Source organism: Kribbella sp. NPDC050281 (assembly GCF_040655855.1).
GTDB lineage: Bacteria > Actinomycetota > Actinomycetes > Propionibacteriales > Kribbellaceae > Kribbella.
The window spans coordinates 1-45,977 of the sequence record NZ_JBFAKS010000060.1 but is presented as its reverse complement, the minus strand read 5'-3'; the positions used below and the strand labels follow the sequence as shown (position 1 = coordinate 45,977).

At 68.5% G+C, this 45,977-nt stretch carries 45 protein-coding genes; 9 read left to right on the top strand and 36 right to left on the bottom strand.

The features are described 5' to 3' along the window. Positions 1-91: 91 nt before the first annotated feature. From AB0I34_RS40920 to AB0I34_RS40910, 3 genes are read right to left on the bottom strand one after another with little or no spacing between them, the layout of a single operon-like run. On the bottom strand, positions 92-1,339 hold the full coding sequence (locus tag AB0I34_RS40920) for an MFS transporter (protein ID WP_360456971.1): 1,248 nt from the start codon (positions 1,337-1,339) through the stop codon (positions 92-94). Beyond that, complete coding sequence (locus tag AB0I34_RS40915; protein ID WP_360456968.1) at positions 1,339-1,836, bottom strand: MarR family transcriptional regulator; 498 nt, start codon at positions 1,834-1,836, stop codon at positions 1,339-1,341. Before AB0I34_RS40915 ends, AB0I34_RS40920 begins: the two co-directional genes overlap by 1 nt. 3 nt (positions 1,837-1,839) lie before the next feature. Beyond that, the gene (locus AB0I34_RS40910; RefSeq protein WP_360456965.1) at positions 1,840-3,042 is read right to left on the bottom strand and encodes an MFS transporter; all 1,203 of its coding nucleotides are present in this window, start codon (positions 3,040-3,042) and stop codon (positions 1,840-1,842) included. Between the two features lie 77 nt (positions 3,043-3,119). Here AB0I34_RS40910 and AB0I34_RS40905 point away from each other — a divergent pair, with 77 nt between their 5' ends. From AB0I34_RS40905 to AB0I34_RS40895, 3 genes are all read left to right on the top strand, one after another. Beyond that, a complete protein-coding gene (locus AB0I34_RS40905; protein WP_360456962.1) occupies positions 3,120-3,689 on the top strand; it encodes a TetR/AcrR family transcriptional regulator in 570 nt (189 codons plus the stop codon). After that, a complete protein-coding gene (locus tag AB0I34_RS40900) occupies positions 3,686-4,204 on the top strand; it encodes an SRPBCC domain-containing protein (protein WP_360456959.1) in 519 nt (172 codons plus the stop codon). Before AB0I34_RS40905 ends, AB0I34_RS40900 begins: the two co-directional genes overlap by 4 nt. Positions 4,205-4,280: 76 nt before the next feature. Beyond that, a complete protein-coding gene (locus AB0I34_RS40895; protein WP_360456956.1) occupies positions 4,281-5,258 on the top strand; it encodes an aldo/keto reductase in 978 nt (325 codons plus the stop codon). Between the two features lie 89 nt (positions 5,259-5,347). Here AB0I34_RS40895 and AB0I34_RS40890 read toward each other — a convergent pair whose 3' ends face one another. Beyond that, positions 5,348-6,373, bottom strand: coding sequence for a LacI family DNA-binding transcriptional regulator (locus tag AB0I34_RS40890; RefSeq protein ID WP_360456953.1), 1,026 nt, complete (start codon positions 6,371-6,373; stop codon positions 5,348-5,350). Between the two features lie 33 nt (positions 6,374-6,406). Between AB0I34_RS40890 and AB0I34_RS40885 the strand changes: the two genes are divergently transcribed. Then, positions 6,407-7,930: an alpha-L-arabinofuranosidase C-terminal domain-containing protein gene (locus AB0I34_RS40885; RefSeq protein ID WP_360456951.1), complete on the top strand. Its 1,524-nt coding sequence runs from the start codon at positions 6,407-6,409 to the stop codon at positions 7,928-7,930. Here AB0I34_RS40885 and AB0I34_RS40880 read toward each other — a convergent pair. Together AB0I34_RS40880 and AB0I34_RS40875 are read right to left on the bottom strand one after the other, a co-directional pair. After that, positions 7,914-8,735 (bottom strand): MerR family transcriptional regulator, encoded by an 822-nt coding sequence (locus AB0I34_RS40880; RefSeq protein ID WP_360456948.1) that lies wholly within the window; start codon positions 8,733-8,735, stop codon positions 7,914-7,916. The genes AB0I34_RS40885 and AB0I34_RS40880 overlap by 17 nt on opposite strands. Before the next feature lie 33 nt (positions 8,736-8,768). Continuing rightward, a complete protein-coding gene (locus AB0I34_RS40875; protein ID WP_360456945.1) occupies positions 8,769-9,674 on the bottom strand; it encodes an AraC family transcriptional regulator in 906 nt (301 codons plus the stop codon). A gap of 70 nt (positions 9,675-9,744) precedes the next feature. Here AB0I34_RS40875 and AB0I34_RS40870 point away from each other — a divergent pair, with 70 nt between their 5' ends. Continuing rightward, positions 9,745-11,130: an FAD-dependent oxidoreductase gene (locus tag AB0I34_RS40870; RefSeq protein WP_360456942.1), complete on the top strand. Its 1,386-nt coding sequence runs from the start codon at positions 9,745-9,747 to the stop codon at positions 11,128-11,130. A gap of 13 nt (positions 11,131-11,143) precedes the next feature. Here the strand turns inward: AB0I34_RS40870 and AB0I34_RS40865 are convergent, their stop codons facing one another. From AB0I34_RS40865 to AB0I34_RS40830, 8 genes are all read right to left on the bottom strand, one after another. After that, the gene (locus tag AB0I34_RS40865) at positions 11,144-11,407 is read right to left on the bottom strand and encodes a hypothetical protein (RefSeq protein WP_360456939.1); all 264 of its coding nucleotides are present in this window, start codon (positions 11,405-11,407) and stop codon (positions 11,144-11,146) included. A gap of 201 nt (positions 11,408-11,608) precedes the next feature. Continuing rightward, a complete protein-coding gene (locus tag AB0I34_RS40860; RefSeq protein WP_360456936.1) occupies positions 11,609-12,625 on the bottom strand; it encodes a zinc-dependent alcohol dehydrogenase family protein in 1,017 nt (338 codons plus the stop codon). A 23-nt stretch (positions 12,626-12,648) separates the two neighbouring features. Next, positions 12,649-13,692 (bottom strand): DUF6177 family protein, encoded by a 1,044-nt coding sequence (locus AB0I34_RS40855; RefSeq protein ID WP_360456934.1) that lies wholly within the window; start codon positions 13,690-13,692, stop codon positions 12,649-12,651. After that, on the bottom strand, positions 13,689-13,955 hold the full coding sequence (locus AB0I34_RS40850; protein WP_360456931.1) for a hypothetical protein: 267 nt from the start codon (positions 13,953-13,955) through the stop codon (positions 13,689-13,691). Before AB0I34_RS40850 ends, AB0I34_RS40855 begins: the two co-directional genes overlap by 4 nt. 28 nt (positions 13,956-13,983) lie before the next feature. Next, positions 13,984-19,599 carry an ADP-ribosyltransferase gene (locus AB0I34_RS40845; protein WP_360456928.1) on the bottom strand — a complete coding sequence of 1,872 codons (5,616 nt, stop codon included), beginning with the start codon at positions 19,597-19,599 and terminating at the stop codon, positions 13,984-13,986. Between the two features lie 7 nt (positions 19,600-19,606). After that, positions 19,607-19,984 (bottom strand): DUF6507 family protein, encoded by a 378-nt coding sequence (locus AB0I34_RS40840; RefSeq protein WP_360456925.1) that lies wholly within the window; start codon positions 19,982-19,984, stop codon positions 19,607-19,609. Positions 19,985-20,060: 76 nt separating this feature from the next. After that, positions 20,061-20,909, bottom strand: a complete 849-nt coding sequence (locus AB0I34_RS40835; RefSeq protein WP_360456922.1) for an ABC transporter permease — start codon at positions 20,907-20,909, stop codon at positions 20,061-20,063. Continuing rightward, positions 20,906-21,778 (bottom strand): ABC transporter ATP-binding protein, encoded by an 873-nt coding sequence (locus tag AB0I34_RS40830; protein ID WP_360456919.1) that lies wholly within the window; start codon positions 21,776-21,778, stop codon positions 20,906-20,908. Before AB0I34_RS40830 ends, AB0I34_RS40835 begins: the two co-directional genes overlap by 4 nt. A 187-nt stretch (positions 21,779-21,965) precedes the next feature. Here AB0I34_RS40830 and AB0I34_RS40825 point away from each other — a divergent pair, with 187 nt between their 5' ends. Continuing rightward, positions 21,966-22,907, top strand: coding sequence for a helix-turn-helix domain-containing protein (locus tag AB0I34_RS40825; RefSeq protein ID WP_360456916.1), 942 nt, complete (start codon positions 21,966-21,968; stop codon positions 22,905-22,907). Here AB0I34_RS40825 and AB0I34_RS40820 read toward each other — a convergent pair. From AB0I34_RS40820 to AB0I34_RS40805, 4 genes are all read right to left on the bottom strand, one after another. Further along, positions 22,852-23,985: an NAD(P)/FAD-dependent oxidoreductase gene (locus AB0I34_RS40820; RefSeq protein WP_360456914.1), complete on the bottom strand. Its 1,134-nt coding sequence runs from the start codon at positions 23,983-23,985 to the stop codon at positions 22,852-22,854. The two genes, AB0I34_RS40825 and AB0I34_RS40820, sit on opposite strands and share 56 nt — an antisense overlap. A 64-nt stretch (positions 23,986-24,049) precedes the next feature. Further along, positions 24,050-24,826, bottom strand: coding sequence for a hypothetical protein (locus AB0I34_RS40815; protein ID WP_360456911.1), 777 nt, complete (start codon positions 24,824-24,826; stop codon positions 24,050-24,052). 229 nt (positions 24,827-25,055) lie between these two features. Continuing rightward, a complete protein-coding gene (locus AB0I34_RS40810; protein WP_360456908.1) occupies positions 25,056-25,847 on the bottom strand; it encodes a SigB/SigF/SigG family RNA polymerase sigma factor in 792 nt (263 codons plus the stop codon). Positions 25,848-26,001: 154 nt separating this feature from the next. Further along, complete coding sequence (locus AB0I34_RS40805; protein WP_360456905.1) at positions 26,002-26,829, bottom strand: SAM-dependent methyltransferase; 828 nt, start codon at positions 26,827-26,829, stop codon at positions 26,002-26,004. A 492-nt stretch (positions 26,830-27,321) separates the two neighbouring features. Here AB0I34_RS40805 and AB0I34_RS40800 point away from each other — a divergent pair, with 492 nt between their 5' ends. Next, positions 27,322-27,555, top strand: coding sequence for a DUF397 domain-containing protein (locus AB0I34_RS40800; protein WP_360456902.1), 234 nt, complete (start codon positions 27,322-27,324; stop codon positions 27,553-27,555). A gap of 227 nt (positions 27,556-27,782) precedes the next feature. Here AB0I34_RS40800 and AB0I34_RS40795 read toward each other — a convergent pair whose 3' ends face one another. Together AB0I34_RS40795 and AB0I34_RS40790 are read right to left on the bottom strand one after the other, a co-directional pair. Then, positions 27,783-28,004, bottom strand: coding sequence for a hypothetical protein (locus AB0I34_RS40795; protein ID WP_360456899.1), 222 nt, complete (start codon positions 28,002-28,004; stop codon positions 27,783-27,785). Next, complete coding sequence (locus AB0I34_RS40790) at positions 28,001-28,195, bottom strand: hypothetical protein (protein ID WP_131517425.1); 195 nt, start codon at positions 28,193-28,195, stop codon at positions 28,001-28,003. Before AB0I34_RS40790 ends, AB0I34_RS40795 begins: the two co-directional genes overlap by 4 nt. A gap of 446 nt (positions 28,196-28,641) precedes the next feature. On the opposite strand from AB0I34_RS40790, the gene AB0I34_RS40785 reads away from it, so the two are divergent. Then, positions 28,642-29,514, top strand: a complete 873-nt coding sequence (locus tag AB0I34_RS40785) for a helix-turn-helix transcriptional regulator (protein ID WP_202873278.1) — start codon at positions 28,642-28,644, stop codon at positions 29,512-29,514. Positions 29,515-29,534: 20 nt separating this feature from the next. On the opposite strand, the gene AB0I34_RS40780 is transcribed toward AB0I34_RS40785, so the two are convergent. From AB0I34_RS40780 to AB0I34_RS40765, 4 genes are all read right to left on the bottom strand, one after another. After that, positions 29,535-30,161 carry a DUF2461 domain-containing protein gene (locus tag AB0I34_RS40780; protein ID WP_360456896.1) on the bottom strand — a complete coding sequence of 209 codons (627 nt, stop codon included), beginning with the start codon at positions 30,159-30,161 and terminating at the stop codon, positions 29,535-29,537. Positions 30,162-30,180: 19 nt separating this feature from the next. Then, positions 30,181-31,338 (bottom strand): epoxide hydrolase family protein, encoded by a 1,158-nt coding sequence (locus AB0I34_RS40775; protein WP_360456894.1) that lies wholly within the window; start codon positions 31,336-31,338, stop codon positions 30,181-30,183. 41 nt (positions 31,339-31,379) lie between these two features. After that, the gene (locus AB0I34_RS40770) at positions 31,380-31,685 is read right to left on the bottom strand and encodes a hypothetical protein (RefSeq protein ID WP_360456891.1); all 306 of its coding nucleotides are present in this window, start codon (positions 31,683-31,685) and stop codon (positions 31,380-31,382) included. A gap of 191 nt (positions 31,686-31,876) precedes the next feature. Continuing rightward, entirely contained in the window at positions 31,877-32,164 is a 288-nt protein-coding gene (locus AB0I34_RS40765) for a DUF1905 domain-containing protein (RefSeq protein WP_360456888.1), read from the bottom strand. Positions 32,165-32,242: 78 nt separating this feature from the next. On the opposite strand from AB0I34_RS40765, the gene AB0I34_RS40760 reads away from it, so the two are divergent. Further along, positions 32,243-32,755 (top strand): GNAT family N-acetyltransferase, encoded by a 513-nt coding sequence (locus AB0I34_RS40760; protein ID WP_360456885.1) that lies wholly within the window; start codon positions 32,243-32,245, stop codon positions 32,753-32,755. Here AB0I34_RS40760 and AB0I34_RS40755 read toward each other — a convergent pair. The 12 genes from AB0I34_RS40755 to AB0I34_RS40700 all read right to left on the bottom strand — a co-directional run bounded on the left by AB0I34_RS40755 (position 32,709) and on the right by AB0I34_RS40700 (position 45,583). Beyond that, positions 32,709-33,692, bottom strand: coding sequence for a cation diffusion facilitator family transporter (locus AB0I34_RS40755; protein ID WP_360456882.1), 984 nt, complete (start codon positions 33,690-33,692; stop codon positions 32,709-32,711). The two genes, AB0I34_RS40760 and AB0I34_RS40755, sit on opposite strands and share 47 nt — an antisense overlap. Beyond that, positions 33,689-34,102 carry a metalloregulator ArsR/SmtB family transcription factor gene (locus tag AB0I34_RS40750; RefSeq protein WP_360456879.1) on the bottom strand — a complete coding sequence of 138 codons (414 nt, stop codon included), beginning with the start codon at positions 34,100-34,102 and terminating at the stop codon, positions 33,689-33,691. The genes AB0I34_RS40755 and AB0I34_RS40750 overlap by 4 nt, the downstream gene beginning before the upstream one ends. 36 nt (positions 34,103-34,138) lie before the next feature. Further along, the gene (locus tag AB0I34_RS40745) at positions 34,139-35,089 is read right to left on the bottom strand and encodes an acetylxylan esterase (RefSeq protein WP_360456876.1); all 951 of its coding nucleotides are present in this window, start codon (positions 35,087-35,089) and stop codon (positions 34,139-34,141) included. Between the two features lie 13 nt (positions 35,090-35,102). Continuing rightward, a complete protein-coding gene (locus AB0I34_RS40740; protein ID WP_360456874.1) occupies positions 35,103-35,990 on the bottom strand; it encodes an NAD(P)-dependent oxidoreductase in 888 nt (295 codons plus the stop codon). 22 nt (positions 35,991-36,012) lie between these two features. After that, a complete protein-coding gene (locus AB0I34_RS40735; protein ID WP_360456870.1) occupies positions 36,013-36,903 on the bottom strand; it encodes a carbohydrate ABC transporter permease in 891 nt (296 codons plus the stop codon). Further along, positions 36,900-37,790, bottom strand: coding sequence for a sugar ABC transporter permease (locus AB0I34_RS40730; RefSeq protein WP_360456867.1), 891 nt, complete (start codon positions 37,788-37,790; stop codon positions 36,900-36,902). The genes AB0I34_RS40735 and AB0I34_RS40730 overlap by 4 nt, the downstream gene beginning before the upstream one ends. Beyond that, positions 37,787-39,172, bottom strand: a complete 1,386-nt coding sequence (locus AB0I34_RS40725; protein ID WP_360456864.1) for an extracellular solute-binding protein — start codon at positions 39,170-39,172, stop codon at positions 37,787-37,789. The genes AB0I34_RS40730 and AB0I34_RS40725 overlap by 4 nt, the downstream gene beginning before the upstream one ends. Positions 39,173-39,186: 14 nt before the next feature. Next, complete coding sequence (locus AB0I34_RS40720; RefSeq protein WP_360456861.1) at positions 39,187-42,327, bottom strand: sugar-binding protein; 3,141 nt, start codon at positions 42,325-42,327, stop codon at positions 39,187-39,189. 145 nt (positions 42,328-42,472) lie between these two features. Continuing rightward, positions 42,473-43,249: an IclR family transcriptional regulator gene (locus AB0I34_RS40715; RefSeq protein ID WP_360456858.1), complete on the bottom strand. Its 777-nt coding sequence runs from the start codon at positions 43,247-43,249 to the stop codon at positions 42,473-42,475. 48 nt (positions 43,250-43,297) lie between these two features. Next, a complete protein-coding gene (locus tag AB0I34_RS40710) occupies positions 43,298-43,936 on the bottom strand; it encodes a response regulator transcription factor (RefSeq protein ID WP_360456855.1) in 639 nt (212 codons plus the stop codon). After that, on the bottom strand, positions 43,933-45,087 hold the full coding sequence (locus tag AB0I34_RS40705) for a histidine kinase (RefSeq protein ID WP_360456852.1): 1,155 nt from the start codon (positions 45,085-45,087) through the stop codon (positions 43,933-43,935). Before AB0I34_RS40705 ends, AB0I34_RS40710 begins: the two co-directional genes overlap by 4 nt. Positions 45,088-45,094: 7 nt before the next feature. Continuing rightward, positions 45,095-45,583, bottom strand: a complete 489-nt coding sequence (locus tag AB0I34_RS40700; protein WP_360456849.1) for a hypothetical protein — start codon at positions 45,581-45,583, stop codon at positions 45,095-45,097. Between the last annotated feature and the right edge of the window lie 394 nt (positions 45,584-45,977).

Sequence of the window (45,977 nt, the reverse complement as noted above, 5' to 3'; positions counted from 1 at the left end):
GTGTGAAGCCTTCGACAAGCCACACCCCAACCGGAGGTTCTCCTCACGTCAACCCCAACTCACCTGCCACCAACGTCTTGTCCCGGTACACCTAGTCGGTCAGTTGCTCCTCGGGCGCCAGCTGCTCCTCGGGCGCCGGTTGCCGGAGGCCCGGAGTACTGGCGGCCACCGCGGCGACCGCGACGACACAGAGGATGGCGCCGGACGCGAGCGAGGCCGCCGGTGACGTCAACTGGGCGACCACACCGCCACGGAGGTTGCCCAGGTCCGGCCCCGCCTGACCGACGATCTGTTCCGCGGCGGTGACGCGACCGAGCAGTTCGTTCGGGGTGTGCAACTGGATGATCGTGCTGCGCGAGATCACAGACACCGTGTCGGCGGCACCGGCCAGGGCGAGGAAGACCAACGCGAGCCACGCCGTCGGCGCGAACGCGAACAGCAGCAGGGTGATCCCCCAGGTGGCGGAGGCGACCAGCATCACCACACCGTGCCGCGGCAGCCGGGTGAAGACACCGGACAGGACCGATGCCGCCACGCCGCCGACCGCGATCGCGGTCAGGAACAACCCGAGCGTCCGCGGATCGTTGCCGAACCGCTCCGCGTTGATCACCGGGAACAGGCTGACCGGCATCGCGAGAACCGTGGCCGCGAGATCAGTGATCAACGCTCCGCGGATCACCGGCGTCGACACCAGGAACGCCAACCCGTCCCGCACACCTCGCAACCCCGCCCGAGCCACCGCCTCGACCCGCAGTCTCGGCAGACCGAGTACGCCGTACAACGCGGCGATGAAGCTGAGACAGTCGATCAGGTAGCAGACCCCGGTCCCCCAGGCACTCACCACGAGACCGCCCACCGCGGGCCCGATCAACATCGGCCCCTGGAACGCGATCCGGTTCAGCGCGATGCCACTGGCGAGCAACTCGCGCGGCAGCAACTGTGGCAGCACGGTCCGCGCCACCGGCCCGCTCGCAGCCCCGAACGCCGCTTGCGCGGCCACCAGCCCGAGCAGTACGCCGACAGGCATCGAACCGATGATCAACTGACTCGCCATCAGGCCCGCCGTGACGAGCTGCCCAGTGGTGGTGATCAGGTAGAACCGCCGCCGCTCGAACCGGTCGACCGCCGCGCCGGCGAACAGCCCGAGCAGGATCAACGGCAGGGCCTTCGACAACCCCACCGCACCGGTCCACGCCGCACTCGAGGTCTCGTCCCACACCTGGAACATCACCGCGACGAAGGCCAGCTGTCCGCCGAACATGGACAGCATCTGCCCGGCCCAGAGCCGCCGGAACGCCGGCGAGACCCGCAGCGGGCGCAGGTCGATGAACGCCCGCATCATTGCTTCGGCGAGGGATCGCCCTCGAATCCCTGCAGCTTCTCCGCGATCCGGTCGTGGAAGCTCTTCCGCGCCAGCGCCTCCTCGACGTCACGGACCACCTGCGTCATCGGATACGGGATCTCCGCCTCCAGCTCGGTGATCGCCGCCTCCGTCGCCCGCCACTCGGCCGCGAGCAGCTCGACGATGGCCTTGGACTTGGCGGTCAGCGTGACCTTCTTGCTGCGAGCGTCGGTCCCAGGCACGGTTCGCACCAGACCCGCGGTGCGCATCGCGGACACCTTCTGGCTGAGCGCCGAATGCGTACGGCCGACCGACTCGGCCAGCTCGGTGATCGTCATCGGCCCCTTGGCCTGCAGCCGCAGCAGCTCCATCACGTACGTCGGCTTCAGGCCCTTGATCTGCCGCTCGGTGTAGATGCGCGCGATCTCGGCATCCATCCGGGCCTGCAGCTGGTACAGGCCGCGCCACTGACTCTGTTCGGTCGGATCGTCCATGCCCTACATCGTAACAGCACTTATATAAGCTCTGTCAGATTCGGCCCGGAGCCTCGCCCTGCGGATCCAGACGACGGCGAGCACCGCGGCGGCGAGGCTGATGCCCGCGAGCGCCGCGAAGCCGTAGTGCGTGCTGGTGCGGTCCGTGATCGCCGACGTGACCAGCATGACGACGACCGTCGTGGCCAGACCGTAGCCGTTGGCGACACCGAACGCGCGCCCGACCTGGGACTCGTCCACCGACGTCATCAGCAGCAAACGCGTCGCGATCCTGGCCTGGCCGAACACGAACGCGCCGACGAGCACGAGTCCCATCAGCGCTCCAACACCGAACAGCGGCTGCAGCACAAGCAACGCGTTGCACCCGACGAACCCGATCAGCGCGACCCGCAGATCACCCAGCCGTACGGCGGAACGCCGGTAGGCCACCGCGGCCAGCAGGAACCCGGCGCCCCCGAGTGCGTCCACGACACCGACCACAGCCGCACCGCGATGCCACTCACCGACAATCAGGACGGGCAGCAGCGCATTGAACACCGTCACCACCACCAGCCCCTGACCGTAGAGCAATGCCAGCGCTCCGACCGGCAACCTGACCACCACTCGCTTGGTCACCGACGGCGCCCCGACCACCGTCCCGGTCCGCCGGCGGCGGGCGCCGACGGCAACAACAAGCAGCGCCGAGGCAACGAACGTGATCCCGTTGAACACGAACAGCGGCGTAGAACCGAAGTACTGCAAGGCGAATCCGCCGACCGACGCCGACAGCAACATCCCGCTCTGCAACGCGATCTCGTAGTGCCCGTTGAAGCGGCGCAACTCCGGCGCCGGCACTCGCTCCCGCACCAACGCGGCGCTCACCGGCATGAACAGCGCCGCCACCACGGCCAGCGCGAAGTTGCTCGCGTAGACGACGGCCTGCTGCGGCGCGCCGACGGCCAGACCGATCGGCAGACCCAGCGCCGCGACCGCGCTGACGACGTCGCAACCGATCCACAGCAACCGCCGGTCGAGCCGATCCGCCAGCCGGCCGAAGTACGGCGACAGCACCGCCTGCGGCACGGCGACGGCGATGAACAGCCAGCCGACATCGAGCATCGACCCCTGCGCCTGGACCAGCAGCAGCGCGGCGCCGATCAGTTGGATGTTGTTCCCCAGGGACGTGATGAAGGCTGCGGGCAGCAGCAGTCTGTGCGATCTGATCACCCGCCCGACGCTGCCACCAATCACTGACAATCGATGTCAGTCTTGTTTTTCGATACCGCAGTAGCGAAAATAGAGACATGGTGAGAGGACGACCGAGGGATGCCGGCGTCGAGGCACGCGTGCTCGAGGCCGCCATGGCCGAGATGCGAGCCGGCGGGTACGACGGCCTGTCGGTCGACCGGGTCGCGGACCGGGCCGGCGTGGCGAAGACGACGCTCTACCGCCGCTGGCCGTCCAAGGCCGAACTGGTGATCGCGATGATCACCGGCCTACGCGCTGCCGTGCCGTTCGAGCCGAGCGGGGACCCGCGCCGCGACCTCACCGAGCTGGTGACGGGCATCGCCACGACGCTGAGCGCCGTACCGACGACCCTGATCGCCGATCTGGCCGCGGCCGCGGCTCGGGAGCCGCGGGTCGGTGAGAGTGTCCGTGCTCTGTGGGGTGAGCGGCACGCTGCTGTCACCGCGGTCATCGGGCAGGCCCAGGCGGACGGTCTCGTCCCCGGACACGCCTCTCCCGCCGTACTGGTCGACCAGTTGGTCGGGCCGCTGTACTACCGGCTCCTCGTCACCGGCGAGCCGATCGATTCCGCCTACGTGAGGGAGCTGGTGCACAGCACCCTCGGACCTGATCCGGAGAAGTCATGAAGAAGCGCCGTAAGATCCTGGTTGCCCTCGGCACCCTTGTTGTCCTGTTCGCCGGGTACACCGTGTACACGATCGTCCGGCCGTTCGTGCTGCACACCGAGCTCGACATCGCCGCGCCACCGGAGCAGGTCTGGAAGGTGCTCGCGGACCGGCAGGCGTACCCGCAGTGGAACCCGTTCATCGTGTCCTCGACCGGTGAGCTGACGGCCGGCGGGACCATCACCAACGTCCTGCGCGACACCGACGGCAAGGAGCTCACCTTCTCGCCCAAGCTGCTCGTGGTCGAGCCTGGCAAGGAACTGCGCTGGATCGGCAAGGTCGGCTTCGGCGGCATCTTCGATGGTGAGCACTCGTTCCGCCTCGAGGCGCTGCCCGACGGCCACACCCGGCTGATCCAGCAGGAGACGTTCCGCGGCGCGGCCGTCCCCTTCACCCGCTCCATGCTCTCCGGCACCATCGAGCCCCAGTTCGTCGCAATGAACCACGCACTGGCCGCCCGCGCGACCGGCTACTGATCCATGCACCATTCGCATCAACAGTGTGGAAAAGATTCATTGGACCGATGAAGCGATCCTTGGTTGGGTCGGTGTCATGGATATGCGCACGTTGGGACGAGTAGGGATCGAGGTCAGCCCCGTCGGGTTCGGGTGCTGGGCGATCGGCGGTCCGTTCAGCAATCCGGCCGGAGAACCGCTGGGCTGGGGTGAGGTGGACGACGAGGAGTCGGTGCGCGCGATCCGGCGGGCGATCGACCTCGGCGTGACGTTCTTCGACACCGCCGATGTGTACGGCGCGGGTCACAGCGAGCGGGTGCTCGGCAAGGCTCTCGAGGGGCGGCGGGGCGAAGTCGTGATCGCGACCAAGTGGGGCAACACGTTCGACGAGTCGACGCGAGTCATGCACCATCAGGACGGCTCGGTCGAGTACCTGCACAAGGCTGTCCGGGCATCGCTCGACCGGCTCGGTACCGACCACATCGATCTGTACCAGTTGCACTTCGACACCACCGACGAGATCGCGCTGCCGTTGCGGGAGGCGTGCGAGGACCTGGTCCGCGAAGGATTGATCCGCAGCTACGCCTGGAGCACTGACACACTGCACAGCGCGGAGCTCTTCGCCGAGGGCGAGCACTGCTCGGCGGTGCAGCACGAGGCGAGTGTCCTGCACGATGCGTCGGACTTCTTCGCGCTCTGCGAACGGGCCGATCTCGCCAGCATCAACCGGACGCCATTGGGCATGGGCATCCTCGGCCGCCGCGCCGCGGACCGGCCGGCCACCGGTGCGGACATCCGCACGCTGCCGCCGTCGTGGCTGCGCTTCTTCGACAAGGGCGGCGTACCGGCTCCGGAATGGTGGGACAAGGTGTCGGCGATCCGGGACGTACTGGAAAGCGACGGCCGGACGCTGGCGCAGGGTGCGCTCGCGTGGCTGTGGGCGCGGAGCCCGCGGACCGTCCCGATTCCTGGTTTCCGCACCGTCGCGCAGGCCGAGGAGAACGCGGCCGCGATGTCGTTCGGTCCGCTCCGCGACGAGCAACTGGCCGACATCGAGAAGTTGCTGACGGAATGAGCTGATCCGCTGGGCAGGACGTGCCCTCGTCTTGCCCAGCGGGCCGTTTATCGATATACCTCCTGCAGCGACAGGAGGTCCACGTGCTGCTAGGCGACGGGTTTGGTGGTGCCGCGCCGGATCAGGTGCGCCGGCACGATCAGTTCCTGCGGGTCGCGAGTCGGGCCGCCGTTGAGCTGGGCGAGCAGCAGCGCGGTGATCGCGTCGGCCATCTCCTCGTGCCCCGGGTTGACGGTGGACAGCGACGGGACCAGGTACGGCGCTTCGTCGATGTCGTCGAAGCCGACCACCTGGACCTCGTCCGGCACCCGCAGTCCGGCGTCGGCCAGCGCGCGCAAGGCGCCGATCGCGACGAGATCGGTGAGTGCGAACACGGCATCGAAGCCGATCCCCCGCTCGAGCAGTCGCCGGACCTCGTCGTACCCGTCCTGGAGGCGGAACTGGCATCGAACGGTCAGGTCCGGATCCATCGGTACGGCGGCCTGGGTGTGCGCGAGCGCGTAGCCCTCGGCACGCAGGGACGGCATGTTCGCCGAACCGGCCGGATCGCCGCCGAGCATCGCGACGCGGCGGGCACCGGTGGCGAGCAGATGCGCGGTCGCCTGCTGGGCACCGTCGACGTTGTCCATCATCACGTGGTCGAACCCCGACGGCAGCGCCCGCTCGCCGATCATCACCACTGGCGCGTCGGTGCGGATCTGGGCCAGTTCGGCCGGGTCGATGTCGACCACACTGAGGATCAGGCCGTCGTACATCCGGAGCCGGGAGAACGCGACCGCGTCCATCTCGCCCTCGCGGCTGGCGCCGGTCCGCTCCATCACGATCCGCAGGCCCTGCGCCTCGAAGCGATCCGCGAGCCGGCCCGCCAGTTGACCGAAGTACGGGCGCTCGAGTTCCGGAACCGCGAGGCCGACCACGCCGGTACGGCCGGCGCGCAGGTGCCGGGCGGCCAGATTGACCTGGTAGCCGAGCTCGTTGATCGAGGCCAGGACCCGCTCCCGGGTCGCGGCACCGACCCGCGGCCGACCGTTGATCACGTTCGAGACCGTCATCGTGGACACCCCCGCGGACCGCGCCACGTCGGCCATCGTCACCACGGTGGATGCCTTCTTCATGGCGACAACTGTAAGAGACCAAGGAGCTGAGTCATGTCGACTGCATCAGCAGCGCGCGTCGTGATCGATCTCGACGTCCCCGGTCCGGCCATCAGCCGGCATCTGTACGGGCACTTCGCGGAGCATCTCGGCCGCTGCATCTACGGTGGTTTCTACGTCGGCGAGGACTCGGACGTGCCGAACGAGGGCGGCATCCGGCTGGACGTGGTCGAGGCGCTGCGAGCGCTGGACATCCCCAACCTGCGCTGGCCGGGCGGCTGTTTCGCGGACGAGTACCACTGGAAGGACGGCATCGGGCCGAAGACCGATCGTCCGTCGATGATCAACACCCATTGGGGAAATGTAGAAGAGAGCAACCACTTCGGCACCCACGAGTTCATGGCGCTGTGCGAGCTGCTCGGTGCCGATGCGTACGTGAACGGCAACGTCGGAAGCGGGACCGTCCAGGAGATGAGTGAGTGGGTCGAGTACCTCACCCGCGACGGTGACAGCCCGATGGTCAGGCAGCGCAAGGCCAACGGCCGCGACGAGCCGTGGAAGGTTCCGTTCTGGGGTATCGGCAACGAGGCCTGGGGATGCGGCGGCAACCAGCGCGCTGAGGCGTACGCCGATCTCGCCCGCCGCTACGCCACGTTCTGCCGGGACCACGGCGACAACAAGCTCTACCGGATCGCGGCAGGTGCCTCCAACGACGACCTGGCCTGGACCGAGGCGTTGATGAAGGCCGTGAGCTGCCTCGGCTGTGGTCGCACGCCGCGAAACATCTTCCAGGCCGTCTCGATCCACTACTACACGGTGGCCGGGACCTGGGACAGCAAGGGCAGCGCGACCGACTTCGATGCCGAGGACTACTACCGCACGATCATCAAGGCGCAGGACATCGAGCGGGTCATCCGCGGCCACAAGGCGGTGATGGACGCCTACGACCCGGACCGGGCGATCGGCCTGGTGCTGGACGAGTGGGGCACCTGGTGGGACGTCGAGCCGGGCACGAATCCCGGATTCCTGTACCAGCAGAACGCGATGCGCGATGCGCTGGTCGCGAGCCTGCACTTCGACGTGTTCCACCGGCACGCCGATCGGTTGACGATGGCAAACATTGCGCAGACCGTGAACGTGCTGCAGGCGATGCTGCTCACCGACGACGACGGTGGTCTGGCCCGCACCCCGACGTACCACGTGTTCGAGATGAACAAGGGTCACCAGGATGCGGTGTCGGTCCCGGTCCATGTGGTCGAGCGGCCGGCGCCGTACGAGCTGGACGGGAAGACGATGGAGCTGCTGTCGGTGTCGGCGAGTGTCAAGGACGGGCAGGCACTGATCTCGGTCAGCAACCTGGATCCCGTTGCGCCGCTGGACGTCGTACTGGATCTGCGGGGTGGCGAGATCCGGAACCCGGCGGGACGGTTGCTCACGGCATCGAAGCCGCAGGACCACAACACGCCGAGTGACCCGCAGGCGGTGGCTCCGGCTCCGCTCAGAGTGGAACCGGAGCCCCGCGGCCTGCGGGTCACGTTGCCGCCACACTCGTTCGCGACGGTCAGCTCGGCTTGGTGACCGGGATCTGGAACTCGTGCACCCAGTTCGCCGGGTTCTCCGGGTCGAACTGGAGCGTGACCTCGCGGGCGTAGCCCTGGCTGCGGTACCCGTTGTCCTCGATCCAGCGGGCCAGCGTCTGGGTGCTGCGTTCAGCGTCCATCATGTCGCCCTGGTGCACGATGGTCGCGGCCTGCACGAGCTCGGGGAGTTCCACGATCTCGACGTCGGCGCCGGTGGCGCCGGCGTCGACGGGGACGGCCGCATGGACCAGGATCTTCTCGTTCTCGGCGTCCTCGTAGTACGCGACCGGCGAACCGCACGGGTCGACACCGGCCGCACAGAGGCGCTCGAACAGCTGGCCGAACAAGGGCTGGAGGACGGGACCGATGTCCCCACCGTCGTAGCTCGGCAACACGGCGGACAGTTCGGCGACCTGGGTAGCTGGGATGTGTTTCAGGACAACGTCGTCGGTAGGCATGTGACCTTCCTTCTCGATCAGGCGGAGCCTCGCCTCGACACTGACGAGTTGCGACGTACCGCGCGCCAGGTCGGCCTCCAGTTGCGCCTGGCGCAGCCGCAGCATGCCGCGGAGTTCCTCGGCGCTCAGCTTGGCGTCGACGATCTCCTGGACCTGCTGCAGACTGAACCCGAGGTCCTTCAGCGCGATGATCCGGTTCAGCCGGCTGAACTGGTCGGCGGAGTAGTAGCGATACCCGCTGACCGCATCAACCACGGCCGGCCGGAGCAGCCCGATCGCGTCGTAGTGCCGAAGCATCCGGGGCGATACCTGCCCGAATGCCGCGAAGTCTCCGATGGTGAACATGCCCCCACCTTCCGGCTTGACACAGTGTGAAGGTCAACCCTGCCGTGCGATCTGGGTACGCCGGTAGCGCCCGGGCGTGACACCGGTGGCCTCCCGGAAGGCCCGGCTGAAGGCCGACTCGGAGTGGTAACCGACCCGGCCGGCGACGGCGGCGACCGTCAGCTCGGGGTCGGTCAGCAGGTCGGCGGCCACCATCATCCGCAGGCTGGTGACGAACGCAGCGACCGTCGTCCGCGTGTGCTTGCCGAAGTGCCGGACGAAAGTTGCCCTGGACATCGAGGCGGTCGCGGCCAGGCGGTCGAGCGTCCAGTCGGCGCCGGGATCGTCGAGGACCGCATCGATGGCGGTGGCGATCCGCCGGTCGGCGACGGCGGTCCAGGGCGCGACGCCGGGCAGGTCACCGCGACGCAGCATCATGGCGAGCAGCGCGGCACACACTGCGTCGACGACGGCCGCCGTCCCCGCGCCGTCGGCGAGCGCTTCCGCCCGCAGCAGTGCGGCGAGGGTCCGGACGGACTCGTCGGCGGCGTCGAACGAGACGACCAACGGGTCCGGCAGGCTCCGCAGCAGCAGTACGCCGGAACCCGACCCGACCGAGTAGTGACCGCAGAAGATATCTGTCACCGCCTGCCCGGACGGACTGTGGATCGTGTCGAAGGCGGTCCCGGGAGTCTCGACCGAGGAGCGGACCGGCCCCGGCCCGGCCGTTCGGATCAGATGCGGCGGGCTGCCGGCCAGTAGCACGGCGTCACCAGCGCGCAGCGGAACCTGCCGGTCCGGCAACTCCAGGACGCACTCGCCGGCCAGGACGAAGTGGAAGGCCGCCTCGGCATCGCCGTACGCGGGGACCTTCATCTCGGTCGCACCGGCCAGCAGGCAGCGTTTGTCCACGCTCGCCCGGAGCCGGGCGAGCCCGATCACGTGACTGATGGCATCCATGAGACATCTTCGCAGAAAAGTGAGCTGGAAACGGCTGTTCCGTCTCAACACTACCCCTGAGACTCAAGTTATGACTGCTGCTGTGGAGAACACCCTGTGGGCCGATGTCGTCGTGATCGGATTCGGCAAGGGCGGCAAGGTCGCCGCCGCCACGCTCGGCCGGGCCGGCCGCCGGGTGATCCTGATCGAACGCTCGGACCAGATGTACGGCGGGACGTGCCCGAACGTCGGCTGCGTTCCGACCAAGGCGCTGGTGCACCACTCCGGCCGACGCCGGCCGGACGACTCGCCGCAGGAATGGTTCGAGCACGCGATCGGCGAGGTGCAGGCGCTCACCTCCACGTTCCGGGCCGGGAACTACGAGGCGCTCAACGGCGCCGAGTGGATCACCGTACTGACCGGCACGGCCCACTTCGTCGACGCGCATACCGTTGCTGTCAGCAACGGATCCGGCGAGGTCCGGGTGGTCGGCGAGACAATCCTGGTGAACACCGGTTCGGAGCCGGTCATCCCGGGTATCCTCGGTCTGCGCGAGAGCCCGCGGACCGTGACGAACGTGGACCTGATCCACACCACCCACCTGCCCGGCCGGCTGGCCGTGATCGGCGGTGGCTACCTGGGCATCGAGTTCGCGTCGATCTACCGGCGGTTCGGGACCGCGGTGACCGTGCTCGAGGCGTCGCCGCGCATCCTGGGCCGGGAGGACGACGACATCGCGGCCGCCGCCGCCGAGATCCTGGCCGGCGACGGCGTGGAGGTGGTCACCGGCGCCGAAGTACTGGAGATCCGCGGTGAGGACACGGTCGTCTACCGCAAGGACGGCCGTGAGCACAGCCTCACGGTGGACGCGATCCTGGCGGCGACCGGCCGGACGCCGGCGACGGCCGAACTGCGGCTCGAGAACGCCGGTGTGAAGACGACGGACGGCGGTGCGATCGAGGTCGACGAGCACCTTCGGACCAGCCAGTCGCACATCTTCGCGCTGGGTGACGTCAACGGTGGACCGCAGTTCACCTACATCTCACTCGACGACAGCCGGATCGTGCTCGACCAACTCCTCGGCTCCGGGCAACGGTCCACTGCCGATCGGATCGCCGTACCGCAAACGTTGTTCATGTCCCCGCCGCTGGCGACCGTCGGGCTGACCGAGAAGGCGGCTCGTGCGGCCGGCCATCGGGTCAGGATCGGGATGCAGCGGGTGGCCGACATCGTGGCGATGCCGCGCGCGTACATCGTCGAGGAGACGCGCGGGGTGATGAAGTTCGTCATCGACGCGGCGTCCGACGAGATTCTCGGTGCGGCCCTGCTCAGCGTCGACGCGCAGGAGTTGATCAACACCGTCGCGCTGGCGATGCGGCACCGGATCACCGCGACAGAACTGCGCGAGTCGATCTACACCCACCCGTCCTCGACCGAGGCCTTCAACGACGTCCTCGGCACGATCGTCCGCAGCTGACGCCGGCAGGAGGTCAGGAGATGACGCGGGCGCGGCGGTCGCGGACGGCGGCGACCGCGAAGCCTGCCAGCAGGACGGCGATGCCGCCGGAGCCGAAGCCGATGACCAGGTCGCTGCGGGACTTGAGCCGCGCGTCGCACTGCATCGGCGTGACCCCACTGCCCGGCTGGAAGACCGAACCGCAGTTGACGCCGTCCACGTGGACCGGACGGACGGCGAACACGACCCCGGCGATCAGCAGGACCACACCTACCGCGCCGAGTACCTTGCTCAGCACTGCCCGTCTCGCGGTGTGCAGGGAACAGCCGTACGGTCCGACCATGCCTGCCTGGTCAGATCCCGCATACGGCGCTCACACTCCCTGGGCGTTCGGTAAGATTTGATCAAACCTAACGCAGCTAGCCGTCCACCCTGAAGTCCGGACCCCGCCCCCGGATCAATCTTCACTTAGTTCTAACGCTCAAAAGGCCTGTCCGGTTCAACCGGGCAGGACGGTCACCGGCGACCCCACGGCACGGCCGTGCGCGACGTCGGACAGTGCTTGGTCGACCGCGTCGAACGGGACCTCGGTGGTGTGCGCACGGACCGGCAGCCGCGAGACCAGACGGAACATCTCCTCACCATCGCGACGGGTGTTGGACGTGACGCTGCGTAGATCGCGCTCGTGGAAGAGATACCGCTCGTAGTTGAGCACCGGTACGTCGCTGAGATAGATCCCGGCGACCGCGACAGTGCCTCCCGGTTTGAGTGCTTCGAGCGCGTACGGCACCACGTCACCGGCCGGGGCGAAGACTATGGCCGAGTCCAGCGGGACAGGCGGTCGGTCAGTGGTGTCGCCGGCGAACACGGCACCCAGCGAGCGGGCGAGCTCCTTGTTCTGCGACCCGCGAGTCATCACGTACAGCTCGGCGCCCTGCGCGATCGCGAGCTGCGCGGTGAGGTGGGCGCTGGACCCGAACCCGTAGATCCCGAGGCGGCCACCAGGTGGCAGGTTCGCCCGCAGCAACGAGCGGTACCCGATGATCCCCGCGCAGAGGAACGGCGCCAGCTCCACCGCCGGGCGATCCGCCGGTAGCGCGTAGGCGTAGTCCTGCGGGACGACGGCGTACTCGGCGAAGCCGCCGTCCGCGTCCCAGCCCGTGTACGACGACCGCGGGCACAGGTTCTCCGAACCCGACCGGCAGAACTCGCACGATCCGCACGTACGCCGCAGCCAGGCGATCCCGGCACGGTCGCCGACGGCGAACCGGTCGGCTCCGGTGCCGCGATCGACCACGGCGCCGACGACCTGGTGGCCCGGCACGACTCCTGGTCTGCGCGGCTCGAGGTCGCCTTCACACAGATGCAGGTCGGTCCGGCAGATGCCGCACACCTCGACCCGGATCAGCACCTCCCCCGGTCCAGGTACGGGGACGGTACGACGTACTCGCTGCAACGGACCCTGATCGATCGGCCCGGGCCGGTCGACTGCCCACACGTCCATGAGATCGCCCATACTCCGACGATCTCAGACGCCCTTCAGTTGGGCATGGTGAACTCGACCTTCTGCGTGGACGGCTTGCCGGAGTGGTGCGCGGTCGCGATCGTGATCCGGCGCATGATCGTGGAGAACGTCTCCCAGTCGGGCGCACAGTAACCGGTGCCGATCGGGAACCACAGCGCCGTGTCGTCACCGATCGACGTCGCCACCCCGGCCTCGACGGCCTTCGCCGCCTCCGGACCCATCGCGGCCCGGCCGTCCTGACCGATCACCAGCGCGACAGGATCGGCGACACCGGTGAATCGTGGCAGCAGGCAAGCATCCGCGGAACCGCCGACACCCAGCATGAACATCGAGACCACCTCGAACCGCTCTGCCAGTTCGCGAACCGCCGGGAAGAGGGCCTCGGGCAACGGCGTCTCCATGCCCTGGTAGCCGATCGCGATCGTTGCCGTCTCCTCCAATCCGGCCGGACGGACGTCGATGTCGATCACCCCGCTGGCCGGGCCTTCACCTGCCACCGTCAGCAGAGTGCTGCGCGGCGCCCAGCGGCGGCAGAAGCGGGTGACCTCCCGGGTGTCCCAGGGCTGACTGACAGGTTCCTCGGTCCCCCAACCTGCAGGTGGCCCGCCGGCCAACTCGCGGAACAAGAACTCCGTGGCACCACCAACGACCGCCGACTCGACCGCGGCGTGCCGGACTCGCGCGACGATCTGCAAGTTCGCATGGAGCTCGTCCGGCGGCGCCAGCCAATGCTGACTCGGCCGGGGCTTGCCCACCTCCCCGGTCGGCACGAACAGTTCGCCGTCCCAGGTCAGCGGGACGCCGGTCAGACCGTCGTACGGACTGTCCGCTTGGACCACCCATCGCGAGCCGCCGGCCAGGAGTTGGGTCCGGACCGCGTGGGTCACGCGCGAGGTGGGAGGGGTGACGAACTGCAGTTCGCGGTTGGCCTTCTCGGCTGCCAGCGCAGCGTCGAGGAGCCAGGTCGACAGGCCGACGACCGCTCGGTCCTGCATGAGCACGACAGCCTTCTCGGTGACCAGGTCGGCGCCGGCGATGTAGTCGAGGAATCCGCTCATCGCTCGTCCTCTCGTCGGTCGCCGCGGGCCGCGACAACCGCGTTGGCCAGCGAGAGCTCGCTCGGGGCGAACGAGAAAACAGTGCCATTGGCAACCAGGAAGAGGCGGTTCGCGTTGCCGGGTGGCGTGAACACGATCCACTCCTCGGCGTGTGACGTGTGCCAGCCCTGCAGGGCCTCCGGTGTCCAGGTGTCCGGCGCGACCGAGTGCTGTGCCAGCCAGGCCGCCAGTACTGTCCTCGCTTCTGCCACTGCGTTCGACATCAGAGGTCTCCTGTTCTGCCGGTCCCGGTTACCACGTGGACTCCGGGTCCGCGGACGAGCCGCCTTCCCAATCGCCGTTCGGCTCGCGGATGGTGAACTCCAGCCGGTTCAACTCGGTCTCGTACAGGTGCGGCCACGGTTCGTCGATCGCGTCCGGCGCCGGTTGTGTGTCGATCGCGCGGATGTCTCCGTTGCGGTCGACGTACGCCGCGAACCAGTGGCCGCCGCCGTCGGCCCACCCGATGCAGATCGCCGCGACCGTGCCGGGCGGGCGGCCGCGGAGTCCGTCCTCGACCGACTGGTAGGCCCTGCGGGTGAAATCGGTCAGGTCCGCGGCCGAGTTCGGATGCCCGGGCAGCGGCTGGAAGTCCATCCGGTGCCCCGGACCGCGGACGCCCATCCACTCGTAGCTGTCGTCGTAGTCGCCGGGGATCGGCGTACCCGGCGTGCCTTGATGAGGCGCGGGCGCCCTCCGAAAGTCACCGTCGGCCAGCCTGACCGCCCGGCCCTGGAGCAGGTCGACGGTGGCCCGCATCACGGCCGAGCAGTTGAACATGAACTCGACCCACTGCTTCTCGTAGTTCGGATTGAGCAGGTTCTTCCACCGCGGCACGGTGTGCAACGGGACCGGGCCGGCCGCGTTCGTCAGGTTCTGCTGGTGGACCCGACCGGGGTCGTACGGGTTGTAGCGGGCGCGGTCGCGATCGCCTCGGTGCACGCCGGGTTCGCCGTACGCCGGTGGTGGCTGGAGATCGAGTTCCTGCTCCCACTGGTGTTCCTTCGGACCGAACTTGTCGAAGATCGGATCGCCCGGCTGCACCCGCGCCCGCGGCGGACGCCCACGCTCATGCGGGACGTCGTACGAGATCCGCTGCGGGTCGACCATGTCCTTCCACTGCGGACTGTAGGTGCCGATATTGCTCGGATCAGGCTCCTGGCTGGTGCGACTCGAGGGCTGGTTCGGCACCGGATCGGTGCCATCGACCTCGCCCGGCTGATTCCGGTAAAGGTCAACCTCGCGCCGCCGCCAAGCATCCGCCCCACCCTGATCTTCACGCCCCGCCCCACCCCGCTGCCCCGGCTGACCCTGGGTGGGGTGCGTGGGCTGCCCGTGACCGGGCTGCTGCCCATGACTGGGGTGCGTGGGCTGCCCGTGGCCGGGCTGCTGCCCATGCGTTGAGTGCCGGGGCGCTTGTCCCGGCACCTCGGAATCATCAGAGCCCCTGCCCCGTCCGGGCTGGTCGAGCGCATCCGTACGACGCCCCCACGGGTTCGGACTACTAGCCCGAGGAACCCGCCGCGCCACCTCCGGATCCGGCGCATCACCGCGCTCAGCCGGAACGCGATCCGGACCCCTCGCACCGTCGTACTCCCGCAGTTGCTCGCGCGGGATGCGCTGGGTCGCGTCCGGGTCGGGTGTGTGGGGGTGGTCTGTGGGGTCGGGGTCTTCGATTCGGTGGGTGGGGTTGGGGGGTGGGAGGTGGTCGAGGTGCGGGTGCGGTACGGCGGGGAAGTCGTCGACGTCGACCATGTGGATGACGATCTCGCGACGTACGCGCGGCTTACCGTCGGCTGTCAGGAACCGCTGGTCGAAGGAGACGTTCTCGCTGATCCCGACAGTCCGGTAGCGGACGTTGCGCGGCTGGATGTACTCGGACTCGGAGTTCCGTAGTCCGCTCAACTTCCCGCTCGGGGCACCCTTGCGCGTCTGCACCTCGAGGACAACCCCGGTCCGGTTGTTCTCGTGCGCGAAGTCCGACGCGACCGCCGGGTCGGTCGACGTGAACTGGAACCCCTCGAAGTCTGTGTTCTCACCGACCTTGAACGTCTCCCGCACCCAGTTCATCAGCTCGCTGTGCGGCAGGTGCCGCGGCAGCCGCATGCCCCGCCACACCGTCCGTGGATCCACGGCGTCGGGTGCGCTCTTCACCACCGTGTCGACGTCCTCCGCCACCCGGATCGCTTCCTCGGTCAGACCGCTGTTCCCGTCGGTGTTCATCACCCGGCGCAGATCGCTCAGGTCGTGCCCGGAATACAACGCCCGGTTCACCGCCCCGAACGTGCTCTGCGTCATCAACTTCACCGACTCGTGGAACCTCTCCGGAACGGTCCGTCCGAACTCCTCCGCCTCGTGCGCGGTCCGCGAGAGTACGTCGGGATCCGCCGTACGCCGCGCATCGCCCGGCGCGAAGCCGTAATCCTCCGGAGTACGCCGTACCTCCGGAGCATCGACGTGAGCAGTGCCCGGGACACCCTCACCGAAGTCCTCCGGAGTACGACGCACCTCCGGAGCATCGACATGAGCAGTGCCCGGGACGACCTCACCGAAGTCCTGCGGCGTACGCCGTACGTCCGGGGTGTCGACGTGACGAACGTCGGGGACGACCTCGGCGAAGAGGTGGATCTTGCCGTCGTGCGGGAAGACGCGAGTGAACTTGATGGTCAGGCCGCGGCCCAGGACGAGTTCGCGCTCGCCCTCGCCGTGGGCCGAGTGGTGGCCGGTGTACAACGCCGGCGTGCCCTTAGGGACCTTCAGATGGATGATTCCGGGCCGACTGGACGGGATCGCCTCACCCAGCGACGTCGAGAGGAACGACGGATCGCGGAAGGTCTTGTTCACCAGTTGGTCGATCGGCCCGTCGAAGTGGTCGATGTCGGTGACGCGGCGGACCACCACGTCCTCCGGGACCCGGTGCCCGTTCAGTACGTCGTCGAACTCGTCGATCAGCGGATCGAGCTCCGGACGGTGCTCGATGCCGCGCAAGTGGTCGCCGACCTGCTTGTACGAACCGCGCACGTTGTCGCCACCACGGGTGAATCGCTCGACCACGTCCGCCTTCCGCGGGTCGAGGTCGCGGGGGTACTCATCCCAGTGCCGCCGGCCCCACGCCGTAGCCTCCGCCTCGGACGCGAAAGTCCGCGCACCCCGCGAGATCTCGGCAGTCGCCTGCGCCATCCGCCCACCCGAATCCAGCCGATCCCACTCAGGATCCACCGGCCGCTGATCATCCGGATGCCGCACCGGCCCCGCGTCGTCGTCCGGCACAGGCGCCGGCCCATCCGGCCCATCCTCCCCCCGCAACCGCCGCGAAATCAGATCGTCCCCGTCGCCGTCCCCATGCTTGCCCTCAGCAACCTTCTCGGGACGCGCGGGCCCGCTCTTCCGGACGGGCTCGTGGTTACTGCTGTGATGCGCATTCGGGTGATCCAGTCCGTCACCTTCGACGCGATGACCTTCAACGCGATCTCCACCAACCCGGTCACCACTCACGCGCGCGGGATCAAGCTCATCCGCAATAGACCGCTCACCCGGCCGAGCAGGACGCTCACCCGGTCCTTGCCTGTCCCCCGGGGTTGGCGTCGGGCGCTCACCCGGAGTCGGGCGGTCGCCTGGGGTTGGGGTCGGGCGGTCGCCGGGAGATGGTGTCGGGCGGTCGCCGGGAGCTGGGGTCGGGCGGTCGCCGGGAGCTGGGGTCGGGCGGTCGCCGGGGGTTGGGCGGGTGGAGGTGGGGTCGATGCCGCGCCCCGGGTCGCCTGGGGCGCCGGGGGTGTGGGGTGGGATGAGCGGCTGGATAGGGGCGACGACGGGGTCGGCGTCGCGGTGGGTCGGGGTCGGTTCGTTGGGGTGGGTCGGAGTGGGTTCTTTGGATTCCGGGCCGGTCCGGGTGGGGTGGGTCTCCGGACCCGTCCGGGTCGGGTGCGGCTCGGGGCCTTCCGGGTGCTTGTTGGGGTCGGGGAGTTCGGTGTGATCCGGCTTGTCGGGGCGGGTTGACTGGTGCTGGGTGGGGTCGTCGTCCCGCTTGGTACGGCGGTCCGTTGGCTCGGGGCGACCGGGTTCACCGGTGCTGCCGTCACCCGGACGCGTCGTGTGACCCGGCTGGCCAGTGCTCCCAGGCGTGTGCGTGCTCCCCGGTGTCCCCGGAAGACCCGAGCTGCCAGGAGTGCCGCTGCTGCCAGGGGTGCCAGTGCTGCCGGGTGTTCCGGGCGTACCAGGGGTACCCGATGTGCCAACAGTGCCGGGCGTACCAGGGGTACCCGAAGTGCCGACTGTGCCAGGCGTACCGGGGGTTCCTGGGGTGGCGGCGTTGCCTGGAGTGTTGGGGATGATCGGGGTGTTGGGGATGATCGGCGGGATTGTGGTTCCGGGGTCGATCGGGTCGCCGGGGCGTGTGTGTCCGGGGTCCACCGTGTTGCCCGGACCCGTGGTGCTACCCGGCGTGGTGCTGCCGGGCGTCGTACTGCCCGGCGTGGAGCCGGGGGTGTTGACCGTCTGGCCGGGTGCGTCGATGGAGTTGGCAGGTACGTCGATCGAGTCGCCGGGGGTGTGTACGGAGTCGCCGGGCACGTGCACCGGATCCGCCGGACCGTGCCCCGCAGCGACGGGAACGGACTCGCGCGGGAGGTCGACGCCGGACGGGACGTCGACCTTCGGGCCGCGGGTGAGGGGTACGCCGCGTTCCAGGCGGACTGATTCGCCCAGGAGAGGGATGTGGGAGTAGCCCTTCAGGACGGCGCCGACACCCGGGACCTTCAGGCCACCCTCGATCGCCGTGCTGCGGAGCTTGTTCCGCAGGCTGAGGAAGTTGTCGGCGGTGTGCGCGGCGACCCGGACCGGCGGGACCTTGTCGGCCAGCTTGCCCAGCTTGCCGAGTTTCGAGGCGACGCCGGCCAGCTTGCCCGGGCCGATCGGGATCAGGCCGACGGCGCCCATGATCGACGCGGCCTGGTTGCCGTTCGACCAGTCGTCGCCGATGGTGTCGATCGTGTCGTCCCAGCGCTGGTCGAGGTCCTCGCTCATGCCCTCCGGCAGCAACTCCCCGACGCCGGGGACCTTGTTGGCCAGCATCATGATGTCGTCGGCGACGCCCTCCCAGGCGTCGAACATCTGGTGCATGTCCGACGGCGCGTGCCCGAACAGCTTCTCGAAGTTGTCCTTCCCCCAGTCCCACCCGGACTCGCGCAGCGCCCACTGAAGTCCGAGGAGGGTGGTCAGGCCGTCGACGACACCGAGCGCGACGTCGGCGACATCCACGATCCACGGCGCGTCGTACACCTCCGGCGTACCCCAAGGCGGCGGCTCCGGATCCGTTTCGACCCGGAACACGCGGCCCTGGCCGGGAACTTTGCGATCGAGCGTTTCCGGCCACCAGCCGAGGCCGCCGATCAGTGCCTCGATCTTGTTCGCGGCGACCACCTGGATGTCCATCATCTGCTGCAGCAGCTTGGCGGTGCCCTCGTGGTAGGAGTTCTCCTCCTGGACCCAGTTCTCCCAGCCCTGCCAGTCGTCGCCGTTCGCCTCGGCCTGCTGGCACTTCACGATGAAACCGCGGGCCCGTTCGATCAGGTCCTGCAGCCGGTCGTACGGCTCCTGCATGTCGTAGCCGAACTGCTCGATGATCCCGCCCATCGCCTCGACATCGCTGCCGAAGTCGTAGGCGAGGATGTACGCCGGCCGCAGCGACGTGATCAGCGTCTCCGCCTCGGGCGCCTGGTAGCAGGTGGACAGCCCTTCGAACGAGCTGTTCACGTCGTATCCGGTGGACCTGATCTGGCCGCCGACCTTCTTCAGTTCGGCGCCGGTGAAGGCCAGGACGTCGGGACTGGTGCCGGGGAAGAAGTCCGGCACTCCGTCGGGATTGAACATGGCCGCCTCACTCGATGTTGTGGCGCTGGCGGGAGGCCTTCTCCGCGTTCGCCCGGGACTCGGCGGCACGGCGCTTGCCCGGTGCGTCGGTAGCGTTCCGCTGCGCGTTCAGGGCCATCTCTTCCTGGCCGTTCACGTACGCGATGGTGGCGTCCTTGGCCCCGGTGAGGGAGGCGTTGGTCTGATCGACGATGTCCTGCCAGGCGTCCTGGTAGAACGCCAGTACGTCGGCAACCGCCTGACCGACGAGTGTCGCCTGCGCCTGCCGGACCGACCGTTCCGCGTAGTCGGCGTAGCCCTTCGCCACCGCCTCGTACCCGGATGCCTTCTCGCCGGTGGTCTGCAGCACGTTGGCGACCGCGTCGACGTTGATGTCCCAGTCCATGCGTGACCCCTCGTGTCAGCCTGCTGTCCGATCGACGCTAGGAGCAGGCCGGGGCCACCGACCTTTCAAAACGCTGTCAGGCCACCCGTCGCAGCGCTCGTTCCCGCCGCTCGGCGACCTTGGAGCCGGACTCCCGCCGAGCCATCCGGCGCAGTACGACGGGTGCGACCAGCAACCCCGCGACGGCCCACACCCCGAGTACGCCGACTGTCTCCAGGTGACGCCAGGAGTTGCCGATCTCGACCACGACTGTGCTGTCCGGGAGCAACGCGGACCGCATACCGAGTCCCATCCAGTAGATCGGGAAGACCTGCCCGATCGACTCCAGCCAGCCGGGCAAGGCAGCGATCGGATAGAAGATGCCGGAGATCGCGATCAGACCGAGCACCGGCAACTGGAGCAGCCCCTGCGACCGCGCGCTGGTGAACACGGATCCGAGAACCGCGCCGATCGGCAGCGTCGCGACCATCCCGAGCACCAGCACCCAGAGCAGCGTGAACCAACCGCCGAGGGATCCGAGCGCGAGCCCGTCGACCATCAGCAACCCCGGGATGAGCAGGATCGCCAGGTCGGCGAGCAGCCCGCCGGCGACCGAGACGACCTTGCCGACGAGGTAGCCGAGCATGCCGTTCGGGGTCGCCTTGGCGCGCAGCAGCGTGCCGTCCTCACGGTCTGCGGTGAGCTGCTGGCTCATGCTGACCATCCCCATCGCCGCGTTCATCCCGAGGATGCTCGGCAGTGCGAACGTACCGAGCAGCAATCCGGTCGAGCCGAAGTCCCGGTGCCGCAGGAAGAACAGCGTCACCAGCATCAGCACCGGCCAGAGGAAGTGACTGAACAACTCGGGCCCGTTGGTGAACGACTGCCGCAACTCGATTCGTCCCCGCCGCCACCCTGCCCGGACCGCGGCCGTCCGAGGGCTCACAACGCCACCTCCTGTCCGCGGACGAGCGCGAGATACGTGTCCTCGAGCGACGCCCGTCGTACTTCGAGATCGCGGACGGAGGCGCCGTACTGCGTGAAGAGGTCGCGGACGAGGCCGGTCGAGTCGGGCGTGGTCTTGCGGAAGTGTTGTCCGTCGATGCTCCACCGGACCTCGTCTTCGCCCGCGATCAGCGCGGTCAGCTCGCCGGTGGTGCCGGCCGCGACGATCCGGCCGCCGGTCAGGATGAGGATCCGGTGCGCGAGTTTGCTCGCCTCGTCGAGGTCGTGGGTGGTGAGCAGAATCGTGGTCTCGTGCTCGGCCGCGAGACGCCGGACCAGGTCATGGAACTCGTACCGCGCCTCCGGGTCGAAGCCGGCCGTCGGCTCATCCAGAAACAACACCTCCGGCCGTCCGACGATCCCGATCGCGACGTCGAGCCGGCGCCGCTGACCGCCGGACAGGGTCTTGATCTTCTGCTCCGCCTGCGTATCGAGGCCGACTGCAGCGAGCAGTTCATCGGTGTCCCACGGACGGCCGATCCTGGTGGTGGCGTACGGCGCGTAGTACGCACCGAGGTGGTGCAACAGCTCACGGACCCGCCAGTTCCCGTGGTCGCGCCACGACTGCAGCACGATGCCGAGCCGCGACCGCCAACGCTCGTCGCCGGCGGCCGGGTCGACACCGAGCACCTCGACAGTCCCGGCCGAGCGCAGCCGGAAGCCCTCCAGGATCTCGATCGTGGTGCTCTTGCCCGCACCGTTCGGGCCGAGCAGGGCGACGACCTCGCCGTGCTCGGCCCGGAACGAAACGTCGTGCAGGACCTCGGTGTCGCCGTAGCGCATCCGCAGCCCGTCGACCGTCAGGACCATCGTCCACCTCCTTCAGAAATTCCTGAAAGCTACGTCGATCCCACACCGGCGTACAACGCGATCACGAGTCAGCTTGCTGAAAACCTCCAGGAAATATGGCAATCTGTGCAATGAGGCTGCCGCAGAACGCAACCCCGATCAGAGCAGCGTTGCAATGAGCTGACGTCGAACGCACCACGGAGGACCGATGCCCGGAGGCAGACTGACCCACGACGACCGGCGCGAGATCGCGGCCGGCCTGGCGGCAGGACTCGGGTACGCCGAGATCGCGCGGCAACTGGACCGGCCGACGTCGACCGTCAGTCGCGAGGTCGCCCGCAACGGCGGCGCCCGCGGCTACCGGGCCGACCACGCGCACTACTCCACCGCGTCCCGAGCTCGCCGCAGCCAGGACAACGGAACCAATCACGCCGAGCTCCAGCCGGATGGTGACCAGCAGGTGCGAGACTTCGTCGAACGGTTCGCCACGATGATGGTCGAAGGCGGCCTGCCGAGGATGGCATCGCGCGTTCTGGCCCGGCTCTACACGACCGACGCCCGCAGCCTGACCGCCGCCGACCTCGTCCGCGAACTACGCGTCAGCCCGGCGTCGATCTCCACCGCGGTCGGCTACCTCGAACAGGTCGGCATGGTGCATCGCGAACCCGACCCCGAGCGCCGCCTGCAGCATTACGTCGTCGCCGACGACGTCTGGCTGCAGGCGTGGAAGGTGAGTGCGCGCACCAACCTGAACTGGGCTGAGACCGCCACCGAAGGCGCCGCGCTGCTCGGCACCGACACCCCGGCCGGCGAACGCCTGACACACATGGCCGAGTTCTTCCACCGGCTCGGCGAGGACATGTCCGGCGGCCCGACGTTCGTCCTCATCGACGACGCCCTGACCGCACTCGCGGCCCTGCTGCATGCCGGTCGCCCACTGACCGCCGACCAACTTTCCGCGGCACTCGACTGGCCGCCGGAACGTCTCAAAGAGGCGCTGGGCAACGCGACCAAGTACGCCGAGTACACCGACCCGGTCGTCCTGGACCAGCCCACGCCCGGCACCTACCAGGCGATCCCCACACCCGGCCGCCTCACCGTGAGCCAGCGCGCCGCGGTCGCAGCAAGGCCCGGAGCAGCGGGCGCGTGATCAACCCGTCGGCCAGTCCCAGCTCAACAAGATCGTCGAAGATCCGCTGATCGGCCGCCGCCGCACGGATCCCCGCGTCGAGCACGTGTCCCGACCGACTGAGCTGTGCCGTCAGCGCGGTGTGCCGGAGGTGACGCCCGAGGAGTCGACCGGCTTCCCGGCGGTACGTCGTACCCGCGTCGGCAGTGCCGGACCTCAGGGCCTCGGCGACCGCACGGCCCGCGAGCAGCCCGGTCGCGACCGCGTAGTAGATGCCCTCGCCCGTCATCGGGTTGATCAGCCCGGCCGCGTCACCGGCGAGCATCACCGGACCCGGCTGCGGCCGCCACGACCAGCCCGCCAACGGCAGGTGATGACCCCACCATGACGTTCCCTCATCGGTTGCCCCGGGCAACAGCTTCTCCAACTGGGCGGTCAGGTCCGCGCGGGTCGGCCGCGGTCGTGCGGGGGTGAGCTGCTCGCCGTACCCGACGTTCGACCAGCCGTCACCACGATCGAAAGACCAGGCGTACGACGGCTGCCGCCCCGGGCCGTAGGCGATCACCTGACTGGCTGCCCGCCCGGCCGGTGTCGGCGCATACCCCCGGATCGCCAGCGCCACCGGCCCCGGCGCCACCCCGAGCTCCCGCCGTACGACGGAGTGGGCGCCATCCGCGCCGACGACGAAGCGGCCATGCAACTCACCGTCGACGGTGATCGACGCGCCATTGCGCTGCAGCCCCCGCACACGCCGGCGCACAAGCTGCGCACCGGCCGCCTGCGCCGCCTCCGCCAGACGCTCGTCGAACACGGTCCGCGGCACCACCCAGTTCGGCCGGGCCATGATGCGGTCGACCCCGACGTCTCCCTTGGTCAGGACAAACCGTCCGACCGGTGTCCAGTCGTCGACAATCCCGGTCACGCCGACATCGGCCAGCAGATCGAATACGTGCGGCGCGATGCCGTCCCCGCACGCCTTGTCCCGCGGGAAGTCATGCCGGTCGAGCATCAGCACGGACAGACTGGGATCAGCCGCGAGAGCCCCCAGCGCGGCCGACGCTCCCGCCGGTCCGGCTCCGACGATCACCAGATCCCACACAGGCACCTCCCGAGAAGCCCTCCCAGTGTGTCAGCCCGGGCGATCTCCCCAACCGCCGCGTCGGTCAGGTGCCCGGGCGTCTGCCCGGTTTGTTCGGTCGGCGGGACACTGCCCGCCGTGGAGGCGGGGTGAGCCGGTCGGCGTGACCGCTGGAGATCGGTGCGGAGGAGACCGGGCGGGCCTCGTCGAGGTCGACCACACGCGGCGGTGGCGGGACGAAGACCTCAATGGTCTCCTCGTCGTCAGGCGCCGGCGGTGGAGGGGGTGGCGGTGCATGCACAGGCTTGGCGCGAGCGGCCGACTCCTTGCTCACCCGGGGCGCGGCCACCGCAACCGCGGCGATCGGGATCCGGACCGGGCGGCGGCGCCGCAGCTTGGTTCGCATCTCGATGCCCAGCGCATCGATCAGCTTGTGAGTGGCAACGATCGACAAGGCCACCGCGAGAACCGTGCCGCCGGCGAACAGGACCGACTGCCCACCGGCTCCCCAGTTCGACGGATCGGTACGGCGCATCGCTGCGAGCATCGCCACCATGATCGAGTTGGTGATGCCGAGGGCAACAGCAAGGCCGACAGTCCGCAGCAGGACACCTCGTTCCAGCCCGACGTCGTCGGCCGCGGCCACCAGCCCGGCGATCAACCCGGCCAGCACCGGCACCGTATAAACCAGCGCGAGTGTCAGTCCGGGGCTCGCGACCAGATAGAAGACGTCGAAGACCAACGCCGTCCCGGTGAGTGCGGCCGCGAAGCAGATCACCATCGGCGGGTACGCGCGCACGATGGCGACCGCATCCGCGGGCACCGTTCGAATCATCCGGAACGCCAAGACCAACGACTCCATCCCCTTGCTCTCCCCCATTGTGCAGTCAGTCCGCACCCTGGGTAACAACCCACGACAGGCGAGTCGACCCAGGCCGGTGGAACGAACGACTGACAGCTGCCGAGTTGAGCCTGTCGCGGGCTCCAGCTGCAAGGGTCGGGGGACCTCCATCTGGCGCGCCCGACCGGCGGCACCTGGTGGCTGTACTGCCACCAGGGCACGCCGATCTGAGGTTGCCGCTGGCAAAGAGCTAGGCAGCGGCGGGGAGCGGGGTGAGTTTGCCGCGCAGGTCGTCGAGGATCTTGCGCAGGACCCGGGACACCTGCATCTGGCTGACGCCGATGTCGCGGCCGATCTCGGACTGGGTCCAGCCCTCGACGAACCGCAACTGCAGGATCCGCCGCTCGCGCTCGCCGAGATCCGAGAGAACCGGCTGCAGCATCTCGACCGCTTCCAGTTGGTCGATGCTGCCGTCCTCTTCATCCGCGACGACGTCGGCCAGAGTCAGCTCCGCGTCCGCCTCGGCAGGCCGATCCAGCGACAGCACGTTGAAACAGCCCTTCGCGGCCAGCGCCTGCTCGACCTCGTCGACCTCGACCGCGAGGTGTTCGGCGATCTCGGCCGGCGTCGGCTCCCGGTTGAGCTTCTGCTCGAGCAACGGAAGCTTGGCAGCGATCGTGCCTTGCATCTCTTGGAGCCGGCGCGGGATCCGTACCGTCCAGGCGCAGTCGCGGAAGTACCGCTTCACCTCGCCCCGGATGGTCGGGACCGCGAACCCGATGAACGGTGTGTCCGCGTCGAGCCGGTAGTGGTGGGCGGCTTTCACCAACCCCAGATAGGCAACCTGCTCCAGGTCGTCGGCCTCGGCGCCGCGGCCGCGAAACCGGCGCGCGATCCCCTGGGCCATTTCGAGGTTGAGTTCGACGACCTCTTCGAGCAGCCGCTGCCGCTCGAGTTCGTCGGTGCTGGCGGCCCGGCGTTCCATCAGGTTCCGGGTGGCCGCCTCCCGGGCGGCCCGGTCAACAGCAGTGGTGCTCGTCATGGGTATGACCTCGCGACTGTCGTCACGGCGTGGCACTTCGCTGAACCACGGTCATGCCTGCGAGAACCCGGTACCCCACCGACCGCGATCGCATGCATACATGCGAAAGGCGCGCATCCCGTGGGATGCGCGCCTTCGTCTCGCAGTGACCGGGTCAGGCCTTCTTGGCCAGGCCTGCCATCAAGATCCGCTGGTACGGCTCCAGGTCCTCGGCGGCCGGCACATCTCCGTCGGGGTCCTCCGGGAACCACCGGGCCAGGAAGTCGACGCCCGGCGGCACGAGCGGCATCCCGAGGAAGTGCTGCTCGATCCGCTCCGGGGTCCGGATCCACCCGTTGCCGAGGCTCTCCAGGCCGGCCCGCTCCATCCCCTTCTGCAGCGGCTCACCGGTGTCGACGAAGTCGGTGATGAACAGGTAGCTGCCGGGGGCGAGCGTGTCCATGATGGTGCGCACCCACTCGTCGGGCTTCTCGTCATCGTGGAAGTGCATGTGGATGCCGACGATCATCAGCGCCATCGGACGGCTGAAGTCCAGATGCGTCTTGATTTCCTCGTTGCCCAGGATGCCCTGCGGATCACGGAGATCGGCGGTGACCACGATCGTGCTGTTGTTGGTCGCCAGCAACGCGCGGCCGTGCGCCAGCACGATCGGGTCGTTGTCGACGTACGCGACCCGTGCCCTCGGATTGATCTCCTGGGCCGCCTCGTGGGTGTTCTTCTGCGTCGGTAGGCCGCTGCCGATGTCGAGGAACTGATCGATCCCCGCCTCGCGGACGAGGTAGTGAACGCCCTTGACCAGCGCCTCGCGGTTCTCGATCGCGCAACGACCGGCGTCCGGAACGTACTTCAGGTACAGAGCCGCGCCTTCGCGGTCCGCAGCGAAGTTGTCCTTGCCACCGAGCAGAGCGTCGTAGACGCGAGCGATGGTCGGTTGGGAAGTGTCGAAGCCCGGATTCGAATCCGGACCGTCGGGAGTCGCCATCGGCGCAGCCTTCGTGTCGGGGGAATTGTGCTTGCCATCGTAGGACAGGTGCGGACCTGCCGGAACGCCGGATCGGTGCTGCGCGCGTCTTGATCCGGAAATCGCCCCGACTCCTTGATTCGTCAATAAGAGAAGGCTTTTCGGATCACGGCTACGTCCGGACAAACCCAACCACCCGGGCGCCGCGTCCACCTCGGGGCCGGGCCGCACCGACGCGCCACGCATCAGGCGGCGCTCACCACTACTACTGCGCCTCCTACTGAGCCACTGCCACTCAGTACTACTGCGCCACCACCACTCACTTCTGCTGCGCCACCGCCACGGCGCGGCATTCGGTCACCGATCGCGACCGAAACAGGGTCCCAACGGGTGTTTGACGGCGACACGATCACAGAACGTAAGAGGGCGGACACCCGAGCACGGACGGTGTACGATGCAAATGCAAGGCCAAATGCACGTGCATATGCCAAGGACGTACGGAAGGTGCAGCTGATGACTGCTGTCTACAACGGCATGCCCGGCGACGCGAACAGCGAGCTGATCTGGCGGAAGAGCCAGCGGAGTGGCCCGAACGGCAACTGCGTAGAGGTGGCGAAGCTCCAGGGTGGTGGGGTGGCGATGCGGAACTCGCGCCACACCGATGGCCCGGCGCTGGTGTTCACGAAGGCCGAGATCGAGGCATTCCTCGGCGGCGTTCACGACGGTGAGTTCGACGACCTCGTCTAACCGTCACACGGAAGCAGAGGCCCCTTCGCCAGGCGAGTGACGAAGGGGCCTCTTCCTGTCTGCGGAGAGTCCGCGTACGACGCTGTGCGGCGATCTGAGCCGCCTGCGCGCGTCGACCTAATCCCAAAAGCCCTCGACCCGCGCAAGCGGCGTACGACGGTAGAGAACGACGAAGGCCGGCCCCTCGGTGAGGAGCCGGCCTTCGGTGCTGTTGGGGGCGGTGGGCCCTACTGAACGGTGAGCGGCCAGAGCTGCTCGCTGCGCGGCAGCTCGGAGGCCACGCCGCCGGCCGCATTGTCAACGGTGATTCGCAATCCGGTGAACTTCGGCGTCATCACGCGCTGGTACCGCGAGGCGCGGTCCGGCTCCGCGGTGTACTCGGCGATCAGGTGGTCGCCCAGCCAGATCCGCACCATCTTCCGTCCTCCTGCTGCTCGCTCGGTGTTCATGGGGCCAGGCTCACGATCGGGTCGCCGTCGAGATGGCGCACGCCGCGCAGCCAGCCCTCGAAGGCCCAGCGCTGTTGCTCAGGGCAACGCGCGACCAGTTCCTGGATCTCCCGCTCCGTCAGCTCGTCGGGCGCGCGGCCACCGGCGATGTCGGCGGTGTACTCGGCTGCCTCACTGTCGTCGTCGTTCATCGACTCGGGTTCCCCAACCAGTCATGCCAACGGGGGGCCGTTGGCGGCCTGTAGGACCGGCCTGCTGCATCACGCGACGTCACGATTCGCGAGATCCAGCTCACCTTCTGTGCATGAATCAATCATGGCGTCGGCACGCTGCGAATGCAAGCGCCCGATGCACGTGCATCCGCACGTTTTCCGATTCGATACCCAAATCGGCCCTTCGCCCGCCTGTCGGCACCTCGATCAGCACGTTTCGAACGGCGTTCGTCGACGATTCGGCGTCAACTTTGTCCTGACAAAATCATCTTTGGTCACCGGAGGAGCGCTACTCTGCGTGATGAACTCCGCCGGATCGGCGGGACTTATGTAAGAACTCCGGCAGATCGCCTCGCGAGCGTGCGATGATGTGCACCTGCGGGCGAGTTGTCGCTGGTGAGAGCTGCTGGGGCGTGGAGGTGGGTGTGACAAAGTCGGGCGCACACAGCGGACCGACCGCGCTTCGAATCATCCTCGGAGCGCACCTACGGCGGATGCGGGACGCAGCGGGGATCAGCCGGTCCGACGCCGGGTGGGAGATCCGGTCGTCGGAGTCGAAGGTCAGCCGGATGGAGCTGGGCCGCGTCGGCTTCAAGGAACGCGACGTCAGCGACCTCCTCAGTCTCTACGGGTTGGACGACAGCGAGGAGCGCGAGCGACTGCTGGCACTGGCCCGCGATGCGAACAACCCGGGCTGGTGGCACCGGTTCGGCGATGTGCTGCCCAGCTGGTTCCACTCCTACCTCGATCTCGAAGCCGTCGCCCAGCTGATCCGTAGTTACGAGCTCCAGTTCGTGCCAGGCCTGCTGCAGACGCCGGAGTACGTGCGTGCCGTCGTGCAGCTCGGCCGCGGCCTGATCCCGGCCGAGGAGATCGAGCGCCGCGTCTCGCTGCGGGTGAACCGTCAGCAGGTCCTCACCCGGCCCGACCCGGTGCGTTTGTGGGCCGTCATCGACGAGTCCGTGCTGCGCCGGCCGATCGGCGGGAAGAAGGCGATGCAGGCGCAGCTGGAGTATCTGCTCGAGGCGAGCCACATGCCGAACGTCACGCTCCAGGTGGTGGAGTTCGGCTCAGGTGGCCACCCCGCGACCGGTGGCGCGTACAGCATCCTCCGGTTCCCGGAGCAGGACCTGCCGGACATCGTCTACATCGAGCACCTGACCAGCGCGCTGTACCTGGACAAGCCCGAGGATCTCGACACCTACACGGGCACCATGGAAGCCCTGTGCGTCGCGGCTCCGCCGCCGAACCAGACCCGCGACATCCTGGCCAAGGCGCTCAAGGAGTACGACGCCTGACGCTCCGGCGACCGGTGCACTCAGGAGTTGTCCGACAGCCAGGTGAGCAGCGGTCTGGTCGCCTTCCAGTCCGCGCGGATCAGCGCGGACAACTCCGGCGTGTGGATGACCGGCTCGAACCCGTAGGACTTGCTGACGGTCAGGGACTTGTGCCGGAGCAGGTCGATCCGGGGGTGCTCCGGGTCGTAGCCGCGCGGGCTCGTCTTCAGCTTGTCGCCGCCGACCGTCCAACCGGTCGCGGTCAGTTTGGCCAGCAGCTTCTCGAGCTGCTTGCCGCGCCGGTCGTCGTCGATCGCGGCCCGGACCCTGGCCAGCCGTTCCGAGCTGGCCTCGTAGAAGCCGGCCGCGACCCGCACACCCGGAGCCGCCACCTGGACGTACCAGCCGGTTGACGGAGCCACGTCGATGAACGCACCTTGGTGCGTCTTGTACGGCGACTTGTCCCGCGCGAACCGGACATCGCGGTACGGCCGGAACAGCTTCGCCGGACCGAACTCCGGCTCGAGCTCCGCGAGCAAGGCGCTCATCGGTGCTTTCACCGACTCCTCGTAGACCTGCTTGTGCGCCGTCCAGTAGGTCTTGCTGTTGTCCATCTCGAGGTCGTCGTAGAAGTCCAGCGCCGCCGCCGGGAAACCGGTGAAACTCATGCGGTAAAGATAGTTCGGCTCAACCCAGCGACCGGAAGAAGGCCCGGATGTCGGCCACCAGGACGTCCGGCTGTTCGAGCGCGGCGAAGTGGCCGCCGTGCGGATGACTGGTCCAGCGGACCACGTTGTCGGTGCGGGCGACCTTGTGCCGCAGCGGGATGAAGTTGTCGTACGCCAGGTCGAGCAGGGCGGTCGGGGTGGTGGACGGCTCGGCCGGCTGACCCCAGTACGGCGCGTGGGCCCGTTCGTAGTAGATCCGGCCGGACGATCCCGCCGTACGGGTGAGCCAGTAGAGCATCACGTTGGTCAGCAGGAGGTCGCGGTCGATCGTGCTGGCGGGATCGGACCACGCCTCGAACTTCTCCACGATCCAGGCCAGCTGCCCCACCGGTGAGTCGGTGAGCGCGTAGGCAACCGTCTGCGGTCGCGTCATCTGCAGGTCGGCGTACCCCTGCAGTTCCTTCGTCCAGTGCTGGAACCGTCGCCACGAGGCCCAGGTTCGTTCGCGCTCGGTGGGGTCGAGCGGCTCCAGTTCCGCCGGCGTCGGCTCGGACGTCGTGCCGCCACCAGGGATGAGATTGAGGTGTACGCCGATCACCTCGTCGGCGTGGATCCGCCCGAGCTCCCGCGAGATCCCGCCACCCCAGTCGCCACCCTGTACGCCGTACCGGTCGTAGCCGAGCCGGGACATCAGGGCCGACCACGCGTTGGCGACCCGGAGCAGTTCCCAGCCGGTCTCCCGGGTCGGACCCGACAGCCCGAAGCCCGGGATGCTCGGGATGACCAGGTGGAAGGCGCCCGCAGGGTCACCGCCGTACGCGCGCGGGTTGGACAACGGCCCGGCGATCTCGGTGAACTCGACGATCGAACCTGGCCAGCCGTGGGTGATGATCAGCGGTGTCGCGTCCGGCTCCGGGGAGCGGAGGTGGGCGAAGTGCACGTTCGCGCCGTCGATCGTGGTGGTGTACTGCGGCCACTCGTTGAGCCGCGCCTCGGCCCGGCGCCAGTCGTACTCATGCCGCCAGTACTCGACCAGTTCCTGCAGATGAGCCAGCGGTACGCCGTACTCCCAGCCGGTGCCAGGCAACTGGTCCGGCCACCGGACCAGGTCCAATCGCGCGCGCAGATCCGCCAGTTCGGTCTCCGGCACGTCCAGCCGGAATGCTTCGACAGTCACTGCCGCAGTCTGTCGCGACCACCTGCTGCCTGCACCTGAATTCAGGCGTTCACCTTGGCGCGGACGACCCTGGCGAGGACCACCCGGACCGTGACCGCCGCGATCAGGCACAGCACACCGGCGCTGAGCACGACCGTGACCAGGGTGCCCGCGCTGTTCAGGGCACCGTCGCACGCCATCGGAGTGACCCCACCGGCCGGCTGGAAGGCCGAACCGCAGTCAGTGCCACCGGCCGAGACCGACCGGAAGCCGAGCGCCAGCCCGCCGAGGACCAGCACGGTCCCGGCGATGGCGAGAATCTTGTTCAGTGTCGTCACGACGACCCCGGCACAGTTGGTTTCGGGCACGCCAACGGCGTACCCCGTGAGCCCCGTTGCACTTCGTTCACTCCTGACTTCGACTGACCACCCGCACCGAACTTACGGTCCGGTGCCGGATGATCCACACCCGTGCGGCCCGTCAGGACTGATTCTTCACACAGTCCTTACTCAGGACATGACCGCCCGTGACCACGGTCACGCGCCCGGGCCTAACCGGTTCAGCCGAGGCGTTCCTGCAGGTGAACGGTGATCTCGTCGCCCGGTTCCTTGCCCAGCCGGTCCCGCAGGTCGCCCTTCACCGGCAGCTTATGGGTGCCGTCGCCGAGCGCCATGAACGAGCTCTCGAACGGGTGGCCGTCCATCGTGCCGCGGACCTTGACCAGCCCGCGGGTGCCGAAGTACTCCGCCGAGCCGGGCATCTGCAGGTAGGTCCAGCCGCCCTTGGCCGGGCTCTTCTGCAGCGGTGCGGTGAAGGTCTTGTCCAGCTTCTGGGTCTTGCCGCTCATGGTGAGCTCCTCTCTACACCTCGAGGTAGAGGCCGGTGGGCCGGTTTCGACATGGTGTCCCGAACTATTCTGAGTTTCGTGCAGATCACCATCCGCCGCGCGGGGCGGGACGAAGTACCTGCGGTGCTGGCGCTGCTCGACGGGGCGACCGAGTGGCTGGTCGCTCGTGGGCGGACGGACCAGTGGGGCACTGAGGCGCATTCGACCAATCCGCGCCGGGTCGCGCAGATCACCGGGTTCGCCGACGACGGGCTGTGGGTGGCCGAGGCGGACGGCCGGGTGGTCGGGGCGCTCGCGGTCGGGCCGGCGATGTCGTATGTGCCAACTGTGGACGAGCCGGAGCTGTACGTCCGGCTGTTGGTGACCGATCGGGCCTCCGCGGGCCGTGGGATCGGTGCTGAACTGCTCGACCACGCGCGGATGCTGGCGCGGGAGGCCGGTGTCGGGTTGATCCGGGTGGACTGCTTCGCGGGCGGGGACGGCGCACTGGTTCGGTACTACGAGAAGCAGGGATTCGTCCGGGACGTGGAGTTCTCCGTACCGGTCAATGATTCGGAATGGCCGGGTCAGGTCCTGTCCCAGCGGCTGTGACCGAGCGGTGCACGGTGCCGTGGGCGTCGCTGCAGTGGGCGTCGCGGTCGTTGCCGGAGGCATGGTCTACCTGCAGGGTCGAGTGCGTCAGCTGATGACGCTCGGCCAGTAGCGCCTCGACCTTGACCCTGATCTGGTGGCAGTCGAGCCCTTGGGCGACCAGGATGTGCGCGGACGCGGCCGGCTCACCGGACGTGATTTCCCAGACGTGCAGGTCGTGCACCTCGACCACACCCTCGACCGCGCACAGCTCCGCGCCGAGGGCCTGCGGGTCGATCCGGGCCGGCGCGGCCTCGAGGAAGATCCGGCCCGAGTCGCGGACCAGCGAGATGCCCGCCTTCAGCATCAGCGCGGCCACCACCAGCGCGGCGATCGCGTCGGCGCGGGCGAAGCCGGTGAGCAGGACGACAAGACCTGCGATGGCCGTCGCGATGAAGGCGAAGAGGTCGTTGAGGATGTGCTGGAACGCACCCTCGACGTTCAGGCTGGAGCGGTTCGCCTTGCTGATCAGAGAGGCGGCCAGCAGGTTGACCACGATGCCGACGACACCGGTGATCAGCACCAGCCCGCCCTTCACCTCGGGCGGATCGATCATCCGGCTGACCGCTTCATAGACGAAGTACGCCGCCAGCAGGAGCAGCGTGATCCCGTTCGCCTGGGCGGACAGGATCTCGACGCGCTTGAAGCCGTACGTGAACCCACCGGCCGGCGGACGGGCGGCCAGCCGGATCGCGATCAGCGCGAGCACGATCGCGATCGCGTCGGTGAGCATGTGCGCCGCGTCGGTGATCAGGGCCAGCGATCCGGCCGCGAGCCCGACCACGACCTCGGCCACCATGAAGCCGACGATCAGCGCGAGCGCACCGCTGAGCAGCTTCCGGTCCGCTTCTGTGCTGACACCGTGGCCGTGGCCGTGCCCGTGTGCCTCGGCCGTCATGCGCCGGACCTCTCCGGGTGGATCGCGTCGGTGTGCTCGGTGTGCGCGACGGCGAGGTCGACCAGCATCCGCACGTGTGCGTCGTCCAGGCGGTAGTACGCCATCCGGCCGTCCCGCCGTACGGCGACCACGCGGTGGGCGCGCAGCAGCCGGAGCGCGTGCGAGGTCGCGGACTCGCTCAGCCCGGTCACCGCGGCGAGATCGCAGACGCACAGTTCGCCGTCGAGCAGTGCGACCAGCAGCTTCAGCCGGCGCGGATCGCCGAGCAGGCCGAAGACATCGGCGGTGTCGACGATGTCGTCCTCGCCCGGCATCCTGGCATTGACGCTCGCCACCCGCTCCGGGTCGACGACCCGGACGGTGCAGGCGTCGATCGCCGCGCTGCCCTGCACATCTGCAGAACTCTTCATACGTCGACAATAGGGTCGCCTCCGGGCGCCCGCAAGCTACAGCGTCTCCCCCAGCCATCTCAGCTGGCGCATCCGCTGCACCTGGGCGCCGCCTTCATGGCCGTTGAAGGGCCAGACGTCGATCTCCGCCGGGCCGCGGTAGTGGTTGTACGCCGCGAACACCGTCGACGGCGGGCAGACCGCGTCCATCAACGCGACGGAGTACCGGGCCGGAGCCGTCGCCCGGGCCGCGAGGTTCACCCCGTCGAAGTAGTCGAGTACGCCGAACACGTCCTCGGGCGGCACCCGCCGACGGGCGAGGTAGTCGGCGATCTCGCCGTACCCGGTCTTGTCCACCATCTCGGCCGCCCGCCGGAAGTGCGTCAGGAACGGTACGTCGATCAACGCCGCGGCGACGTCCGTCCGCAGCCCCGCCACCGCCTGCGCGATCCCGCCCCCTTGGCTGCCGCCCGCGGCGACGATTCGGGCCGGGTCGGCGATCGGGTGACTCCGCGCCGCGTCCACCGCGCGGACCGCGTCGGTGAACACCCGCCGGTAGTAGTAGGAGTCCCGATCGACGAGTCCGCGGGTGAGGAACCCGGGCACCTGCGGGTTCGCCCCTGGATCGGGATCGGCGGTGTCGGTCCCCTGGCCCCGCGTGTCCATCACGAGTACGGCGTACCCGGCGGCCGGGTACACGAGCCAGTCGATCGGCCAGTTCCGCCCACCCTGGTACCCGAGGAACTGCACCACGGTCGGCAGCGGTCCGGCCACATCACGCGGTGCCAGGAACCATCCCGCGATCCGATGTCCACCGAACCCGGTGAACCGCACGTCCCACACGTCCACGGTCGACAGCCCCGCGTCGTACCGGACGAACGCCGGCTCGAGCGGATCGGTCTCGGCCTTGGCCAAGGTGTCCCGCCAGAACAGGTCGAAGTCGGCCGGCTCGCTGCGCTCCGGGCGATACTCGCGCAACTCCGGCAGTGGCTTGTCGAACAAAGGCATAGCTGTCCTTTCGCTACCCGGCGGCCCGGGTGAAGTCGACGGGGAGAGGCCGGAGATCGAGCTCGACCCGATGCTCCGCGGTGAACCCGAGCAGGTCGCGAGCCCGGGACAGGTCCATCGGTACCGCGCGTCCCGGCAGTGCCCGCCGGACCGGGACCGTCGGGTGATACCGCGCCAGCAGTTCGTCGGTCGGGTACGGCGCCAACGTCTGCGGGGCGGCAACCAGTACGGCGTGGAAGCCGGACACCGGCGCGGTCAGGGCCAACCGCAAGGCCCGGGCGGCGTCACGGAGATCGAGGTACGCCCAGAGCTCGGCTGATCCATAGAGCGGGTCGGCCGTGGTCGCCGCGAGCCGATCGCGCCGACGCCTGTCGTCGGCGACGAACGGCAGGCGCAGCGCGACCGCCGTCAGACCGTGCCGCCGCGTCATCATCAGCGCGGTCGCCTCGTCGACCTGCTTGGACAGCCCGTACGGGTCCTCGATCTGCACCGGCAGGTTCTCGTCCACCGGCACGTACGCCGGGTGCCGGATCCCAGCCGCGAACGGCAACCCGGTGATCGAGTAGCTGCTGCTCAGGGCAACCCGCCGAATCCCTCGCCGGCCGGCGGCTTCCAGCACGACGAAGGTCGCGCGGGTATTGCCGCCGAAGACCTCGAACGGCGTACCGTGACCCGGCGACGCCAGCCCGGCCAGGTGGATCACCGCATCCGCATCGGCCATCGCCTCGTCGACCGCGGCCGGGTCGCGGGCGTCCCCGATCACCATCCGATCGGCCGGCAGTCCGTCCGGCTCGAGCCGGTCCAGTGCGGTCACAAAGATGCCTTGGGCAACCAGATCGCCGACGACGGCATGACCGATCATGCCGCTCGCCCCCGTCACGAGCACCCGGGTCACCGTCACGCGTTCTCCTTCGAGTTGATGGTCAGCCCTTGATCCCGCCGGCCAGACCGGCCCCGCGGAGGAAGTAGCGCTGGAAGAGCAGGAAGATGATGATCGGCAGCACCACCGAGATCAGCAGTCCCGCCATGAACAGGTTGATCTGCACGTTGTCGCGGATCGACGGCAGCATCACCGACAACGGCTGCTTGGTCCGGTCCGGCAGGACCAGCTTCGGCCAGAGGTACTCGCGCCAGGCAGCGATGATCGACAGCAGCGACACCACGCCGATGATCGGCCCGGACAGCGGCAGCACCAGCGAGGTGAACATCCGGAAGTTGCCGACGCCGTCGATCCTGGCCGCCTCGAACAGCTCGGCCGGCAGTTGCGCGAAGAACCGTCCGGTGATGATCACGTTGAACGCACTCGCACCGGCCGGCAGCCAGATCGCCCAGTAGGTGTTGATCAACGTCCCGCCGACGATCGGCACGTCGATCACCGTCAGGTAGAGCGGCACCAGCGAGATGACGCCGGGGATGAACAGCGTTGCCAGCAAGGCGCCGTCGATGACCTTGGCGTACCTCGGCCGCAGGATCGCCAGCGCATAGCCGCCGGTCGTTGCCACCAGCACCGACACCGCCCAGTTGCCGAGGGCGATCCAGACCGTGTTGATCAGCGCGGGACCGACCCGGAGGCGGGACCAGGCCGTCTCGATGTTCTGCCACTGCGGGTGCCCGGACCACAGACCGAGTGGGTTCGACGCGAGGTCGTGAGGCTGCGAGATGGCCGCCTTGGCCAGCCACAGGATCGGCCCGAGGCCGGCCAGTGCGAGCAGGACCAGGATCAGCACCTGACCGCTGCCGAACGTCCAGCGCACGAGCGGACGGCGCCGGTCCGCCGCGGAGATCAGACCGCGGTCCTCGCCCCGGGCGCTCATGTCGTGCTCCAGCGCCGTGTCAGCCGGAAGTACAGCAGCGACAGCAGGCCGAGGAAGATCGCCAGCAGGACCGACAACGCCGTCGCCTCGCCGTAGTCGCCGTTGATGAAGGCGTAGTTGTACAGCAGCAGCAGGATCGTCGTCGTCGCGTTCGCCGGCCCGCCGCCGGTGAACAGGAACGGCTCGGTGAACACCTGGAAGGTCCCGATGATCTGCAGCAGCAACGTGATCAGCAGGATCGTCCGCAACTGTGGCAACGTCACGTGCACCACCCGCCGCCAGATCGAGGCCCCGTCGATCTCGGCCGCCTCGTAGAGATCCGCGCGTACGCCGGACAAAGCGGCCAGGTAGATGATCATCGTCGCCCCGGCGTTGGCCCAGGTGGCCTCCAGCACGATGCTGGGCATGGCCCAGTGGGCGTCCTGCAACCACTGGAACGGACCGAGACCGATGCCCCGGGCCAGCGTGTTGAACAGGCCCTCGTCGCTCGCGTCGTAGAACACCCGCCAGAGCAGGATCGCCACCACCGGCGGAAGCACCACCGGCAGGTAGGCGAGCACCGAGAACAACGCCCGGCCGCGACGCAGTTCGCGAACGAAGACCGCGAGTGCGAGCGGCGCGGGATAGCCGAACACCAACGCCAGCAGTGCGAACCAGGCAGTGTTGCGGACAGCGGTGAACAGCAGCGGGTCGGCGAGCACCTTACGGAAGTTGTCGAAGCCGACCCACTCCGCCGGAGTGATCAGGTTCGTCTGCTGGAACGCGAGGACCAGGCCCCGGGCGATCGGCCACCAGGAGAACAACCCGAAGACCAGCAACGTCGGGATCAGGAACACCAAGGTACTGATCCCGCCGTGCCGGACCCACTTCGTCGTACGTCCTCTCACGGGTTGGTCAGCAGCCCGTCGACCGTCTTCGACGAGTCGCCGAGCAGCTTGCCGATGTCGGTGTCCTTCTTGGTCAGCACGGTCTGTACGACGGAGTCGAGGCTCGCGTACACCTTCTGCCCGGCCACCGGCGGCTCGATCATCAGCTTCAGCGACGCCGCCTTGCTCGTGTACGGCGCGAAGTTCGCCTGGACCGTGTTCACGTACGGCTTGATCCAGGCGTTGTACTGCTGTTGCGACGCGTCGTCGAACAGCCACAGCATCGGCAGCCCGACGGAGTACTGCTTGTCCGCGTTCGCGGTCTTCGCGTCCGTGACGGCGTGGTCCTGATCGGTGAACTTCTCCAGCCAGAAGAACTCCGCCCACTTCACCGCGGCCTCGACCTGCGCCTTCGACGCCTTCGGGTTGAACATCTGTACGGCGCCACCGGTCAGCGTGCCGCCGTCCGGCGAGTCCAGCGGCAGCGGCGCGACGCCGATGTCCTCACCCTTGCCGCCCATCGTGGTGACCTCGTCGCGGTAGTCGCCCGGCGCGCCGATGTACATGCCGACCTTGCCGCCGGCGAACTCCTGCTGCAGCTGCTTCTGGTTGAACAGGAAGTTGCTGCCCATCGAGTTGTCGGTCCAGCGCATCTCCTGCAGGGCTGTCAGCGCGTTCTTCATCGGTGCGTCGTTGAAGGCGGCCGAGGCCTTGCCGCCGTCCACCTTCTCGATCGTCCCGCCGTACGTGTAGGTCATCGCGGTGAGGACCCAGCCGCCGGTGTTGCCGGTGGTCATCATCGAGTAGCCGGCCTTGCCGGTCTTGTCCGCGATCGCCTTCGCGTCCGTCCGCACCTCGGCCCAGGTGGCCGGCGGCTTGTCCGGGTCGAGCCCGGCCTGCTTGAACAGCGCGCGGTTGTAGTTGAGGCTCATCGTGTACGCCTGCACCGGCAACCCGAAGATCTTGCCGCTGGAGTCCTGGACCGTCTTCAGCACCTCAGGGTTGATCTTGCTGCCGATGGGTGACGCCTTCACCACGTCGGTGATGTCGGCGAGTTGCTTGCGTTCGATCAGACCCTGCACGTCGGTGTACGGGATCGCGACCACGGTCGGCAGCGTCCCGGCGGCCAGGTCGGCCTGGAAGGTCTGAACGTCGTACCCGTACTCCGAGCCCTCGATCTTGATGTTCGGGTTCGCCTTCTCGAACTCGGCGACCCGGTCGGTCCACGTCTTCAGTGCGGCCGCCTGGTCGGGCGTCGGCTTCTGCCCGACCGTGATCGTGACGGTGCCGTCGCCGCTGTCTGCCGTGCTCCCGGATCCCGATGACGAGCAGGCGGTGGCCGCGAGGCAGGTGGTGATCACCAGTGCGGCGACCGTTCCTGTCCTCCGTCGTGTGGTCTGCACAGTTACTCCTTCTGCTAGTTGGTGAACGTTCCCGGGAGGAACAAGGTGGTGGTCTTGCCGGTGACGATGCCGCTCGCCCACTGCAGCGCCCCGGCCCGTCCGGTGCCGTCGTTCTCGTTCAGGGCAAGGGACATCGCAATCGGACCGGCCGGCGCGGTCTGGAACCCGAGCGCCGCCCACGGCACCTTCACCCGGTACGACGTGACGCCGTCGGCGCGCGTGATGGCGGCGGTGGCGCCCGGTGTGGTCCCGGCCGGACTGCCGTCCGAGGTGCCGAAGCTGTAGACGGCCGGTCCGGTCGGCAGGAGGGCGGCGCCGATCTCGGTGGCGGTCGCGTTCTCGCCGGGCAGCCCGTTGCTGATCGCGAACTGCAGGCCATCACCTCGCCACAGATTCGGCGCGGTCTCGGTCTGCGCGAAGACGTCGTCGGTGACGGCCGCGTTGACGGTCAGCCCGGTGGCGTCGTACTGGAAATTGGCCGAGCCGGACAGGTCGGCGGCGCCACCCCACGGGCGAGTGAATGCAAGCCAACTGGCGTCGGTCGCGAGGTTGATCGAGCTGACCGGAGTTGTTGCCGAGGGCACGATCGGATCGAACGCGGTAGCGCCCTTGGCGGAGACCTTGTTGCCGTCGGACGTGGTGAGGTCGACGGTGTAGGCGTAGGCCTTCCAGGGCACCAGTCCGGTGACCGGGATGCTGATCGTTGCCTTCTGCCCCGGTTCTATCGACTGGCCGGCGCCGGCTGTTCCGTGCTGACCGGCGATCGTCCAGGTCAGGTCCTGGATCGTGGCGGACGAGCTCGCCCTGGTGTTGGTCAGTTCGACGCCGAGGCCGGCTGGTGCAGCTTGGGTGAGCTGCGGGACGACGCGGATCTTGGTCGCCGGCTCGACAGTGGTCCAGGCAACCAAGCGGGCAGTGGTTCTACCGAGCCGGGAGACTGTCGCGACGACGTGCCGCGGTCCGAGCGTGTCGCTCGCCGGGACCGCGATGGTGACCTGAGTGTCCCGGCCCGGGAGCACCAGGACCTGCTTGGTCTGGCCTGCCACCGTCACGGCGGCCGGGCCGGCGTTGTACGGCGTGCCCTTGATCGTCACCGTGACCGCGGTCGGCTCCTGCGAGTTGGACGGATCCGCGGCCGCGACCTTCGCCTGTGGTGCCGTCGTGACGGCCACTCCGGTTGCAGAGCCCTTCACGAAGACCGGGTCCTGGTCGACCGTCATCGTCACCACGCCCTGCGTCGGGGTCAGCGTGGTCTTGTGGCCGTACATGTCGGTGACCTGGAGCGGGCTGGTGGTGCTGAGCTGCACCGATGAGGAGCCGGTGCCGGTCGACCACAGCACGCGGGTGGTCGACGTTCCCGAACCGAAGCGATACGAGTACAGCGGGGCGGCCAGGGTGTCACGGCCGCTGTAGGCGAGGCCGGTGAGTGCGCGGATCGTGGTCGCCTTGGCGACCAGGCCCGGCTTGGGCGCCATCCCGGCGATCGGTCCGGCCGGTGCCTGCAGCAGGCCGAAGGTGCTCTCCTTGTCGTCCAGGTTGGTGCCGTCGTTCAGGGCGTCGTACCAGTAGAACTGGCTGACGCCGTTAGCGATCATGATCGTGTCGTTGCGGATCGACTTGCGGGCCTGGTCGAGCATCGAGCCACCGGAGCTGGCGGCGGTCGGGTAGCCCTCCTCGCTGATCCAGAGCGGCTTGCCGGCGCCGCCGTGCGCGTTCGCCGCCGTGCGCAGGTTCTGGATCTGGGTGTCCAGGTCGCCTTCCGGGCCGGGGAACGTGTAGATGTGCGCGTTGATCGAGTCCATGTACGCCAGACCGCCGAGCGAGAGCAACTGGTCGCGGAACGAAGTGTCACCCTTGTTCGGGCCGACGTCGACGATCACGTTCGCGTTCGGGTTGTCCGCGTGGGTCTGCTGGTACGCCGCCTTGATCAGCTGCAGGAAGCACGCGCCGGTGACGCCACAGGCGCTGTCGTTGAAGCCGGGCTGGTAGTACTCGTTGTACGTTTCGATGTCGTTCGTGGTGCCGGCGAAGTGCTTCAGCCAGAAGCTCTGGTACCGGCCGAACCCGGCCAGACCGGCCGTGGTGCTCGGGGTGTGCCCGCCGTCGTACAGCGCGTTGCGGTAGCCGGTCACCAGCAGCGGGATGATGCCGTTCGCCTTCGCGTCCGCGACCATCGCGTCGTACTGCGGCTCGACGGTGTAGTTGCCGGGTGAGCCGGACTCCACGTGGGTCCACTCGAGGCTGTCGCGGATGTGTGAGAAGCCGGCCAAGGCAAGGGTGCGGATGAGCGCGCCACTGAGGTTGTAGTAGTGGTTCATGTGGGTGTTGACGCCCCACTTGCCCTGTGGGGACTGGGTTCCGGCCGGCAACGGTGGGATGACGGCGAGCGTCGTACCGACCACCGTCTGGCCGGCCGTGAGGCGGAGGTTGTAGAAGCCGGGACCGAGGGCCGCCACGTTGACGGTGCCGGTCGTCGTGTTGCCGGAGGCAACGGGGAGGTACTGGTCGTCGGTGATGCTCCAGGCCACGGACGACGCGGTCGAGGTGAGCGTTACGCTGCCCGATCCCTGGGTGAACACCAGACTCTGGTTGGTGACGGTGATACCAGTCGTGTCCGCGAACGAGATGCTGACCGACGAGACGCAGACCGAGCTGATCACGCCACCAGGTGCGCTCGCCATCAGCCGGATGTCGGCGCCGTTCGCGCGGTTCTGGAAGTTCACGTTGGACATCCGGAACTGGGTGGTCGCCCACGCGCCGGTGCCGGGGAAGGTGAACCAGGGCAGCGGCGTGAAGGCCGAACTGACGCTGTCGTACTGCGCGCTCAGTTGCTGGCCCGGAGTGTCGAAGTAGTTGACCGTGAGCACCGCGTCGGTGGCGCCGGCGGGGATCCGGGCCGCGTCGATGTTCAGGTAGAGGTACTGGTCCTTCAGATCGTTGCTGGTCTGCCAGCACGGCACCCCGAGCCGGCTCGACACCGCGTGCTCCGGGGTCTTGTCCGGGTCACCGGGCCAGGCGGTGATCCCGTCCGCGGCGACCGGGTTGGTGAAGACGATCCCGGGATCACTCGCCGCCTGCGCGGGTGATCCCAGCTGAACGGCGGCCAGCACTCCGGCGGCGACCACCGCGAGCACCTTCCGAACCGAACCGTGCATGGGGCGGTCCCTTCGCGAGTTCACATACATGAACGAAGTCTGTAATGTTGAACGACGACGAAAAAGTAGGCGGCCAGCCGGGATGTGTCAACGGTTCGTGCCGCGCGGGACTCCGCGGGCGACGTGCATGGCGTACGTCCAGCGCTCAGGCGCTGGGCAGGCGACGCAAGGTGCCGCCGATCTCCTCGGCATGCTGGTGGAGCGCCTCGACCACGTCCCGCTGGTGGGCATCGGTGAACCGCGACAGCGGGATCGAGCAGCTGAGTCCGTACGCCGCCGGGCGGCCGAAGGGGATCGCCACCGCGATGCTCCCCAGGCCCAGGGCGTCCTGCTCCCGCTCGGCGGCCCAGCGCCGTACGCGGACGTCCTGGAGCTCGCGCGCGAGCGCCTGTCGGTCGGCGATCGTGTGCTGAGTTTCCGCCTTGAGTTCGGTCGGGACGCGCGCCTCGACTTCCTCCGGCGAGAGTTGTGCGAGCAGCACCTGTCCCATCGCGCTGGAATGTGCGGGCACCCGGCGACCGACCCAGGACCCGCTGCGGAGGATGTGCATCGACTCGCGACTGGCCAGATAGACCACGTCGGCGCCGTCGAGCCGGGCCAGATGAACAGTCTCGTTGAGGTACGCACGCAGCGCGGCGAGGTGTGCCGTCGCGACTTGGTTGACGACGTCGCGGTCGAGGAACGCGGTCCCGACGAGGAGCGCGCGGACTCCGATGCCGTACGCCGTACCGCGCTCGTCGGACTCGACCCAGCCGGCACCGACCAGCGTCCGGAGCAGCATGTGGATGCTGGACTTCGGGTAACCGAGCCGGCTGGCCAGCTCGGTCAGCGTCAGCCGCCCGGGGGCCTGGGCCAGCGCCTCCAGCAGCTCCACGGTCCGAGCCGCCGACTTCACGGCCGGCGGTCTGTCAGCGTCGCTCACGTGTTCGGTATATCAGACAGAGTTCGCATCCGTGAACCTCGAAAGGTCTTAGGCCAGGCCGAGCCGGTAGGCGTAGGCGACGGCTTGGGCGCGGTCGCGGAGGTTGGCCTTGGCGAAGAGGTGATTGATGTGGGTCTTGACCGTGGCCTCGCTGACGACCAGGTGCCGGGCGATCTCCGTGTTCGACAGTCCGTCGGCGATCAGGCGCAGTACCTCGATCTCGCGGGGAGTGAGGCCCGAGCCGGCGAGGTCGGCGGGCTTCGGGGTGGCGGCGCCCTCGATCAGGCGGCGCTGGACCTCGGCGTCGAGGATGGACTGCCCGGCCGCGGCCGCCTGCAAGGCCCGCCCGATCGACTCGGCGTCCGCGTCCTTGGTGAGGAACCCCCGCGCACCGGCGCGCAACGCGGACAGCACCGAGTCGTCGTCGCTGTAGGTCGTGAGTACGACGACCTCCGTGCCGGGGTGGTCCGCGCGGACCCGCCTGGTCGCCTCCACGCCGTCGCACTTCGGCATGCGCAGGTCGACGAGCAGGACGTCAGGGTTGTGCTCGGCAACCAATCGCACGGCTTCCTCGCCATCGGACGCGGCCGCGACCACGTCGATCCCTGGCAGCAGCTTGAGCAACGTGACCAGGCCGTCGCGGACCACAGTCTGATCGTCGGCGACCACGACACGCACTGCACTCATACCGGAATCCTCAGTTCTACCCGCCAGCCCTCGGACGTCGGACCGGCCTCGACCGAACCACCGACGAGGTCGGCCCGTTCCTTCATCCCGAGCAGACCATAGCCGCCGGGCATCGGCTGCGCCGGACGCTTCCCCGGCCTGTCCTCGACGGTCAGCCGGACATCATCGGCGTACCGGAGCCGAACGTCGACCGGCGCGCCCGGTGCGTGCTTGCGGGTGTTCGCCAGCGCCTCCTGCAGCGTCCGGTACAGGGTGCTCATCAGGTCGGCGGACAACTCCCGCGCCTCCCCCTCCACTTCGAAGTCCGCCGCTGCACCACTCTCCAGCCGGTACGACGTGACCAGATCGCCGAACGCCCGTACGTCGGGGACCGCGTCCTCACGCAGCGCGGCCACCGCACGCCTCGCCTCGGCCAGACCTTCCACTGCCAGCCCCTGTGCCCGCGTCACCTGCTCGATCGCCTCGGGCGACGCGCCGTCCCGGATCAGCATCAACCGCGCCCCTTGCAGGCTCAACGACAGTCCAGCCAGCGAATGCGCCAGTACGTCGTGCACGTCGCGGGCGATCCGGGCGCGTTCGGCCAGGGCTGCGGCGCGGCCGTGCTCCTCGATCACGGCCTGTTTCCGGGCCAGCGAGACTTCGAGGTCCTCGAGCTGGGACTCGCGGTTCCGGCGATTGATCGAGGCCAGCACCAGGGCCACCAACCCGAACGCCGGCCCGACTGCCCCGGCCACTGAACCGGTCGTGACGTACAGCGGCACCGAGGCGCCCACCACACCGATGACGACCACCGCGATCTCGCGCGGCCCGGCCCGGTGATAGCGAACTGCCGCTCTGGACACCCAGAACGGCAGCACGATCAGCGGACTCTGCGGCAACGCGAACCACAGCAGCGATCCGGCGACCGCGAACACCAGCAGCCCGTAGGTGGCCTTGCCCAGCGGCTCGCCGTACCGCAGACCGAAGAGCGAGAAGTTGCTGATGACAACAAGCAGGGCGAGGACGAGGATCACCGGGTACGGCAGCCGGTGCGGGTCCGGCACACCGCCCGCGAAGACCAGCGTGCCGATCGTCAGTACGCCCGGGATCGCACGGATCAGGAGACCAGGCGCGGTGGCGGTCCGCACCCGGCTCCTGAGCGTCGACGTCATACCGTCATCATGCCCGTTCGACCGCGAGCGGGATGTGCATGCTCAGCGCCCGGCGGTAGATCATCGCGTTCTGTGCGGCAATGGTGAGACCGATGGTCAGGGCGAGCGTCGCGTGGTTCAGCATGCCGTGCGGCCAGATCGCCGGCGCGGCGAACGCGGCACCGACCCGGATCCCGAGCGTCACGATCCAGAGCGCGAGCGTGGCGCCCGTCCCCTTCTGGTACAGCCCGTCCTCGCGCCGGGTGAGGTGCAGGCTCGCACCGCGGGACAGTCCGAGCCCGACCAGTACGACGCAGTCCAGCACCAGGAAGGCGATCTCGCCGGTCGACGCCGTACCGAGCGCCGATGGAAGCGGCAGCAAGCCGATGATCAGCAGGATCGCCGGCATCACCATCAGCGACCGCTGCGTGACCAGCGACCCGGTGATCTGCCGGCCGACGACCCGGAACAGCACCCACAGCCCTACCAAGATCCCCACCACTACTCCGGCCGACATCTCTCAGTTCCTTTCCGAGGAGTTTTTCGTTGCTGGTGACAACACTCCTCGGATCCGGCCCCCGGAACGTCAGCCCCCAGTTCGCCCCCAGGTGGAACCCAGACCTCAACCCGTGGGTTGACCCCAGCCCCCGTCCGATGGGTCGGCCCCACCCAGCCCCGTCCGATGGGTTGGCCCCACCCAGCCCCGTCCGATGGGTTGACCCACGAGATGGTGGGTTGGCCCCACCCAGCCCCGTCCGATGGGTTGGCCCCACCCAGCCCCGTCCGATGGGTTGGCCCCACCCAGCCCCGTCCGATGGGTTGACCCACGAGATGGTGGGTTGGCCAACGGCACGCGGGTGGCCAACCCACCCGCCAGTTCGGTAGATCACACGTCTGAACAACAGTGACAA

Excerpts from the sequence above, each read along its gene's own strand:
- AB0I34_RS40705 (WP_360456852.1), bottom strand. The coding sequence starts at position 45,087 with ATGACGTCGACGCTCAGGAGCCGGGTGCGGACCGCCACCGCGCCTGGT.
- AB0I34_RS40825 (WP_360456916.1), top strand. The coding sequence starts at position 21,966 with ATGCCCGGAGGCAGACTGACCCACGACGACCGGCGCGAGATCGCGGCC.
- AB0I34_RS40790 (WP_131517425.1), bottom strand. The coding sequence starts at position 28,195 with ATGAACGACGACGACAGTGAGGCAGCCGAGTACACCGCCGACATCGCC.
- AB0I34_RS40765 (WP_360456888.1), bottom strand. The coding sequence starts at position 32,164 with ATGAGCGGCAAGACCCAGAAGCTGGACAAGACCTTCACCGCACCGCTG.
- AB0I34_RS40805 (WP_360456905.1), bottom strand. The coding sequence starts at position 26,829 with ATGGCGACTCCCGACGGTCCGGATTCGAATCCGGGCTTCGACACTTCC.
- AB0I34_RS40735 (WP_360456870.1), bottom strand. The coding sequence starts at position 36,903 with ATGAGCGCCCGGGGCGAGGACCGCGGTCTGATCTCCGCGGCGGACCGG.
- AB0I34_RS40745 (WP_360456876.1), bottom strand. The coding sequence starts at position 35,089 with ATGCCTTTGTTCGACAAGCCACTGCCGGAGTTGCGCGAGTATCGCCCG.
- AB0I34_RS40920 (WP_360456971.1), bottom strand. The coding sequence starts at position 1,339 with ATGCGGGCGTTCATCGACCTGCGCCCGCTGCGGGTCTCGCCGGCGTTC.
- AB0I34_RS40870 (WP_360456942.1), top strand. The coding sequence starts at position 9,745 with ATGACTGCTGCTGTGGAGAACACCCTGTGGGCCGATGTCGTCGTGATC.
- AB0I34_RS40850 (WP_360456931.1), bottom strand. The coding sequence starts at position 13,955 with ATGTCGAACGCAGTGGCAGAAGCGAGGACAGTACTGGCGGCCTGGCTG.
- AB0I34_RS40890 (WP_360456953.1), bottom strand. The coding sequence starts at position 6,373 with ATGAAGAAGGCATCCACCGTGGTGACGATGGCCGACGTGGCGCGGTCC.
- AB0I34_RS40905 (WP_360456962.1), top strand. The coding sequence starts at position 3,120 with ATGGTGAGAGGACGACCGAGGGATGCCGGCGTCGAGGCACGCGTGCTC.
- AB0I34_RS40860 (WP_360456936.1), bottom strand. The coding sequence starts at position 12,625 with ATGGGCGATCTCATGGACGTGTGGGCAGTCGACCGGCCCGGGCCGATC.
- AB0I34_RS40840 (WP_360456925.1), bottom strand. The coding sequence starts at position 19,984 with ATGGACTGGGACATCAACGTCGACGCGGTCGCCAACGTGCTGCAGACC.
- AB0I34_RS40880 (WP_360456948.1), bottom strand. The coding sequence starts at position 8,735 with ATGTTCACCATCGGAGACTTCGCGGCATTCGGGCAGGTATCGCCCCGG.
- AB0I34_RS40895 (WP_360456956.1), top strand. The coding sequence starts at position 4,281 with ATGGATATGCGCACGTTGGGACGAGTAGGGATCGAGGTCAGCCCCGTC.
- AB0I34_RS40875 (WP_360456945.1), bottom strand. The coding sequence starts at position 9,674 with ATGGATGCCATCAGTCACGTGATCGGGCTCGCCCGGCTCCGGGCGAGC.
- AB0I34_RS40700 (WP_360456849.1), bottom strand. The coding sequence starts at position 45,583 with ATGTCGGCCGGAGTAGTGGTGGGGATCTTGGTAGGGCTGTGGGTGCTG.
- AB0I34_RS40810 (WP_360456908.1), bottom strand. The coding sequence starts at position 25,847 with ATGACGAGCACCACTGCTGTTGACCGGGCCGCCCGGGAGGCGGCCACC.
- AB0I34_RS40710 (WP_360456855.1), bottom strand. The coding sequence starts at position 43,936 with ATGAGTGCAGTGCGTGTCGTGGTCGCCGACGATCAGACTGTGGTCCGC.
- AB0I34_RS40885 (WP_360456951.1), top strand. The coding sequence starts at position 6,407 with ATGTCGACTGCATCAGCAGCGCGCGTCGTGATCGATCTCGACGTCCCC.
- AB0I34_RS40755 (WP_360456882.1), bottom strand. The coding sequence starts at position 33,692 with ATGACGGCCGAGGCACACGGGCACGGCCACGGCCACGGTGTCAGCACA.
- AB0I34_RS40800 (WP_360456902.1), top strand. The coding sequence starts at position 27,322 with ATGACTGCTGTCTACAACGGCATGCCCGGCGACGCGAACAGCGAGCTG.
- AB0I34_RS40815 (WP_360456911.1), bottom strand. The coding sequence starts at position 24,826 with ATGGAGTCGTTGGTCTTGGCGTTCCGGATGATTCGAACGGTGCCCGCG.
- AB0I34_RS40900 (WP_360456959.1), top strand. The coding sequence starts at position 3,686 with ATGAAGAAGCGCCGTAAGATCCTGGTTGCCCTCGGCACCCTTGTTGTC.
- AB0I34_RS40795 (WP_360456899.1), bottom strand. The coding sequence starts at position 28,004 with ATGAACACCGAGCGAGCAGCAGGAGGACGGAAGATGGTGCGGATCTGG.
- AB0I34_RS40720 (WP_360456861.1), bottom strand. The coding sequence starts at position 42,327 with ATGCACGGTTCGGTTCGGAAGGTGCTCGCGGTGGTCGCCGCCGGAGTG.
- AB0I34_RS40845 (WP_360456928.1), bottom strand. The coding sequence starts at position 19,599 with ATGTTCAATCCCGACGGAGTGCCGGACTTCTTCCCCGGCACCAGTCCC.
- AB0I34_RS40750 (WP_360456879.1), bottom strand. The coding sequence starts at position 34,102 with ATGAAGAGTTCTGCAGATGTGCAGGGCAGCGCGGCGATCGACGCCTGC.
- AB0I34_RS40855 (WP_360456934.1), bottom strand. The coding sequence starts at position 13,692 with ATGAGCGGATTCCTCGACTACATCGCCGGCGCCGACCTGGTCACCGAG.
- AB0I34_RS40915 (WP_360456968.1), bottom strand. The coding sequence starts at position 1,836 with ATGGACGATCCGACCGAACAGAGTCAGTGGCGCGGCCTGTACCAGCTG.
- AB0I34_RS40830 (WP_360456919.1), bottom strand. The coding sequence starts at position 21,778 with ATGGTCCTGACGGTCGACGGGCTGCGGATGCGCTACGGCGACACCGAG.
- AB0I34_RS40780 (WP_360456896.1), bottom strand. The coding sequence starts at position 30,161 with ATGAGTTTCACCGGTTTCCCGGCGGCGGCGCTGGACTTCTACGACGAC.